56 protein-coding genes (2 of these 56 cut by a window edge) are annotated in these 57,671 nt (G+C 31.8%); 26 read left to right on the forward strand and 30 right to left on the reverse strand.

The genetic code is table 11. From position 1 onward, the window contains the following. From rho to LS73_RS02150, 6 genes are all read right to left on the reverse strand, one after another. On the reverse strand, positions 1-175 hold the 5' portion of the coding sequence (gene rho / locus LS73_RS02125) for a transcription termination factor Rho (protein WP_034556711.1). It extends 1,223 nt beyond the left edge of the window; only the first 175 of its 1,398 coding nucleotides appear in the window; its start codon is at positions 173-175; its stop codon lies beyond the left edge, outside the window. A 278-nt stretch (positions 176-453) separates the two neighbouring features. Further along, complete coding sequence (gene rplT / locus LS73_RS02130) at positions 454-807, reverse strand: 50S ribosomal protein L20 (RefSeq protein WP_034556713.1); 354 nt, start codon at positions 805-807, stop codon at positions 454-456. Between the two features lie 127 nt (positions 808-934). Further along, on the reverse strand, positions 935-1,129 hold the full coding sequence (rpmI, locus tag LS73_RS02135; protein WP_034556715.1) for a 50S ribosomal protein L35: 195 nt from the start codon (positions 1,127-1,129) through the stop codon (positions 935-937). A gap of 45 nt (positions 1,130-1,174) precedes the next feature. Further along, complete coding sequence (infC, locus tag LS73_RS02140; RefSeq protein ID WP_034556716.1) at positions 1,175-1,699, reverse strand: translation initiation factor IF-3; 525 nt, start codon at positions 1,697-1,699, stop codon at positions 1,175-1,177. Further along, the gene (thrS, locus tag LS73_RS02145) at positions 1,696-3,561 is read right to left on the reverse strand and encodes a threonine--tRNA ligase (RefSeq protein WP_034557348.1); all 1,866 of its coding nucleotides are present in this window, start codon (positions 3,559-3,561) and stop codon (positions 1,696-1,698) included. Before thrS ends, infC begins: the two co-directional genes overlap by 4 nt. Positions 3,562-3,789: 228 nt before the next feature. Beyond that, positions 3,790-5,217: a PhoH family protein gene (locus LS73_RS02150; protein WP_034556718.1), complete on the reverse strand. Its 1,428-nt coding sequence runs from the start codon at positions 5,215-5,217 to the stop codon at positions 3,790-3,792. A gap of 351 nt (positions 5,218-5,568) precedes the next feature. On the opposite strand from LS73_RS02150, the gene LS73_RS02155 reads away from it, so the two are divergent. After that, complete coding sequence (locus LS73_RS02155; RefSeq protein ID WP_034556720.1) at positions 5,569-5,823, forward strand: hypothetical protein; 255 nt, start codon at positions 5,569-5,571, stop codon at positions 5,821-5,823. An 805-nt stretch (positions 5,824-6,628) separates the two neighbouring features. Here the strand turns inward: LS73_RS02155 and LS73_RS02160 are convergent. Further along, positions 6,629-7,270 (reverse strand): trans-sulfuration enzyme family protein, encoded by a 642-nt coding sequence (locus LS73_RS02160; RefSeq protein WP_081955477.1) that lies wholly within the window; start codon positions 7,268-7,270, stop codon positions 6,629-6,631. Between LS73_RS02160 and LS73_RS02165 the strand changes: the two genes are divergently transcribed. After that, the gene (locus LS73_RS02165; RefSeq protein WP_034556723.1) at positions 7,262-7,705 is read left to right on the forward strand and encodes a hypothetical protein; all 444 of its coding nucleotides are present in this window, start codon (positions 7,262-7,264) and stop codon (positions 7,703-7,705) included. The genes LS73_RS02160 and LS73_RS02165 overlap by 9 nt on opposite strands. 63 nt (positions 7,706-7,768) lie before the next feature. Beyond that, complete coding sequence (locus LS73_RS10415; RefSeq protein ID WP_267891687.1) at positions 7,769-7,903, forward strand: hypothetical protein; 135 nt, start codon at positions 7,769-7,771, stop codon at positions 7,901-7,903. Here the strand turns inward: LS73_RS10415 and LS73_RS02170 are convergent. Continuing rightward, positions 7,892-8,053, reverse strand: a complete 162-nt coding sequence (locus LS73_RS02170) for a hypothetical protein (protein WP_233708804.1) — start codon at positions 8,051-8,053, stop codon at positions 7,892-7,894. The genes LS73_RS10415 and LS73_RS02170 overlap by 12 nt on opposite strands. A gap of 358 nt (positions 8,054-8,411) precedes the next feature. Here LS73_RS02170 and LS73_RS02175 point away from each other — a divergent pair, with 358 nt between their 5' ends. Beyond that, positions 8,412-9,878: an NCS1 family transporter gene (locus tag LS73_RS02175; RefSeq protein WP_104692253.1), complete on the forward strand. Its 1,467-nt coding sequence runs from the start codon at positions 8,412-8,414 to the stop codon at positions 9,876-9,878. Between the two features lie 750 nt (positions 9,879-10,628). On the opposite strand, the gene purU is transcribed toward LS73_RS02175, so the two are convergent. The 3 genes from purU to LS73_RS02190 form a co-directional block, all read right to left on the reverse strand. Then, on the reverse strand, positions 10,629-11,456 hold the full coding sequence (gene purU, locus LS73_RS02180) for a formyltetrahydrofolate deformylase (protein WP_104692131.1): 828 nt from the start codon (positions 11,454-11,456) through the stop codon (positions 10,629-10,631). A gap of 115 nt (positions 11,457-11,571) precedes the next feature. After that, entirely contained in the window at positions 11,572-12,465 is an 894-nt protein-coding gene (locus LS73_RS02185; protein ID WP_034557909.1) for a hypothetical protein, read from the reverse strand. A gap of 85 nt (positions 12,466-12,550) precedes the next feature. Next, positions 12,551-14,764 carry an NADP-dependent isocitrate dehydrogenase gene (locus tag LS73_RS02190; RefSeq protein ID WP_034557910.1) on the reverse strand — a complete coding sequence of 738 codons (2,214 nt, stop codon included), beginning with the start codon at positions 14,762-14,764 and terminating at the stop codon, positions 12,551-12,553. Positions 14,765-15,064: 300 nt separating this feature from the next. Here LS73_RS02190 and LS73_RS02195 point away from each other — a divergent pair, with 300 nt between their 5' ends. The 6 genes from LS73_RS02195 (at position 15,065) to LS73_RS02215 (ending at position 19,271) form a co-directional block, all read left to right on the forward strand. Then, positions 15,065-15,643 carry a hypothetical protein gene (locus LS73_RS02195; RefSeq protein WP_034557911.1) on the forward strand — a complete coding sequence of 193 codons (579 nt, stop codon included), beginning with the start codon at positions 15,065-15,067 and terminating at the stop codon, positions 15,641-15,643. Between the two features lie 18 nt (positions 15,644-15,661). After that, on the forward strand, positions 15,662-16,318 hold the full coding sequence (locus tag LS73_RS02200; RefSeq protein ID WP_034557912.1) for a LysE family translocator: 657 nt from the start codon (positions 15,662-15,664) through the stop codon (positions 16,316-16,318). Positions 16,319-16,325: 7 nt separating this feature from the next. After that, entirely contained in the window at positions 16,326-17,999 is a 1,674-nt protein-coding gene (locus LS73_RS02205) for a tRNA nucleotidyltransferase/poly(A) polymerase family protein (RefSeq protein ID WP_034557914.1), read from the forward strand. A gap of 276 nt (positions 18,000-18,275) precedes the next feature. Further along, positions 18,276-18,410: a hypothetical protein gene (locus LS73_RS10420; protein ID WP_267891664.1), complete on the forward strand. Its 135-nt coding sequence runs from the start codon at positions 18,276-18,278 to the stop codon at positions 18,408-18,410. A 17-nt stretch (positions 18,411-18,427) separates the two neighbouring features. After that, positions 18,428-18,514: a hypothetical protein gene (locus LS73_RS10585; RefSeq protein WP_407918753.1), complete on the forward strand. Its 87-nt coding sequence runs from the start codon at positions 18,428-18,430 to the stop codon at positions 18,512-18,514. Positions 18,515-19,025: 511 nt separating this feature from the next. Beyond that, positions 19,026-19,271 carry a DUF697 domain-containing protein gene (locus LS73_RS02215; protein WP_034557915.1) on the forward strand — a complete coding sequence of 82 codons (246 nt, stop codon included), beginning with the start codon at positions 19,026-19,028 and terminating at the stop codon, positions 19,269-19,271. 327 nt (positions 19,272-19,598) lie between these two features. Here LS73_RS02215 and LS73_RS09810 read toward each other — a convergent pair whose 3' ends face one another. After that, positions 19,599-19,757: a hypothetical protein gene (locus tag LS73_RS09810; protein ID WP_158654945.1), complete on the reverse strand. Its 159-nt coding sequence runs from the start codon at positions 19,755-19,757 to the stop codon at positions 19,599-19,601. A gap of 521 nt (positions 19,758-20,278) precedes the next feature. On the opposite strand from LS73_RS09810, the gene LS73_RS02225 reads away from it, so the two are divergent. Then, a complete protein-coding gene (locus tag LS73_RS02225; RefSeq protein ID WP_081955557.1) occupies positions 20,279-20,890 on the forward strand; it encodes an outer membrane beta-barrel protein in 612 nt (203 codons plus the stop codon). 603 nt (positions 20,891-21,493) lie between these two features. On the opposite strand, the gene LS73_RS02230 is transcribed toward LS73_RS02225, so the two are convergent. Both LS73_RS02230 and LS73_RS02235 read right to left on the reverse strand, forming a co-directional pair. Beyond that, a complete protein-coding gene (locus LS73_RS02230) occupies positions 21,494-22,150 on the reverse strand; it encodes an META domain-containing protein (protein ID WP_034557916.1) in 657 nt (218 codons plus the stop codon). A 66-nt stretch (positions 22,151-22,216) separates the two neighbouring features. Further along, a complete protein-coding gene (locus tag LS73_RS02235) occupies positions 22,217-23,917 on the reverse strand; it encodes an ATP-binding protein (protein WP_104692132.1) in 1,701 nt (566 codons plus the stop codon). A gap of 168 nt (positions 23,918-24,085) precedes the next feature. Here LS73_RS02235 and panB point away from each other — a divergent pair, with 168 nt between their 5' ends. After that, positions 24,086-24,886 (forward strand): 3-methyl-2-oxobutanoate hydroxymethyltransferase, encoded by an 801-nt coding sequence (gene panB / locus LS73_RS02240; RefSeq protein WP_034557917.1) that lies wholly within the window; start codon positions 24,086-24,088, stop codon positions 24,884-24,886. A gap of 190 nt (positions 24,887-25,076) precedes the next feature. Here panB and LS73_RS02245 read toward each other — a convergent pair whose 3' ends face one another. Further along, complete coding sequence (locus LS73_RS02245) at positions 25,077-25,661, reverse strand: hypothetical protein (RefSeq protein WP_034557918.1); 585 nt, start codon at positions 25,659-25,661, stop codon at positions 25,077-25,079. Positions 25,662-25,729: 68 nt separating this feature from the next. Between LS73_RS02245 and LS73_RS02250 the strand changes: the two genes are divergently transcribed. Continuing rightward, positions 25,730-26,134, forward strand: coding sequence for a pyridoxamine 5'-phosphate oxidase family protein (locus LS73_RS02250; RefSeq protein ID WP_034557920.1), 405 nt, complete (start codon positions 25,730-25,732; stop codon positions 26,132-26,134). Positions 26,135-26,209: 75 nt separating this feature from the next. Beyond that, positions 26,210-27,853, forward strand: a complete 1,644-nt coding sequence (locus LS73_RS02255; RefSeq protein ID WP_034557921.1) for a methyl-accepting chemotaxis protein — start codon at positions 26,210-26,212, stop codon at positions 27,851-27,853. 1,316 nt (positions 27,854-29,169) lie between these two features. Here LS73_RS02255 and LS73_RS02260 read toward each other — a convergent pair. Then, the gene (locus tag LS73_RS02260; RefSeq protein WP_147277591.1) at positions 29,170-29,358 is read right to left on the reverse strand and encodes a hypothetical protein; all 189 of its coding nucleotides are present in this window, start codon (positions 29,356-29,358) and stop codon (positions 29,170-29,172) included. A 296-nt stretch (positions 29,359-29,654) separates the two neighbouring features. Then, on the reverse strand, positions 29,655-29,993 hold the full coding sequence (locus tag LS73_RS02265) for a histidine triad nucleotide-binding protein (RefSeq protein ID WP_034557924.1): 339 nt from the start codon (positions 29,991-29,993) through the stop codon (positions 29,655-29,657). A 116-nt stretch (positions 29,994-30,109) separates the two neighbouring features. Between LS73_RS02265 and pheS the strand changes: the two genes are divergently transcribed. Then, positions 30,110-31,138: a phenylalanine--tRNA ligase subunit alpha gene (pheS, locus tag LS73_RS02270; RefSeq protein ID WP_081955558.1), complete on the forward strand. Its 1,029-nt coding sequence runs from the start codon at positions 30,110-30,112 to the stop codon at positions 31,136-31,138. Beyond that, entirely contained in the window at positions 31,138-33,558 is a 2,421-nt protein-coding gene (pheT, locus tag LS73_RS02275) for a phenylalanine--tRNA ligase subunit beta (protein WP_034557925.1), read from the forward strand. Before pheS ends, pheT begins: the two co-directional genes overlap by 1 nt. 535 nt (positions 33,559-34,093) lie before the next feature. Here pheT and pseB read toward each other — a convergent pair. Genes pseB through LS73_RS02290 form a run of 3 tightly spaced genes read right to left on the reverse strand, consistent with a single transcriptional unit; the run spans position 34,094 to position 39,015 of the window. Next, a complete protein-coding gene (pseB, locus tag LS73_RS02280) occupies positions 34,094-35,086 on the reverse strand; it encodes a UDP-N-acetylglucosamine 4,6-dehydratase (inverting) (RefSeq protein ID WP_034557926.1) in 993 nt (330 codons plus the stop codon). Positions 35,087-35,110: 24 nt separating this feature from the next. After that, on the reverse strand, positions 35,111-36,643 hold the full coding sequence (locus LS73_RS02285) for a Mur ligase domain-containing protein (protein ID WP_034557927.1): 1,533 nt from the start codon (positions 36,641-36,643) through the stop codon (positions 35,111-35,113). Between the two features lie 14 nt (positions 36,644-36,657). Beyond that, positions 36,658-39,015 (reverse strand): MMPL family transporter, encoded by a 2,358-nt coding sequence (locus LS73_RS02290; RefSeq protein ID WP_034557928.1) that lies wholly within the window; start codon positions 39,013-39,015, stop codon positions 36,658-36,660. A 200-nt stretch (positions 39,016-39,215) separates the two neighbouring features. Between LS73_RS02290 and LS73_RS02295 the strand changes: the two genes are divergently transcribed. The 5 genes from LS73_RS02295 (at position 39,216) to LS73_RS02315 (ending at position 44,056) form a co-directional block, all read left to right on the forward strand. Beyond that, the gene (locus LS73_RS02295) at positions 39,216-40,418 is read left to right on the forward strand and encodes an FkbM family methyltransferase (protein ID WP_161976612.1); all 1,203 of its coding nucleotides are present in this window, start codon (positions 39,216-39,218) and stop codon (positions 40,416-40,418) included. 148 nt (positions 40,419-40,566) lie between these two features. Then, the gene (locus LS73_RS02300) at positions 40,567-41,136 is read left to right on the forward strand and encodes an adenylate kinase (protein WP_034558328.1); all 570 of its coding nucleotides are present in this window, start codon (positions 40,567-40,569) and stop codon (positions 41,134-41,136) included. A 614-nt stretch (positions 41,137-41,750) separates the two neighbouring features. Next, positions 41,751-42,245 carry a hypothetical protein gene (locus tag LS73_RS02305; RefSeq protein ID WP_034558326.1) on the forward strand — a complete coding sequence of 165 codons (495 nt, stop codon included), beginning with the start codon at positions 41,751-41,753 and terminating at the stop codon, positions 42,243-42,245. A gap of 45 nt (positions 42,246-42,290) precedes the next feature. After that, positions 42,291-43,010, forward strand: coding sequence for an MqnA/MqnD/SBP family protein (locus LS73_RS02310; RefSeq protein WP_034558324.1), 720 nt, complete (start codon positions 42,291-42,293; stop codon positions 43,008-43,010). Positions 43,011-43,141: 131 nt separating this feature from the next. Further along, the gene (locus tag LS73_RS02315; protein ID WP_052089713.1) at positions 43,142-44,056 is read left to right on the forward strand and encodes a shikimate dehydrogenase; all 915 of its coding nucleotides are present in this window, start codon (positions 43,142-43,144) and stop codon (positions 44,054-44,056) included. Positions 44,057-44,086: 30 nt separating this feature from the next. Here LS73_RS02315 and LS73_RS02320 read toward each other — a convergent pair whose 3' ends face one another. Continuing rightward, a complete protein-coding gene (locus LS73_RS02320; RefSeq protein ID WP_034558322.1) occupies positions 44,087-45,841 on the reverse strand; it encodes an AAA domain-containing protein in 1,755 nt (584 codons plus the stop codon). Between the two features lie 108 nt (positions 45,842-45,949). On the opposite strand from LS73_RS02320, the gene LS73_RS02325 reads away from it, so the two are divergent. Both LS73_RS02325 and LS73_RS02330 read left to right on the forward strand, forming a co-directional pair. Then, positions 45,950-46,795 (forward strand): ATP phosphoribosyltransferase regulatory subunit, encoded by an 846-nt coding sequence (locus LS73_RS02325; RefSeq protein ID WP_034558320.1) that lies wholly within the window; start codon positions 45,950-45,952, stop codon positions 46,793-46,795. 2 nt (positions 46,796-46,797) lie between these two features. Beyond that, a complete protein-coding gene (locus tag LS73_RS02330) occupies positions 46,798-48,093 on the forward strand; it encodes an adenylosuccinate synthase (RefSeq protein ID WP_034558319.1) in 1,296 nt (431 codons plus the stop codon). A 117-nt stretch (positions 48,094-48,210) separates the two neighbouring features. Here the strand turns inward: LS73_RS02330 and LS73_RS02335 are convergent, their stop codons facing one another. The 6 genes from LS73_RS02335 to LS73_RS02360 form a co-directional block, all read right to left on the reverse strand. Continuing rightward, positions 48,211-50,709 carry an LPS-assembly protein LptD gene (locus LS73_RS02335; protein WP_052089711.1) on the reverse strand — a complete coding sequence of 833 codons (2,499 nt, stop codon included), beginning with the start codon at positions 50,707-50,709 and terminating at the stop codon, positions 48,211-48,213. Beyond that, positions 50,672-51,223, reverse strand: a complete 552-nt coding sequence (locus LS73_RS02340) for an RDD family protein (protein ID WP_034558318.1) — start codon at positions 51,221-51,223, stop codon at positions 50,672-50,674. Before LS73_RS02340 ends, LS73_RS02335 begins: the two co-directional genes overlap by 38 nt. Positions 51,224-51,285: 62 nt before the next feature. Next, positions 51,286-52,197 carry a PDC sensor domain-containing protein gene (locus LS73_RS02345; RefSeq protein ID WP_034558317.1) on the reverse strand — a complete coding sequence of 304 codons (912 nt, stop codon included), beginning with the start codon at positions 52,195-52,197 and terminating at the stop codon, positions 51,286-51,288. Between the two features lie 175 nt (positions 52,198-52,372). Beyond that, positions 52,373-53,299 carry a hypothetical protein gene (locus tag LS73_RS02350; protein ID WP_034558316.1) on the reverse strand — a complete coding sequence of 309 codons (927 nt, stop codon included), beginning with the start codon at positions 53,297-53,299 and terminating at the stop codon, positions 52,373-52,375. A 73-nt stretch (positions 53,300-53,372) separates the two neighbouring features. After that, positions 53,373-54,104 carry a phosphoribosylglycinamide formyltransferase gene (gene purN, locus LS73_RS02355; protein ID WP_034558315.1) on the reverse strand — a complete coding sequence of 244 codons (732 nt, stop codon included), beginning with the start codon at positions 54,102-54,104 and terminating at the stop codon, positions 53,373-53,375. Positions 54,105-54,119: 15 nt separating this feature from the next. After that, positions 54,120-54,407 carry a hypothetical protein gene (locus tag LS73_RS02360; protein ID WP_034558314.1) on the reverse strand — a complete coding sequence of 96 codons (288 nt, stop codon included), beginning with the start codon at positions 54,405-54,407 and terminating at the stop codon, positions 54,120-54,122. 88 nt (positions 54,408-54,495) lie between these two features. On the opposite strand from LS73_RS02360, the gene LS73_RS02365 reads away from it, so the two are divergent. Further along, complete coding sequence (locus tag LS73_RS02365; RefSeq protein ID WP_034558312.1) at positions 54,496-54,678, forward strand: hypothetical protein; 183 nt, start codon at positions 54,496-54,498, stop codon at positions 54,676-54,678. A gap of 146 nt (positions 54,679-54,824) precedes the next feature. Here LS73_RS02365 and LS73_RS02370 read toward each other — a convergent pair whose 3' ends face one another. The 3 genes from LS73_RS02370 to LS73_RS02380 form a co-directional block, all read right to left on the reverse strand. Continuing rightward, entirely contained in the window at positions 54,825-55,139 is a 315-nt protein-coding gene (locus tag LS73_RS02370) for an SMR family transporter (RefSeq protein WP_034558309.1), read from the reverse strand. A 183-nt stretch (positions 55,140-55,322) separates the two neighbouring features. Then, positions 55,323-55,769 carry a GNAT family N-acetyltransferase gene (locus tag LS73_RS02375; RefSeq protein WP_199768432.1) on the reverse strand — a complete coding sequence of 149 codons (447 nt, stop codon included), beginning with the start codon at positions 55,767-55,769 and terminating at the stop codon, positions 55,323-55,325. A gap of 21 nt (positions 55,770-55,790) precedes the next feature. Next, positions 55,791-56,612, reverse strand: coding sequence for an NAD+ synthase (locus LS73_RS02380; protein ID WP_034558308.1), 822 nt, complete (start codon positions 56,610-56,612; stop codon positions 55,791-55,793). Positions 56,613-56,843: 231 nt separating this feature from the next. Between LS73_RS02380 and petA the strand changes: the two genes are divergently transcribed. Then, positions 56,844-57,359: a ubiquinol-cytochrome c reductase iron-sulfur subunit gene (petA, locus tag LS73_RS02385; protein ID WP_034558306.1), complete on the forward strand. Its 516-nt coding sequence runs from the start codon at positions 56,844-56,846 to the stop codon at positions 57,357-57,359. Positions 57,360-57,368: 9 nt separating this feature from the next. Beyond that, a protein-coding gene (locus tag LS73_RS02390) for a cytochrome b (RefSeq protein ID WP_104692136.1) crosses the window boundary here: on the forward strand, positions 57,369-57,671 show its 5' end (the start). The gene runs 933 nt beyond the window's last position; 303 of the gene's 1,236 nt are visible here — the first part of the coding sequence; its start codon is at positions 57,369-57,371; its stop codon lies off the right edge, out of view.

Consider the following 57,671-nt stretch of genomic DNA (forward strand, 5'->3'; position numbering starts at 1 on the left):
GAGTAATGCGCAACTCCTCAACTTTAAATCCATTTACAGGGGTATGTGTTCGTTTAGATGAATCCTTTATTTTTGTTCCTTTATCTTCATTATCGTATGCTGTTTTATCATTTTTTTTGTTTGATTTATGTGGTTTTTTTGTTTTTATGTCGGTTTTTTCATTATCGTTGGGCATAAGTTTCTCCTATTCTCAAATATTATAAGCTATAAATTCATTTGATTTTGCTTGTTTGATATTTTGCTTGCGAATCTGTAACTGCTAAATTTTGTAATGGGTTGTCTCCCTATTAAGAGATATATTAAGATGTAGAATTCAAAATGTTTGAGAGAAATTTAATTTATTTTATTACTAGAAGATTAGCGATAAGCAACAAAATCAAATGTTAATCAGTAGAATCTAACTAACTAGAAAAGAAAAGATTCTACGATTTACTTACTAGCTTTATAAAGTAGCTAGAGACTTTGTTTTACTTGCGATACTATATTAGCAAAAGCTACTGGATTGCTATAAGCTATATCTGCTAAAACTTTTCTATCTAAGTCTATATTAGCTTTCTTTAGTCCGCTAATGAACTTAGAGTAGCTTATATCGCTTTTTCTACAGGCAGCATTGATTCGAACTATCCACAATGCTCTGAAGTTTCTCTTTTTTTGTTTTCTATCTCTGTATGCATAGCATAGGCTTCTCTCTAATTGCTCCTTAGCTTTCCTAAAATGTTTTCTTCTACCACTATAAAAGCCTTTTGCGAGCTTTAGAATCTTTTTGTGCCTTCTTCTTCTAACTATACCTGTTTTAACTCTCATGATTATTATTCTCCTGTAACTTTGCCTTAATACTTACAAATATGATAAGGCGCAAACTTTCGTTTAAACTTTCCCTATTGCTAGGGGACAATTGTGATTTACTAATGCAAAAAGCCTTAGGCAATGATAGCTATCTTAAGCATAACATACTCTTGATAGATTCTTCATTGGCACTATGGACATAGTGCGGTGCATTTAATCTTGCCTTGCGTCTTGGCGATTTCTTGGTTAAGATGTGATTCTTAAAAGCAGCAGCTCTTTTGATGGCGTTTTTCTTAAGTTTAAATCGCTTTGCAGCACCGCGATTAGTTTTCATTTTTGGCATCAATATCTCCTTTCATAAAATAAAATAGAAATTATAACATAAAAATTATGCTTTAATTTTATTATTTGGAATCATTAACGCGGTGGCATATTTACCTTCAATTTTTGGCTCTTTATCTGCATGTGCAATATCTTCTACCATAGCACAAACCCTTTTTAGCATTTCAAATCCTGCAATAGGATTTTGTAATTCCCTGCCTCGCAAAAAAACTCGAAATTTTACATGCTTGCCTTCCTCGAAGAATTCTCTTGCATGCTTTACTTTATAATTAATATCATTTTGCGCAATCTGTGTAGAAAGTTTGATTTCTTTTACTTCTATTTGTTTTTGCTTTTTCTTTGATTCTTTTAATCTCTTTTCTGCTTGATAGCGAAATTTACCATATTCTACAATTTTACATACAGGAGGCTTAGCGGAAGGAGAGATACATATCAAGTCTAAGCCCTGATCTCTGGCTATCTTCTGTGCTTCTTCAATGCTAAAAATTCCTAATTGCTCACCCAATTCAGATACGCATCTCACTTCTTCAAAATGGATTTGCTCATTTATCAATATCTCTTCTTTGCTCAAAAGTTTACCTCTCTATTTAGTTTATTTACCTTGGCTATAAAGTCCGATCTTTTCATTTCATATTGCAAGCTATCTTGCTGCTTGTTGCTATTCCTGTCTGATTTATTAGGTATTTTATTTGACCTATCGCGTATAGACAATATATCATTTTCCATCTCTTTATCACCTATTATTACAATAAATGGAATCTTTTGCTTCTCAGCATTACGAATTCTTTTATTCAAAGAATCAGATTTTGAATTAATTTCTGAATAAATACCAATATGTCGCAATGATGATTGCAAATTCTTAGCAAAATCTATATGTTCATTTGATATTGGAATAATAGCTATTTGAGTTGGTGTAATAAAAAATGGTAACTCTCCTCCAAAATGCTCGACTAATATGGCTATGAACCTTTCAAAGCTTCCTAGTATCGCTCTATGAATCATTACTGGACGTGCTTGTTGGTTGTTCTCATCAATATAGCTAAGAGCAAAACGTTCAGGTAAATTCATATCAATTTGAACCGTGCCACACTGCCACTTCCTGCCCAATGCATCTGTAATCTTTATATCGATCTTTGGTCCATAAAATGCACCTCCTCCTTCATCTATACGATATTTCACATTATTTGACTTTAGCGCGTTTTTTAAGGCAGTAGTGGCACTCTCCCATACTGCATCATCACCTATTGACTTTTCTGGTCTAGTAGATAATTCCATTTCATATTCAAAGCTAAATGCTTTCATTACTTTATTTGTGAATCTCAATATCGCATTTACTTCAGATTCTATTTGATCTTGGCGACAAAATAAATGTGCATCATCTTGCGTAAATTCTCTTACTCTTAGTAGTCCATGCAAAACACCGCTTTTTTCATGTCTATGCACAATGCCATATTCATAGAATCTTAAAGGTAATTCCCTGTAGCTTCTAATGCTACTTTGATATACCTTTATATGTCCAACGCAATTCATTGGTTTTATGCCATATTCCACTTCATCGATTGTTGTGAAATACATATTCTCTTTATAATTTGTGTAATGTCCACTAATTTTCCATACATCACTTTTTAGAATTTCTGGACCGCGCACTGGTTCATATTCATTTAATATCAATGCTTTAGTAAGTAGTTCTTCTAATCTATTACGAAGCCTAGCACCTCTAGGAAGCCAAATTGGCAAACCAGCACCTATTTCCTCGTCAAAGTGAAATAGTCCCATATCTATGCCCAATCTCCTATGGTCGCGTTTTTTAGCTTCTTCTAGTATGTATAAATATTGTTTTAGATTCTGCTTTTGTGCAAAGGCTATGCCATAGATTCTAGTAAGCATGCTAGCACTCTCATCGCCGCCTAGATATGCCCCTGAAATCTTTGTTAATTTAAATGCCTGTAAGAATTTTAAATTAGGCAAATGAGGACCTCTGCATAAATCTTCAAAGTCTCCTTGTTGATAAATGCTAAAGCTATCTCCTTCTATTCTGTTCATTACTGCTTGTTTTAGTTCATCATTATAAAATCTAGCTTCTGCCTCTTTTCGTGTTAGATGAATCTTGCTTAGCTTCTCACCCTTTTTGGCAATCTCTTTCATCTTATCTTCAATCTTTGATAAGTCTTCTTTTCCTATCTTAGAGTTTACCTTAAAGTCATAATAAAATCCCTCATCTACCACTGGACCTACGAAAAATTTTGCTTCAGGATAAATGGATTTAATTGCTTCAGCCAATAGATGAGCGCAAGTATGACGTATAATCTCATGTGCTAATGGAGTGTCTGCGAATAATATTGGTTCTAATGTGGAAGTATCAAGATTTTGCTCTGTGGCTGTTTGAGTATCAATAATTGTGTTATCTTGCAGATAACCAATAACATTTTGCATACTTTGCAATGTATTCCTTTCTCTCAAATTTATCTAAAAATAATATTTATCTATGAATTATAGCTATAAAAGTCAAGGATTTAAGTTACTAATTATACAAATGACAACTTAAAAGACACTTAAGCATAGGATAATGGTTGATTTGTTATATTATAAATATGCAATTATCTTATGCTATACCATTTAGCATTATATGATGTAAGCTTTGTTTGCAAAAATAAAATTTATCTAAAATTTAGAGTCGAACCAATTTGCAATCTGGCTTCGAATTGTATACTTTAGCTGCAATCCAAATAAAAAATCATCTTCTTTTGCTTTAGATAATAAGCTTAAAGCCCCATTGCGAAATTTACTTAAATATGGGTGGTCTATTTGATTATAGTCGCCTAAAAATACAATTCTACTACCCTCTCCAAGCCTTGTGCCAATTAGCTTGATAGTAGCATCAGAGGCATTTTGCACCTCATCAAATATAACGAACTTGTTATGTAGGCTAATGCCTCTTGCATGTGCTATATCCATGATTTCGATTCTATGTTTTTTTAGGAAATATTGTGTTGCTTCTTCCTTATCTATACCCTTGCTTTCACCTTTATATTCAATACGTTTGGCTAAGGAATTTTCCTTTAGACTTTCGATTATAAAATTAACGCTACTAAATAACGGATACATAAAATAATGCAACTTTTGAATCTCATCTCCCTTTCTAAATCCAAGTTCAGCTTCTTTGTCGTTTGCAGTGATTGTATTTCTCATATAAATGATTCCATCAACAAGCCCCATTTTTTGCAAGGAAATGCCAGCTTGCAGTGCTATTAACGTCTTTCCACTTCCTGTGCTGCCTGTGATTATGCTTAGTTGATTATGTGGATATGTAAGCATGACATATGCTAGCTTTTGCTCGATATTTAATGGCAAGATATATGGTTTATGCTCTTTGATTATAGAATCAAGTTCTAATATATCTAGCTTATCATTATGCTTTACGCCAAATAATTTCTTACCTGTTAGATAACATTCACTATCTGTATAGTCTATTTCTTCAATTTCTATGATGTGCCATTGACTTAAGGCTTGAAATGCCTTACTTTTTTCAAACGTAATCTTATCACTTAAGTCTCTAAGCAATTTGGTTTTGTAAATAAATTCAATATCTTTAGGATTTAGCACTTGTCCGCGTTTTATTGATTGAGATTGTATATTATCTGCAAGCGATCTAACTCTCAAGGCTATATCATTGGTGAGTAAAACTAACTTATAATCCTTTGCTATCTCCCTAATCTTTGCGTCATTGTAGCCGTAATCTAGAAATGCTGTTTTATATTTTGTCCTTGTTATAACCCAAATTGGCACATAAACTTCCCCGCTTTTAAACTCAATACGAGAGATATAATCACTGGGTAAAGATTCTATATTAGAGTTAGTGTATATGTTTATCTCATCATTATTTGTAAGCTTTCTTACATTTGAGTCAAGAACAACACAGCGAAAAAACTCTCTAGCAAAGAATCCGCTCTCACTTTGAGAATCTTTCTTTCTATCGAGCTCTTCTAATATTATATCGCTAATATAAAGCTCGTGATGTTTGTGGTGCAAATATACTAAATTTTCTGTATTATCAAGGATAACCGATGTATCCAATAAAAACCTTTGCAAATATCTCCTTTATCACAAAATACAACTCTAAATTTTACTTGATTTTTTGAAAAACTTTATTTTGTATTGCAATAATCAATTTATAGAAAGCTTTAGTTATAATCATTTGTAATTCAAATGCAAGAGAGAACTTTGGATTCCATATTAATGAAAGTGGACTATATTGCTAATTCAATAAAATATAACACAATACTACCATTCATAAAATCATACAAATAAAATATATACTTTGATTCTTCCTAGCGTTTATTGAGATTCAATCTCTAAAGAATCGCATAATGCTTTTAACAGCATTTAATATAAAACTTTACATACGCATTCAAACCTATTATTAACAGCGGATATTGTTTTATGCAACAAAAAGAAAGTTTGCATTGGGAAGTAAGATTTGCCAATATCATTGAAATTTGTAAGTTAGGCTTTTTGGAGATTAAGAATAATTTTGTTAAACTTGGTATTATTGTTGGCAAATATGTCAATAAATTCTTAAAGTTTGGTGGTATGCAGTTTGTAGCATTTGTCGCTTCTACACAAAGTGTAAAATGTGATGATTGTTATCATCAGTCTTTTAGAATGGGCAGAATCTGTGTTTGTGCAAGATATTAAACAAGAATGCTTTGATTACACAAGTGCTTAATCGTGCAAAGAAGCTAGATAATGAAGTATATTTGTTTAATCCATTCTCTAGTCGAACTCATATATAATCCCTTTACATTATTGACATGCTAAATACAAGCATTGTGATTTGTAGCTTATTGATTTAGAAAATATCATCTATCCAAGTTATAGAAAAGATGCTATTGGGTTTTGTTATCTCTATATAGATTTAGCATTAAGTGAATATGGTAGTGCATTTAAGTTATATAACTTAAGGGCAGGTTTACTTCTATGGGATTTACAATTAAGCAAAAGCTTTTATTTTAAAGTATATGATAATGAGGTAAAAGATTTTGATAAGGCTTATAGATTCTTAAAAGATAGGTTTAATTAGCGAAGTTACAAAAAAGTATTAGTTTCATTGTTAGATAAAACCTTAGGCTACTTATTATCCACCAATCACTCTCTCAATTAGAAATGACTTTGTTTGATTGTTATGGTAAATAGGGTGCAAAAACTCTGATTACAAAATATGCGTGTCAAATTTATGCACTAAGAGAGTAAGAGGACGCTTAGTTTATTAGTAAAATTTTAGGAAATAAGACGTTGAAACAAACAAGCAAAAGCCGTAATCACAGCAGAAGTGGCAATCATCTTACATTTTACATTAATGTTGGCATAAGAATTAAGAGAAATGGCATTTGAAAAAAAGAGCTTATTTCTATTGATAGTGGTAAACCAATCGATTAAAAACATTAAAGGCTTGCCTAGTATAGATGAGCTAGAAATGCAATCTTTAATAGAGAGCGCAATATTAAAATATCAATTCAAAAAAAAGGGGTGGGGCAAGAATCATGCCTGTAGAATTAGAAACAAAACGCAATTTCTCATATAAAGAATCATCGTTTAAAACAACCGCTCCCCCCACACTATCACTATGCCTATTAATATATTTTGTCATACTATGCACCACGACATCAGCACCTAAATCTAAGGGTTTTTGTAGATAAGGTGTAGCAAAGGTATTATCGACTATGGTTAAGATATTATGTTTTTTTGCTATTGCACAAATAGCTTTTATATCACAAAGCTGCAAAAGTGGATTAGTTGGGGATTCTAGCCAAATCATTTTAGTCTTACTCGTAATAGCAGATTGGATATTTTCTAAATTTGTCATATCAAGGTATTTGACTTTGATATTAAAATGATTAAATACTTTACTTAAAAGTCGTCTTGTCCCTCCATAAATATCATCAAAACAAAGAATCTCATCATCAGATTTTAAAAAACTCAATAAACTCACACATTCAGCCGCTTGACCGCTTGCATAACAAATCGCATATTTTGCATTCTCTAAAGCTGCTAACTTACTCTCTACAACTTCCCTTGTAGGATTGACAGAACTAATGGCTTTTGTGAAATAAGCTATGCAAACTAAAGGCTTTTTATGGATTATTTAACAGCTAGAATTATAAGTGAAGCAGGCTATGGCAAACTGCAAGGTGATATAGATAAGGATTTGCAACAAGAAATACTAATAAGCAATAAAGCTAATGAAAACGAAGTTTCGCAGTCAAAGCAAAATTTTACAAACCTACTCAAGCCTCAAGGCACGCAAAACAATCCTTTAGCTTCGAATGTAAGACCACAAGCTAAAGATAATAGCACATTGCAAAACTTGGGACGCAATGTGATTAATATAAATGACAATTCATTACAAGCCACACAAGATAGCACCATAGCTAAACCAAATCCCACAAGCACTTACAATAGTAATATAGTCTTAAGTAGCGATCCAAATTTTAAGCCTCAAACTAGCCAATTTGCAAACTTAAAAGATTCTAAAAATTCAAACTCTACTCCATTTAAGAAACAAGCTTATACCACATAAGAGACTAGGAAATGTAATCTCTGATTTAAATTTTATAATCATTTAGGCTATGGCAGTAACTCAATGCGATATAGAGACTTAGTAGCAAAGTATCAAGAAGTTAATCCTCTTGCAAAGGAATATAATATTACAGATTATCTATCACTTGCAAAATACTATGATTTACAATCTAGCGAGATTCCTTCATCAAATAGTTAATCTCGAATACCCAAATCCTCTAATAGTATTTTCAAAATCTGGTTTTGCAAAGGTGCTTGCTAGATGGATAGAGCTTATAACATCACTTGAGGTTTCACCGCTTAAATTAGGTTCTTCAGCCACAGATATGGCTTTGGTGCTAAACTTCATAATCTTCCTTTCTTAAATAAATTTAACTTGATAAAATTCTACTATTATTTTTTTAAAAAGGCTTACTTTAAGAATATCTCAATGGCAAAATGATAGTTTCTTAATTTATAATGCATACGAAATATCACCTTGTAATCTTAATTTATGTTGCACTCTTAAATCCAAATAAAGGAGATTTTACACACAAATCTTAATTTATGTTACTTTATAGAAAAAACCAAAGAAAAAATAACAAAATTATTACAACCTAAAACGCAATATGTTAAACTCAAAGTGCTTAAAATTATATAGATTACAGGTATAGAGGGCTTTAAGCAATAAATCATAAGGCATTTATATCTAATTTAAAGGGTAAGCTATGCAAGAAAAAAATCATCTCTTAGAAGAGGCTATATTACCAGTTTGGAATAACCAAAGAACGATAGGATTCATAGGTTTTATTTGGATGTGGATAAGTATGGCAGTTATTATCGCTACTTTTTCACTAGGAGAGACAGGCATTAAATCTATGTCGCTTTGGGAAGTTTTGGGCATAATTTTCATTGCCAATGTGGCTATTGCTATTATTATGACCCTTGTAGCAGATATTGGTGTAGAACATGGGCTTTCGTTTGCGGTGTATTTGCGAGCTCCCTTTGGGATAAAGGGAACACATTTCCCCTCCATTGCAAGGGGTATTGGAGCATCGATATGGTTTGGGATTCAAACCTATTTGGGAGCCTTAGCCCTCAATGGAATCTCCGAATATCTATTAGGTTTTGATAATTGGTTTATATGGTATGTGCTTTTTGCCATTATTCAAATAGTTAGCACGGGTATGGGGATTAGATCGGTGGAAGTTATTACTTCAGTAGCAGCACCTTGTATCATCGCTGTAACAATTTGGATGTATTTCACATTAGAAGAACTTGCACAAATTAAGGGCGTTAATATCTGGACTTTTGCAGGTAGTGAAAATATTAATCTCTTTGTCTTTTTCTTTGCTAATATGTCCTTTTGGTCTGCTTTAGCCATAGATATTCCTAATCTTACGCGTTTTTTAAAAACCCAAAGTGGAGCAAAAAGTTTTTTTAAAAGGAACAAAAATGTCTTTATAGCCCAGCTTATAGCACTTCCAGCTACACAGGCTTGGATAGGGGCTATTGGAGGTATTTCTTTTTTAGCAGCAGGACTTTGGAATCCTATAGAAGTTATACAGGCTAATGGCACAGGGCTTACAATGATTGTTTTACTTGTTATGGTGATTTTCTCTCAATGGTCTACTAATGCCCCTGCAAACCTTATCCCCGCAGCTTTAGCTTTTGTTAATGCTGGAGCACCTAAGATTCATTATTTCACCGCTGTTGTGCTTGCAGGTATTGTTGGAACTATTATTATGCCTTGGCTCATCTTAGATAATCTCTTTATTTTCCTTGGCTATTATGGTGCAGTGTTATCGGGCATAGCAGGAATTATCATCGCAGATTATTACATTATCCGCAAAAGAAAAGTAAATGTCCCACATCTATACCGCTATGATGGGCAGTTTGTCTTTTATAAAGGCTTTAATTTTGCCGGTCTTTTGAGCTGGTTAATTGGAGGGGTTTTAGCCATTTATTTTACGAGCTATGCTTTTTTAGTGGGCTTTTTTGTAAGCCTAATTGTCTATGTTTTTTTAATGAAAGTTTGGATTATACCAAGATACACTCAAGCTGAAATTGCAAGTAAGGATGATAGCTTTCTTGGGACAAGTGTTGGTATGAATTGGGTCTATGATAGTAAAAATGAAAAATTCAACCGTATAGCCACGCAAAACCTTAGCCTAACTCCTAGGGAGGATAGATAGATTAGAATCTTAAAAGAATTTTGCCTCTTGGTATTACAATACAAATAATGCGAAATTGGGAAGTAACCATAGGACTTTGCGGTTTCAGTTTGCAAAATCAAAAGATTATGAAAAAGGATTTTCTCTTTAGTGCTTTAGTAATCTTAGATTAAATTGTTTAGATTCTATGTTTGCTTTTATTTTATCAATTTTACTCTTTTCTAAAATCTTTTACTATATTTTAGATTTGCTTCAATGAGCGTTGAATTTGTTTTAAACTCACCACTCAAGCTATAATAATTATCCTCTTAAGATTCTCGTTTTTCAAATATCTATCTACAATAAGGCTTTAAAGTATTGGCGTTATCACTTTCCTGCTATTAACATACTATCTCTACCTTTAGAACTATAAGCGCAAGTATAAACCCTTGTTAGATTTTATTCCCATTTTATGAATAAGCTTGCTTATCTCTTTGAGTTACCTTTCATTTTGTTTTAGTGGCTTATACTCATATTTTGTAATGGCAAATGGTTAAACTACTGTGTTGAATGTATATTTTATTTTTTTTTTTTTTTTTGTAAATATTGCCCAAATTGTATAATTTTTGTATTCATATCCAATATGACAAAAAGCGGTATTTTGTAAAGCCTTTTGTAGTTTCAAGTCTTTTTCATTTCTTCATTACTGAATTCTTGTTTGAAGAATCACTAAATTAGTATAAATTAAATATAAACTAAAAGTTTATTGCAAAAGCTATAGTTATCTATTTGTTAGAATACAATTGTCTTGTTTTTGTATACAAATATCCTATCCTCTAAAGCGAAATTAAGGGCTCGAGATAAAACTACCTTTTCAATATCTCGTCCAGCCCTTTGCATATCTCTCCAAGAATAACTATGGTTAATATGAATGATATCTTGCGTTATAATAGGACCTTCATCTAGATTTTCATTTACAAAATGTGCAGTTGCTCCAATAATCTTTACTCCTCGCTCATATGCTTGTTTATAAGGGTTTGCACCTATAAATGCAGGGAGAAAACTATGGTGTATATTAATAATTTTATTATAGAAATGATTTGTAAAATTACTTGTTAGGATTCTCATATATTTTGCAAGAACAAGATAATCTATATTAAATTTGATAACTTCTAAAATTTTTGCCTCATGAGATTCTCTACTAAGATTATTAGATGGGATATGAAAAAATGGTATACCAAATTTATCTGCCAATGGACTCAATATGTTGTGATTGCTTATAATGGCCTTTATATTGGCATTTAACTCACCGCTATCATGTCTTAGGAGTAGGTCTCCTATACAGTGATTTTCCTTTGTGCAAAGGATAATGATGTTTTTCTTGCTAAGTGGTTGTATTTTAAGCATGCTATCTGTAGGCAAAATATCAATTAGCCGTTTATATAAAACATTATTATCTACTTCGCCGCAAGCATGTGTGCGCATAAAAAAACGTAAATTTTCCCTATCTACATATTCATCATTACGTTCTATATTTAGTCCTAGCTCATAGAGAACTGAAGATATATTATAGATGAGTCCTTTTCTATCGGTTGCACTAATTAGAATTACAAGTTCCATAGCTTAATATTATGTATTTTTACTTTCTGATTTGATGTTGTTTGCTTTTTATATTCCGCAATTTGCCCAAGCTGGGTTTACTAATAGTATATAAGTCTATATTATCTGGCTGTAATTACAATCCAATTCCTATATTTAAGCCGATAACATGTGTATAGTTATTTGGCTCTACATAATTCCCTATGAATTGTCCTTTTTTGTAGCCATCTTTTACATCTGATTCCAAAATATTCCAGTATTGATAATATGCTTTTAGGAATATCGAATATTTGTTATTTGGATTATAAGATAGCATGAGAGAAGCTGCATATCCGCTGCCATTTTTTTGTTCAAAGTTAAGATCGGAATCATATCCAATATCAGTCATATAAGTCTTATTCCAGCCCCTAATGAGTCGCCTGTATTGGGCATTCAACGTAATAGAAACCTTAGAACCAATGAAAGCTCCAATGTTTAGCCCTGCTAAATAATACACGTAGTGTTGTTCACGTTTATACGCATTTGGATCGTTATATTTATTATATGCAAATCGATAACCAACTCCTATATCTAATCCAACATGAACCCTACTGATAACTATATGTGGATTTATAATATATTCTGTAAAGTAATAGTAATCATTCGAGCTTGCATTGTATGGGAAGCAATTTTTTTGCTGTGTATTTGGTGTTATTGTGCATGCTTGTCCTTCATATTTGGTATTTATGCTTTTATAATACCCCCCTGATATAGATTGCGTTAGATTAGAGAAACTATTAGTTACTTTTGTATCAAATCCAGCCATAGCCCCAGATATTTTCATGAGTCTATTATTGTCTCCATCTACTTCCTTATAACTATAGTATTGCGTTCCAGCACTAAGCCTATATCCCCAAGCACCATACTTAGTATTTTTCTCCATCTCTTCGTTAAAATAGTCTATGAAATCTGGAAAAACTGCCGCATAGCTAATTCCTTGCGCAACAAAAGCTACAGTTGCACAAAGCAAGCATTGCTTAAAGTAATTCATATAAAACCCCTTAAGAACAAGTTTTAACCTAAGTTTAGAAAAGCAATGTAACCAATTCAAGTTAATAAAAGCTAATATCAAAGCTTTAAGGCTTTGATATTCTGTTGATTATGTCATTAAATGTTTTGCTTGGTCTCATGATAGATATAGCCTTATCATCATCAAGTTTATAATATCCACCTAAGTCCACTTTTACGCCTTGTGCACTGTTAAATTCATTGCGTATTGTTTCTTGATTTGATTCCATAGACTCATATATTGGTTTAAAGAATGCTGCAATACTATAATCCTCACTTTGCTTAGATAGAGCTTTTGCAAAATATAGGCTTAAATAGAAATGACTTGTTCTATTGTCATCTTCTCCAACATTACGAGATGGTGCTTTATTATTATCTAACCATTCTCCAACGGCAATGTCAAGAGCATTTGCAAGAACCTTTGCTTTTGTGCTTTTATTTTTTAAAGCATAAAACTCTAAGCTTGCTTGTAATGCCAAAAACTCACCTAAACTATCCCAACGTAAATGATTTTCATTTACTAGTTGTTCTACCTGCTTTGGCGCGCTACCTCCAGCACCTGTTTCAAACATAGCTCCACCATTAAGCATAGGAACTACTGAAAGCATTTTAGCACTTGTTCCAAGCTCTAAAATTGGGAATAAGTCTGTTAGATAATCACGTAATACATTACCTGTAATAGATATAACATTTTTTCCGCTACGAATAATTCGTAATGACTCTAAACAAGCTTCTTTTGGTGCTAATATCTCAACGTCTTTGTGTTTACATATTTCTTGCAATCTAGCTTTGACTAAATCAATCATTATTGCATTACTAGCCCGTTTAGAATCAAGCCAAAATATAGCTTTATCCCCAGTAACATTCATTCGCTCAATGCCTAAGTCAATCCAATTTTGAACAGCATCAAATTTTGCTTGATTTGCGCGATAAATATCGCCTTGTTTTACATCATGCGATAGTAGAGCATTTCCATTTGAATCCTCTATAATAAATTTTCCATCTTTTGGTGCTACAAATGTTTTATCATGAGAGCCGTATTCTTGTGCCTTTTTTGCCATAAGTCCAACATTTGATACGCTGCCTAGTGAAGCTGGTTGAAGTTCTCCATTTTTATGCAAATCTTCTAATACAGCCTCATATATTGTTGCATAGGTCTTATCGGGTATTACAGCATTAGCATCGTATTCGTTTCCATCGCTATCCCAAAGCTTAGCACCATTTTTAAGCATAGCAGGCATGGACGCGTCTACAATGACATCACTTGGAACATGCAAATTTGTAATGCCTTTACTTGAATTCACCATAGAAATCTTTGCGCTTTTCTTTAATATCTCATCATATTTAGCTAATATCTCTGTTTTTTTAGGAGAGGATTCTATCTTATTTAGAATCTCATTTACTCCATTATTAACATTAACCCCAAGTCTAGACAACTCATCTCCAAACAGCTCAAATATATCTTTGAAATAAGCTTTAACTGCGTATCCAAACAATATAGGATCGCTTACTTTCATCATAGTAGCCTTGAGATGTAAAGAAAATAAAATACCATCACGCTTGCATTTTTCAATCTGCTCTTCATAAAATTTACTAAGCTTTTTTGTATCCATAAATGTAGCATCTAGGATTTCATTTTTATCTATCTTTATGCCTTCTTTAAGAATCTTTCTCTCTCCATCGCTGGATTGAAAAACAATCTTGGCAGTAGTGGGAGATTCTACCAATATGGCTTTTTCGTTATCAAAAAAATCCCCGCTTTGCATATAGCTAACACAACTTTTAGAATTCTTACTAAACCTAGCTACCTTGTAGGGATTTTTTTGCGCATAAGATTTTACAGCTTTGGTTGATCGTCTATCAGAGTTTCCTTGTCTTAGAACGGGATTAACTGCAGAGCCTAGCACCTTTTGATATTTTGCATTACTTTCTTTTTGTGAGTCATTTTGCGGGTCATCAAAGAAATTTGGAATATTATAGCCCTTATTTTGAAGCTCTTTGATAGCTGCTTTAAGCTGCGGTATGGAGGCGGAAATGTTTGGAGTTTTTATTAGGTTTGCTTCTGGCGTTTTAACTAATTCTCCTAATATGCTAAGAGAATCTTCAACTCTTTGATCTGGGTTTAAGGATTCTGAAAATTGTGCTAATATCCTTGCAGATAATGAAATATCTGAAGTAACAATTTCTATATTGGCATTTTGTAAAAAAGCTCTAGCAATTGGCAAAAATGAATAAGTAGCTAGGGCAGGAGACTCATCTGTTAGCGTATATGTAATTTTCATGTTTATGTCCTTATTTTTAATTATCTATAAAATCAATTAATATTATATCAGAAATAGTTTTGTTTAGTTGCTATTTAAAATTAGCCTTTCTATAGATTGTATTTATTCAAACTTGTATATTTAGATGTGATTATATAAATTTATCATTTGAATAATTAATGTGAAATCTAAAAATAAAGCTATATGTACAGTCATTTAAGTATTTATGATAAGCCTTTAAAGTTTATAATTTGATTTATATCACTAATTGGAATCTTAATTGCTTTGTCTTAAGTCAAATTGCATTGTATGGGTGTGTTTATGATACGTTTGTTTATTTTGTTCTGCATAAGTTTTGTAAGCTTGAATGCTGATAGCTTTTTAAATGAAAAGAATCATTCATATCAAAAGAGTAAGAATAGAGGATCTCTAATTTTCATGACATCAAATGTCATTCCACTTGATAGCTCCTTTGTGAAAAATACACCTTATGGTCTTGTTATTGAGATTCCACAATCAGCCCTAAATCCAGATAGATCAAGTGCAATTATGTCAAGGGGTATGTATAATGGTGAAAATTATACTATTTTTCGCTCCAATAATCACACGATTACCTCATATCGTTATTCTCGCAATAACTCCAATTTATATGATAGAATAGCTCCTAATGTGTATAAAGTAACACATATTGGAGGCGCATTTTACAAAATAGATCCAATGCCTAAAAATCTATCTTTATGTTCTCTTGTCATATCGCGTTCATTTGAAGCACAAAGGAATTTCAATCCAGAAATTCTAGTTGATTTGAATGAGATTCCAAATGATGGTATAGCTAGTATCCTTCTTGAGTGTCCAAAGCCAAATGAGCGACTTAATATAGAAGGATATGGTGAGTATTAGAATACAAGGTAATATTTTATGGAGTTTGTTGGTATATTTATAGTTGGATTTATAGGAGCAATTACTCCAGGTCCAGATATATTGCTTGTAATGCATAATACCTTAAAGTTTGGTATATATAGTGCCATAAGGGTGTTGCTTGGTATTGCTACTGGTTGGCTATTATTCCTTAGTATTATTTATTTTGGCTTTATTCATTTAATTAGTGCTAGCTTAATACAGATTTTATTAAGCTTTTGCGGCGGCATGTATTTGTTATATTTATCTTATTTGCTGCTAAAACCATCAAATCATGATGAGCTAGGTAATGCTAATAGTAATGATGTTGACAAAGCTCAAAATAGCCCCATTATTATTCAAGAAATAGGACAGAATGATAAAGATTCTCAAAGCCCAGATACATATCTAAAAGGATTGATAATAAACCTATCTAATCCAAAAGCAATACTATTTTTCTCAACTATAATCATTCCATTCATAGGTAAGAATCTAGAACTTAGCCTAGTTGTGCTATATGCTAGCTTGGTTTGTGGATTCTTAAGTGTGATTTTTGTTATAGGTGTGTTTAGGAAGAGAATTGATTCAAACATATTTTCTATCATTGATAGGATTTGTGGGATATTATTTGTATTTTTTGGTTTTTCTCTTTTTTACAATGCTTTTGCTATGATATAGGATTTTTATGGTTTTGGATTCAATTAAACTTAGTATTCCTAATGCGCTCATTGGAATTTTGCAAGTTTTGCGACTTCATGGATTTGAGGGTTGTATTGTGGGTGGATATGTGCGTGATAGCATTTGTAGAATCTTACATCATAAAAATATGCCAAATCAAGACTTTTCAAGCAAAAATTTTATAAATCATAATTTGCTACACGAAACCAGTAAGAGAACTATCTTAAACACCTTACAAGATACTAAGCTAAAATTCACTCCTAAGGATTGGGACATTGCTACAAACGCTAAACCTAGTGAAGTATTAGAAATATTTGGATTCTATAACGCTTATTTTAAAATTATTAAACTAGGAATAAAATATGGCACACTTGGAATACGTCCTCTCTTTACTAATGATGTTGGTTTGATAGAGATAACTACCTATCGCATAGAGGGCAAATATAGCGATAGTCGCAGACCAGATAATGTAATATTTACTACTAGCTTGCAAAAGGATTTGGCACGTAGGGACTTTAGTATGAACGCCATTGCCTTTATACTTCAAGATGATGATTCTAAAGAGCCGCAAGAATATTTTACACAAGATCATTGTGATATAAATATGCGTATTTGTGATTATTTCAGTGGGGTAGAATCTATAAAGCAAAAAGAAATTATATGTGTTGGAGATGCCAACATGCGTTTTAGCGAAGATGCTCTTAGGATTATGCGTGCATTGAGATTTGGAGCAGTATTGCAACCAAGGTTTGATATTTCCAAAGATACAAAACTTGCTATTATCGCATGTAAACGGAATCTAGCCCATATTTCTAAGGAAAGAATCTTACACGAATATAACATTATGCTACTTGGAAGTCATGTAACATCGATTGCCATAGATTATAGGCAGGTTTTAGAGATAATCTATCCTGAATTATCTTTGATGAGCAAACAGCAATATTATATAAATATGCTAGCCCTAAGTCATGCGCCTAATATATTGAATGTTCGTTTGGCAATATTTTTTTACTCCATAGATTCTAAGCATATACTAGCTGCACTAAAAAGGATGCGTTATGATTCCAAGACTTTGCGAGATATATCTAAGATTTTAGCTTTACAAAATAGGTCATTTCCTAGTAGTAGATTTGAGATTAAAGAAAGTTTAGGTTTTGCTGGTGAGATAATATTTAAGCATTATTTGCAAATGCTTAAGGCGCAGGCTTTGGCTTTAGAAGAGTTGCAAAATACTAGCCTTGATATTGAAATAGAAGATTTTGAATTGCATAAATACAAAGGCATGGATATAAGCAAATATGCTATCAATATTTTAGAGCAAGACTCTAAAAGCAAAGAATCTAGTTTTAAAGATAAACCTAAATTTAGTAAAGCCTATAGCATAGCTGATATAGAATATATAGAAATTCAGAGCTATGATATCATTAAAAGTAGCGAGTGTTTTTTGCTTTTACATTTGCCAATTGATGGCAATGATATAATGTATTTATTAGATAAACAAGGCATTAATGATAAGAAAATGATAGGTAAACTCTTGAATGAACTTTTATATTATGCTATGAAGCAAAATATGGTGAGCAAGCAAGCTAAATGTAAGATATATAGCAAAACAGAATATTCATCAATGAGAGATATGCTATTAGATAAGGCTAGGGAAATGATTATATCTATTGGGAATTAAGAAATGATTTTGTATCTGTTTATAAAACATGCAAGGTTGTGATGTATTTTAACTTGTAGATTTAATAGCTTCAATTATAAATGTTCACCATTAAAGTTTAATTGGTTGTTGGCAATACATTATTTATTGCAAAATATCTTTATTATGCAAGGGATTCTTCGCTTTGCCCAACTCTTTGCCACAGAGAACACAGTAAGACTCTTGTGTATTCTACTCTAAAAACTCTAGCTTTTAAGCTTATATATAGAACTCCAAATATCTTAATAAGAAGGATTTATGGCTGAACAAAATAATCATTCTCAAAATAATCATTCTAGTGAAGGAAAGCCAACAGATTGGAGTAAAATATTTAAGGATGCTATAGGTATTTTTGATGCTTTAAAGAGCAAGAAGCAAAACTCAATGTCTTAATAGCTGGTAAGACAGGGGTGGGCAAAAGCACGCTGATTAATGCCATTTTTGGCAAAGAAGTTGCACAAACGGGGCATGGTGCGTCTATTACCCAAAAAATTTAAGAATACAAATCTGATAATCTTCGCATTTTTGACACCAAAGGCTTGGAGCTAAAGACTATAAGCAAAATCTACAAAAGATTGAAAATTTTTTAAAAGAGCAGCAAGTAAAAGAGATTGATGAGCAGATTCATATCGCTTGGCTTTGCATTGCAGAGCCTTTAAGACGCGTGCAAGATGATAAAAAGGAGCTTTATAATATTTTAAACAAATATACACAGGGGCATACCATTGTAGTCATCACTAAAGCAACACAAGATAAAAATCCAAAAAGGAGAAAAGTTTTCTGATGTTGTGAAGAAGCTATTAAACATAAAATTAAGAAAGCTATTTTCAAAGAGTGCATGCATTATCTGTAGAATTAAAATTTGATGGCATTAAAATCCCTGTAATAGTCATTAAAAATTTGGTAAAAAGACTTATACATTACTCCCAGAAGCTCAAAAGCAAGTTTATGATGAAAAACTCCGAAGAGAGGCTATGAAGCAATCAGCCCCATCAGTTATAACAAAATATGCCACAGGTGCTGCAGGAGTGCTCTACCCCCCCCATTCCTTTTGCTGATATTGCTCTTTTATTGCCTGCACAAATGGCAATGATTGCTCATATTAGCTATATTTATGGGCTAGAAATGAATGAGGAAAATATCAAAAAGATTACTCTTGCACTAGCTGGTGTTGCAGTGCTTGGATTTGGAGTAAGAATATCATTTGGCACATTCTTAAAATTTGTTCCAGTTTTCGGCACTTTTTTAGGCTGAGCTTTAAATGCTGGTGTAGCGGGGGTAACAACATATACAATGGGGAATGCTTATATTGCTTATTTAGATGATAATTTTGAACATCTCAAAGAATCATTACTGACCTTGATTCTAATGTTCTTGCTCCATATTTCAAAGACTTTGATTTTAAAGAGCTGTTGAAGAAGTTTTAACTTTTGCTTTGTTGAGCTAAACAAGCTTGTGGCATTCTATAGGGATTATCTTTAAGCCAAGAATTGCCACGAATTTTATGCATGCTTACAATGACGAACAATAATAAGGGAATCCATATATTTATGTTAAAAAGTGGAGTTTAAAATTGTTAAATTATTGTTGTATTGCTGATGCTTTCTCTAATCCAATATTAATCCTTCTTATTTCCTCGCTTTTATCATTATCTGCAAATATCGTAATTGGTGTATGATGTCCAAGTATATCTTTTATTGCTTTGATTACTTCTATTAGATTCCTAGAATCTATTGCCATTATTGTAGGAATGTTTGTAGCTTTATTTTATATTGTCCATTTAAGAGGACAAATCGGGCAAATATTATAGGTTTGTAAGTAAATTAACATTATCACACCTTATTGCTCAAGAATTAGAGAATTTACTTTTTTATATCCTATTTTTGTATGAGTTTTGAAAAGATTCTTCCATTCTCTTATAGAATGGAAGAACAGGTAGACTTATTATGGCATACCAAGCTATTCAAAACGATCTTATCCCTCCACTTATTATAAATGAACAGCGGAAAAAATATTTAGAGCTTTTATAACAATGTCATATGCAAAATAGTGTTGATATATTTACATTAAATATATAATATACATGTATTATATTTTGTATTAATGTTATTTTTATGTATTTAAATTCATGAAATAACAATTTCTTTAGTGAGGGGTGGGTGGGATAATTTTCTATTTGATTATAGAGTTGCTATATTTATATTTTATGATTCAAATGGATAAAAATTAAATACATATACATTAAAATAAAGGAATATTATATGAAAATAATAAAATATTTGGTAGTTAGTGGATTAATAAGTGTTACTCTAAGTAATGTTGCGCTTGCTGAAGAAAAAAGTGGAGTATTTGCAGGCGGGCATGTTGGTATAGTTGCACTTGGATGGTCAATTTATAATAATGGCACAAAGAATAAAGATCTATCTCAACATGTTGCCACATTTAATGCAGGTCTTCAGGCTGGTTATCAGAAGTTCTTTTCGCCAATGCTAGGAGTAAGGGGTTATTTAAGCTACGATCTTAGTGTTAATGCAAAGTTTAGCAAAGTTAATAATAGGTTTGGATTCCATAATTTCGCTTTAAATGCTGATGCATTAGTAAATTTTATCAATAGCGATTCATGGACACTTGGCGCGTTTATTGGATTTGGTTTAGCATATGGTATTACGGTAGACTCTGGAAATAAATTTAAAAATGAGAAATATAATGGATTTAATATTCCAATTAACTTAGGTGTAGCTACTACATTTGGATCTCACAAGGTAGAAATAGGAGGTAAGATTCAGACATTAGCAGCGAAATTTACAAGAGGAAACACAAAGTTAGCTACAAATCCTCATACAATATATGTGGGATATTCATATATATTCTAATATCTAAGTTTATTTGCTAGCACCATATTACAAGAGTTCTGAAATCTAAACTTATGATATTATCTATAGCTTAACATTTATATTATATTTTTGTTATTTTATGCCTTGCTTTAGGAGCGATGGCATGGAATCTTTTAAAAAGCTCATTAATCTAAGCTTATAATATTACTTCAATATACTTAAAAACAAAACTATCATAAATGATAATGTTAATTTGTCGTTCTAAACGAAATATTTTGTCATTCTTAGCTAAAGTTATGTAAAAATCTCTATGCTCGCATATAGCGTAAGCACTTTTCCTTGACTTCATATATGACAAAATAGATTTTTCGTTACGCTCAAAATAACAAAATTATTAAAGATGTTTATACCTGCGAGAATTTAGTCGCTCAGGATCCAGCATCGCTACGCCAGCACATTGCTGTTTCATATCGTTTTATAGAATCTAAGATACTACACTATATTGCTATAATTAATTTATGTAAAGCCTTTAATTCTCTTGTTGCTTTTATTTTGTTTGAAAGTTATATAAAACATATATTTAATATTGACTTTTAGTTTTAGTTTGTTCATTGTTTTAAAGAAGTGATATTTATGAATGTTCTACTTTAAGTAGATCCTCATTCTACCATTGTTTAATACATATCCCTTGCGATTTCTTAACTTCGTGATTGTGTAAATTCCATCTAGGTTGCGCATAAAATTATTTTGAAATTCAGTTACTTCTTTTGGATAACAGAGTTTCCTAGTGCTAGCCCCTCCAGAGATCACTATGCGCATGGAGTCTTGCCAAAAAAACTTTGCTGTGTAATTATTGCATCCTATTTTGCCATACAATACATCTTGTGTTTTGTCAAGGCTAAATGTAGATTTAAAGTTAATCTTGGCTAACTCATCAATTGATGTTTGCTCGAATTCTTCGCTATTATCGTCTTGATTCCTTAGTTTTAGTTGCTCAAAAGCTAGATTAACATCATTGTTAGCAGCGTTCCTGTTTTGCTTAGCCCTCTCGTATGGATTAAGAAAAAAATTATTATCCAAAGTTATATTTTGTTTATTTTTATTATCTCCTATATTAATCTTGCTTTTAGCTTGGTTTGCTAATTCTTGCGGGCTAAGCAATACTCGGTTATCAATCTCTAGCTTAACAATATCGTAGCTACTTTTATCAAATATGTTCTTTGTTGCGAAGAAAAAGCAGCCTCCGCTTACCATAGCCACTATAATCAATGATGTTATATGTAATATTTTGTTTTTCAACGCCTAACCTTTAATACATCTAATAATTCATAAGTGTAATGCAATTTAATTTTATCATTTAAGTTTTTATGTGGCTATGGATATAAAGCCCATTTTTTTACCTACACCAAAATCTCCATTTTGCTCCTTTTTTATTTCTTCATAGAAGTCATTATATGAAAAAATAGAATCTTTCCTCACAGCTACCTTATAGCATGTATTTTCTACTATAATTTTTATTTGTCCTCCGCTTAAATCAAATTCAGAAAGTTTTTGGCATATTTCTTTACGTTCTTGAGAGAATTGCGCATTCTTAGGCAAATGAAGCTCCCATATCATTGTTCTTTGTGTTTTATTTGGTCTTTGAAAGCGAATCTTGTAATGAAATCTCCTAGAAAATGCAGAATCTAGGCTATCAACAAAATTTGTAGTAGCAATTAGAATGCCTCTAAATTTTTCTATCTGTTCCAAGAATATATTTTGCATTTGATGATACATTCTACCAGCCCCATTGCCAATTTCCCCTCTTGATGAAAGTAGCTGATCTGCCTCATCAAGTAGCAATATTGGTTTGTCTTTGATCCTGTCTGTAATTTGCCTATATTCATCAAATATCTTGCGGACGTTTTTTTCGCTTTCTCCTACATACATAGATAAAATCTTAGAGCAATCAAGGCTTAAAATTTTTTGGTTTAGATCTTTTGCTAGTGCATATGCGCTACTAGTTTTACCTGTGCCACTGTCACCATATAATAATATTTTAGAATCTATTATGTCATGTTCTTTTATGCCCCATAGTTTTAGTTTTTTATGCACGTTTTGGTTTAGATGTTGTAATAAAATCTTAAATCTTTGCTTTAGATTCTCATCTAGTATTATGAAGTCTAATCCTTTCTTGGGCTCTATATAGTCAAATATTTCGCTTTTGTCTACTTCATCTTGTAGATTGATTTTGTGGTTATTTTTCTCAAATATTAGTGCATTAAGGATACTGTGTGGTATAAATGCTTCTTGCTCCATAAAGCTAAATTCTCCAAATGATTCCGAGAAGGCAACAAAACCTTGCTTTACTAGCTTAGATCTATGTGATAGGAGTTGTTGAATAGTGATTTTTTCTTCTTCTGAATTTCCTAGTAGGATAATTTCTTTTATTGCTAGTCCATATAGACCATTATATTGTGCTTGGGCTAATAATAAGAATATAAGCTTTTCATATTTATTGAAATGATATTTTTCAAAACATCTCAATATTTTTAGCTTTTTGGTATTTTTTGTTAGATTATTATTAATTATGCTTTCAAGCTTTATAATATAGCTATTGCATGCCCTTAGTAAAGAATCATTGGTGCTTAAGGCTGGCATATTATTGCATTGCAATATACACTCAAGTTTATTCCATTCATCTTGAAGATATTCAAGGGCATTTCTATAGTTTTTTGCCTTAATATGACTTCGTAAAATCTGCCCATTTTCAAGTAAGCATAAAAATGTCGAACTAAGTGAAATATTGGCATTACGAAGCTCTAATGTGCTATCAACATCAGCACCACTAATCCAGCCCAATTCACCCAAATGTTTAATTTCTTTAAGATATGGCAAAATCTCAAATTCCCTAGCAGAGTAGAGATTTTCTAAAAATGCTGAGACCTCTATGTAATTTTCTCCTTTGAAAAAACAATAAACCATCTCTCTAAGCAATACTGCCTCATGTTTGGAGCAATTTAGGAGAGGAAATAAATTAGTATTTTCTATGTCTTCGTTAGTAAAGAAATCAATGAGAAATTCCACCTAGGTCCCCTAATAAAGTAACAATAGTTAATTATATCGTTTTTATCTTATGATTTTACTTAATATGTATTTTAATTACGATATAGCTTTATTTGTGTTTATGGCGTTTTGTGGTAGAATTTAAAATTATCGTCTTTCTTTCAAATTTTAACATAAAGGGGGGATTTTATGCAACAGGCAAAAAAAATTACAATCAATGACATCAAAGAAAAAAAAGCAAAATCAGAAAAAATTGTCTCAATTACAGCCTATGATGCTCTTATGTCATCTATATTTGATGGAGAGGTTGATATTATTTTAGTCGGCGATAGCCTAAAAATGAGTTTTGGCGGTGATAATGAAACGCTTGGTGCTACAATGGAAGAAATGCTATACCATACAAAGGCTGTTTGCAATGGTGTGAATATATCTTTTGTTATTGCTGATATGCCTTTTGGCAGTTATGCAACTAAGGAAATAGCTTTGAAAAACGCTTTGCGATTTTATAAAGAGACTAGGGCAGATGCGATTAAAGTTGAAGTGGGTTTAGACAAGATTGAAATTGTCAAAGCATTATGTAATGAGGGGATAGCAGTAATGGCGCATATTGGTCTTATGCCACAGTATGCGCGCTTTGAGGGTGGATTCAAGATAAAGGGTAAAGATGCTACTCAAGCGGAGATTTTAATAGAAACTGCAAAGCAATTACAAGTAGCTGGTGCATTTGGAATCTTATGCGAGGGAATCAAAACAGACATAGCAAAGCGCATCACAGAATCTATTGATATTCCTACTATTGGTATAGGTGCTGGAAAGTATTGCGATGGGCAGATTCTAGTATGGAGTGATGCTTTTGGGTTTTTTGATAGATTTAAGCCTAAGTTTGTAAAGAGATATTGTAATGGTAAGGAGATGTTGCAATATGCTATTAGGGAATATGCAGATGATATAAGATTAGGTAGATTTCCTAGCGAAAAAGAAAGCTATTGATTGTTTGGTTTAAGATATAGTATTTTATTGTTTTAGATTTAAGCATAGTGTTGTGTATTTCGTAATTTAAAGTCAATTTTATTATTGTAGAATAGTAATTATAGAGTCTAAAATTATGTAAATTAAGATATTTTATTCGCAAATATCCAACATGAATATATGTTCTTGTTTGGTAAGTAAGCAATTTAAATTAAAATATTGTAAATATGACATGCAAGCTTTTTTCAATTCGTAAAAGATTATTTTGATTATTTGGGAAAAAACTCCAGCGATATGTGATATTCATATTAAATGGTAGGAATTTTATAAATCCTATTCCAATTTCCATATAATTTCCTCTTATGCTACTAGACATAGAATCTTTATATGCAAATACCAATCCAGCTCCAATTATTCCAGATATTGGTTGTGGGATATTCCTAAAAGCATTGCTAGTGCTGTATGGAAAATGAAATTGTAGCTCTGCTCCTACATTATGCTTTTGCAATGAATCTTGTATGAAATCATATTTGATTCTAAAGCCCATATCAAAGACATGATCAATCCTTTTAAATAAACCATAGAAGCTAGATAAGTAATTCCATCCAATGCTAGCACCAATACTATATCCTGTATGACCATTATTAGATAAATTACTATGGCTTCCTATATGAAGTGATACAACTTGTAGCGGACCACCACCTAACATACGCCAATCGTAATTGCCGCCATAATTCTTGGCTACAGTAAATACTGAATTTGCAATGCATAAACAAAGTATTATTATTCTTAACATCTTTACCTTATAATATTAAGCTTTTAAAATAATTATTATATTAACAAAAAACTATTTAAGGATCATTTATGTATAAAGATTCAGAATTTCACGAGGTTGCTAGTTTCTTAGAACAAAACAATATTCAGATATTAAGCACTTCTTTTAATAATAACCCAATATCAAGACCAGTTGGTAGCGTAATTATTGTAGATAATAAAATTTGGTATTGCGTAGGCAATGATAAGCTGATGTTCTCTCAATTGCAAGATAATCCACGAATTTGCATTTGCGTTTGTGCAAATGACTTTAGTTGGATAAGAATAATGGCAGATGCAGTATTTAATAATGATATAGCAGTCAAAAAGATATTCATTAGCAAAGGAAATACAAGATTTAGTGATCCAGATGATGATATGATGAGTATATTTTATTTGTCTAATGTTTATGCTGAAATCCATAGGCAAGGTAATAGAAAAATATTTCGCTTTTAAATAAGAAACATTCTCACTATAGAATAAAATATTTTACGTATATTGTTATGTAAATCTTAAATTAAGGAGTAGATAATGGGTGGGCAAAAATTAAGCGTTAATTTAATCTTGATTTTGAGTTTTGGAATCTTATTGTTTTTTTTGTGTATTGTTGTTGCTCTAAGTTTATATCGTGCAAGCAATGTTGCAAATATCCTATATCAAATTAATGATGTAAATTTAGTTAAACAACGATATGCAATTAACTGGAGAGGAAGCGTGCATGATAGATCTATTGATGTTAGAGATGTAGCATTGGCTAAAGAATTATCACAGGTTAATCAACTTGAGGGTGATATTAAAAGGCTCAAGGATATATACATGGAAGCCGAAGGTAAAATGAACTCTAATTTTAAAAGTGCAAATCTCCTAACAAGCCAAGAATCCGCAATCATAAAAGAAATACAGCAGATTAAGGAACAAGCAAACCCACTCATAGAGGAGCTAATTAGAAATAAGAAAGCTGGTGCTAGTGAAGATGATGTCAATAATTTAGTAAGAAAGCTAGCTCCATTGTTTACAGCATGGTTATCTAAGATAAACGTGCTTATAGATTTAGAAGAATCTTTAAGCGACACACTAACAGATAACTTGAGAGAGTCTGTTGAATCGTTTAGCTTTTTATTATTGTTTTTATTATTTGCTAGCTTAGTAATTGGTATTTCAGTCATTTTTATAGTAATTAGTAAATTTTCAAAATTACTTGGTGGTGAACCGCATATAACTTCTCAAATTGTATCGGAGATAGCTAGTGGCAATCTAAGTCATAAAATTAACTATAAACATAAAACAAGCATGTTAGCCTCTGTTGCTGATATGCAAAATAAGCTGCATGATATGATTAGATCTATTATGAATTTATCAAATGACATTACAGAATCTACTGATAAGGTTTTATCAAATTCAAATCAAGCTCAAAGTGCTAGTAATGAGCAAAATAAACTAACTCAATCTATCGCAAATAGAGTTTATGCTATTAATGAGTCTATTAAGCAAATATCATTATCAGCACAGTTAAGTGAGGAAAATGCCACAAAAAGTGTTGATTTATCTATGCAGGGCACTGAAGCTATACAGGCCACAGAAAGGGAAATTATTAAGGTTACAGATTTAATTAATACTTCATCACATAATATAAAAGCATTACAACAGCAATCCATTGCTATAAGTAATAGTGCCAATCTTATTGCAGAGATTACAGATCAAACCAATCTACTAGCACTAAATGCCGCAATAGAAGCAGCAAGAGCGGGTGAGCATGGTAGGGGCTTTGCAGTTGTTGCAGATGAAGTTAGAAAGCTTGCTGAAAGGACGGCTCATAGCACAAATGAGATATTCCAGATTATTAGGCTTATACAATCAGGCATTACGGAATCTGTGGATTCTATTGAAATTATCATTCCACAGATAGAAAAAGGGCAGAAATTTATTGCAGATTCTGTAAGTATTTTAAATGAAATACAATCCCAAGCCCGAGATTCTCTAACAAAGGCTCAAGAGGTAAACACTTCCTCCAAACATCAAGAAGATGCGATGCAAGAGATTACAACAAGTTTGCAAAATATTTCAGATTTGTCGGAGCATACATCGCAGGCTTTAAATAGCACAACTCAAACTATAGAATCTCTTAGTTCAATTTCTAGAACTTTAAAACAACATACTAAGCATTTTAAACTATAAACTTTGCTTTAGCATTTTGTAATATGTTTTTATCAACTCCCAAGCAATGAAGCTCTTAACTTCAAAAGGTGGTAGATAAATTGCTTGCTCCGCTATTTAGGCACTATAAACATAGCTAAACTAAATTCAATATATTTAATTACACATTTAGTTATACTTTCTGTAATTTCGCTATGAAAGCAGTATGATATAAAGCAGCAAATACAAATAACTAAGGGCTTTATATGTAATCTATCATCAACGCTTCATCTGTAATCAAGCTTATATTTGCCTTAATCCCCAACAAAATCAATAGTAAAAGAAACAAAGATTTAAAAAAGATTCTATAAATATGCAATCGAGTAAAGTAGCATCAAAGCAAAGTTCTAATTGGTAATCAAGGCTATCAAATGCTAGATTTATGATAATGCGAATACATTAAAAATGCATTATCACAGAGAGTTATTACTAAGCTACAAACTCAATCAAATAACCATTTCCAAATATCGCAACAAATACTTTGCACAATTTAAGTATTATCTATGATGATAAAATATTAAGGTGTTTAAACTAAATGATATTAAATCTTATAAATTTTTAAGTCATTACCTCTTTGTTATATTTGGGGATAAACCCCGAAACATTAGACATGACAAGAAGAGTTGGAATCACAATGATAATCACCCTTGTCATATTGAGCTTGTGAAACAAGCGAAATATCTCTTTTGTTTGGATTTTGAGATTCTATATTTTAGATTCTTTGGCTAATGAGAACAGGAGATTCTTCAGTCACTTTGCTCATTTAGAATGACAAGTGTGGGCAAAGCTTAGACATGACGATCTGCTTTTGTCATGTTGAGGAATAAACTTCGAAACATCTCTTTAGATTCTTTTCTTGTAGTATGGACAATAGCATTAAAACTATAAAAGTTTATACATACAATCAAAAATAATTTACAACTATATAAAATACTCTATTGCAAATCATTCAATCCCAACAGCTAAAGATAACTAGGTTCTGCTTGTTGGGGTTTAGAGTATTTAAGGAGTATTTATAAAAACCTCTAAGCAATTGAAGCTCTTAAAGTTTTAAAGGTGAGAGATAAATTGCTTTGGCGTTATTTATACGGTTTATGTTCTTTATAATTATCTGCGTATTCTCTTGGGCAAAATTGAAGTCTAATATTTGTTAGAATGCTTTTTGTCTTTTCCTTAATATGGGCTATCTGTCTACCTTGTTAGGGGGCAATAAAACTCTTTTACTTGTTTTTAGCGGAGCATAGAGTCTTTACTTTTTGGTTATTTTGTTTGCTGAATTTTCCAGCTTAGCGTAGAAGCTACTTTCGGTCTCTTTGATTAGTATTAGGATACTTAGATTCTAAATTTTGGATTCTAAACATTAGATTCCAAACAAAAGCCTTTAGAGTTAGCCAAAGAATAACTAAGGATATATAAGAACGGCTAAAAATATTTAACTTTAGTTTGTTATCCCCACAGCTTTTAAATAGTGGCGATTTACTATTCATATTTTCTTTCATCATGCTCTGTGTTTGTATTTATGGTTATATTTAGCCTTATCTTCATTTCATAGCTTTTAAGTTTTATGTGAAGATTTATATTCTTATATTTATACTTAGCATGATAAAGTATATAAGATTTTTAATATGAAAATTAGCGCAACATAGCAAAAGAAAATCTATTTGAAAGGTAGGTATAAGTTTGCTTAGTGAAGCAGTATTTAATTAATTTAGCAAAACCAAATGATTGGCTAAATAAGGCTAAATTAATATTTAGTAATGATTTAAAATATAGCGACACTTAATTATCCAAAATTAGCGTCTAATTTCTTCTTGCCTAGTAGATGAAAATGTAAATGTGGGACTTCTTGTCCACTATCTGGACCTATATTTGTAACTAATCTATATCCGCTTTCTTTAACGCCAGTAACATCCGCAACTTTTAGGATAAATTCACTCATTTTTCCCATAAGCTCCGAATCAATGCCATTAAAATCCTTTATCCACTTCTTAGGAATGATTAGCACATGTACTGGTGCTTTTGGTGCTATATCATGAAAAGCTAAGAAATCAGAATCTTCTAAAACAACCTTAGATGGAATTTCTTTATCTACTATTTTTTCAAAAATTGTCTTTTCCCTCATAATCAACTCCTCCATAATCAATTCCTCGCAATTATAAATCTATTATCAAGGTTTGTCATTTTATCCAAAAATGTGAGTTTTTAGATAAAATTAGCTCTTTTACAAAAAGGACATCCATGCAACAACAAACATTGCAACAACTAATAGCGTTAATAGATGACAAGCTTTATAGTCTGCAATCAATACAAGATTCAGAATCATTAGAGGCTTTTCGGGTTTCAATTATGGGTAAGAATGGGCTAATTACACAGGCTTTTAGTGAATTATCTAGCGTTGAGTCAGCTAGAAAGAAAGAATTAGCAACTAAAATCAATCAAGCTAAAAAGAGATTTGATGAGCAATTTTTAGCTAAAAAACAAGAAATATTCCAATACGAATTAGAAATTCAACTAAAACAAGAAAAAATTGATTCTAGTCTTTTTTATGCTAGAGGATTCCAAAGCCATGGACATCCCATAGCGCAAATGAGAGACATGATTATTGACTATTTTATAGGGCTTAATTTCTCTTTGCAAGATGGTCCATTTATCGAAGATGATTTTCATAATTTTGAGGCGTTAAATATTCCTAAGTTTCACCCCGCTAGGAATATGCAAGATACATTTTACTTTAAAGATTCCATGTTGCTTAGGACACATACCTCTCCTACACAAATTCGCACTATGCAGACTAGCAAACTTCCAATTAGAATGATTTGTGCTGGTCCTACCTTTAGACGCGATTATGATGTAACACATTCTCCTATGTTTCATCAATGCGAGGGCTTAGTGGTAGAATCAGGCGATCATATAAGCTTTGCTCACCTTAAATATATCTTGGAGGATTTCGTCAAGCATATATTTGGAGAAGAAGTAAATGTACGTTTTCGCTCCTCTTTCTTTCCTTTCACAGAGCCTAGCGCAGAAGTAGATGTGTCATGTATGTTTTGTGATGGAAAGGGCTGTAAGGTATGCTCGCATACGGGATATTTGGAGGTTCTAGGTTGCGGTGTTGTAGATAGCAATGTTTTTAAGGCTGTCAAGCTTGATGGCGTTAGTGGATATGCTTTTGGAATGGGTATTGAAAGATTGGCTATGCTTAAATGGGGTATCAATGATTTACGTAGTTTTTATGAAACAGATTTAAGAATCTTGGAGCAGTTTTAATGATAATTACAAATGAAGTTCTTTCGCAGTTTATTCAAATAGATGAGATTGATAAGGAAATCTTAGCTAAGACATTAAATAACATTGGACTAGAAGTAGAAGGGCAATATCATATTAAGATTCCAAAAAAAGTAGTAGTAGCAAAAGTATTAAAAAAATCTCAACATCCCAATGCTGATAAACTAAGTATATGCGAGGTAGATATAGGCAAGGAGGTGTTACAAATTGTATGCGGAGCAAGAAATGTAAATGCTAATCAATTTGTAGCTTTAGCTTTAGATGGGGCTATTTTGCCTTCTGTTAAATCTGATTCTAAAGATGATGTAGTTATTAGCAATAGTGAGATTCGAGGCGTAAAAAGTTGCGGTATGATTTGCTCTAGCACAGAAATAGGATTACCAAAGATTAATGATGGCATCATGGAGTTAGATTCAAGCATTGGTGAGTTGATACTAGGAAAGGAATTATGCGAATATCCTTTTTTTAATCAATTTGTAATGGAATTATCTATTACTCCAAATAGGGGAGATTGCTTAAGCGTTTTAGGAGTAGCAAGAGATATAGCAAGTGTTTTTAATTTAATAGTAAAAAATATTATTCCAAGAGAGCCTAGCACAGCACTTGGGGTTGGTAGATTTTTGCAAGTAGTGCCAAATGGGGATTTGCGATCATCTCTTATGTATCGAATAGTTCAGATTAAGGAATCTTATACGCCGCTATTTATTTCTTTGACATTAGCTATTGTTGGTAGATATAAAGATGATTTTGTAGCTGATATGCTTGAGTATGCTAGCTATATGAGTGGTGTTATATTTAATGCGTATCCTATGGATTCTAAACATATATCTCACAATGCTACAGAAGCAAAGCTTATAATAAAGAAAAATGAAGATGATTTAGAGAGTGTGTATTCTGAGATAAAGAAAGATACTAATTTGTGTGATTTGCATTTATTAAACATTATAGGTGCAACTTCATATAGCCAAGAAACACATGATTATCCACGCACATTTATACTTGAAGCTAGCTTTATTGATGCGGAGGAAATAGCTAGCAAAGTTTATGATAAAGATAAAAGTGGGTTTGATGATAATGTATTGCATCGCTCTACTCATGGTAGCAATCCAGATTTGGAGTTAGGTATGAATGTGCTTTGTTCAACCTTAAATTTGCTAGATGTTGCATTGTATTCAGGCACACATGAGATAAGTCGTGGCGCAGAGCCTATTAATATTCAAGTAACTTTTAGCTATATATGTGATTGTATTGGTAATGAAATCTCTAAAGAGGAGATAGCTTTTATATTAAAACGACTTAATTTTAAGATACAAGCCACTTGCGATGATAATTTTTTTATCGTTCAGCCACCAAGTTTTAGAAATGATATAAAGAATTCGCAAGATGTTGTAGAGGAAGTGTTAAGGCTTTATGGTATTGATAAGGTTGTGCCAAAGAATTTAATTATCTCTCCTATTAAACAGGATAATAGTGCCTATGTAGAGTATCTACATATTAGAGATTTACGCAAGAAGGCTTTATCGCATGGTTATATGGAGTGCATTCATTATATATTTGATAACCTTACAAAGCTTAAGGAATTAGGATTTGAGACTTTAAATCCAAGTAAGGATCTATTAAATCCAATCACAATCGAGTTAAATACATTACGTCCGTCATTATTGCCGCATTTATTAGAATCAGTTATCAAGAATAAACAACTAGGCTATGAGGTTGTGAAGCTTTTTGAGATAGGATATGTTTATGATTCTAATCGAGAGCCATTATTGCGACTAGCATTTATGATAAGTGATTATGAAATTTCACCAAGTTATCCAAATCCTAAGGGTATAAATCTTAGCTTTTATTCTTTTGCTAGGCAAATTAGTAGTATTATTGGAAATTTTTCATGCACCAATGTATCGCCATTATTTATTACCAATAAGCTTATTCACCCCTATCAAAGCGGCAATATTGTAAAAGATGACATATCGCTAGGTATAATCTCTAAGTTAAATCCAAATATCGCTAAACAATATAAGCTTGATTGCGTGTTCTTTTGTGAGATTGATGTAAAAGCTTTGTTTGCTAAGATTAATCATCATAATAAAGCGCGTGAATTCTCCAGATTTCAAGTAAATAAGAGAGATATAACAATTGTGATTGATAAGTCTATAAGCTTTAATGCCATTCGCAAGGAGATAGATAACGTAATATCACAACATAACATTACCATTATAAAAGCCTTGTATCCTCTAGATGTATTTGAGCACTTAGGCTTTGATAGTCATTTGCACGCACTAAGTATTCGCTTTATATTCCAATCTATGTTAGAAACACTAAATGAATCTCAAATGCAAGATGTGCTAGATAAAATACTAGATGCTCTTAAAAATAAATTTCGCGCAGAACTTAGATTGTAGGAATATAGACTTGATTTTTAGTTTGTTGTTTTTGTTTAAATGGTAATTTATCATAGAAATACTAAGCAAAACTCTCACCTCTTGAAGCAGGAGATAAATTGCCTTTTGTTAAAATATACTAAAATCTAATAGGTAATTTTCTAGCCTCCATTATCAGAGCACAGAACTTCCTTTTGCTCGTTTGTGTTAGATTAGCCTACTTAAGATTCTAAACAAAGCTTTATTGGTTAGCCAAGAATACTAAAGATAGCTAAGAATGCACAGCTTTATTTGTTATCCTCACAACTTTTAAGTGGTGCAATTTACTCTTTTAATTGCTTTATTATAGGACAATCTATAAAATCACCGACTTAGTAGAGCAGATTCTAGAATATTCCCACATTTGCCACGAAAGTATCCATATCTTGTCATATCTATAATAGCGAAATGACTGAAGAATCTCTAAAGGATAATAAAGAGATATTTCACCTACGGCTCAATATGATAAGGAATTTGACAAATACAACTTTCTTCTCATTGATACAAATCATTTTACCTATAATGATTCTAATTCGCTTAATATAGAATCTCTATCTAACCATTGTGTATTTGTATTGCTAGCGTATATAAAGTTAGGAGCAACTTTTTTACCATTTTCATTTAACAAGGTTATGGAATAATCAATTTGGGTTTGGAACATAATACTAGGCGATATAATGAAAAAATCATCAAATTCATAGCATAAATGAGAATCATCTTCGCTTATCATTACTTCATGTAGCTTTTCACCAGCCCTTTTTCCAATAACTTTAAAGTCGGCTTTAGGTGCTATAGCGAGTGCCAAATCAGTAATCTTTATGCTTTTAATCTTTGGAATGAATATCTCTCCACCATGCATTCTTTCGAGATTCTTAATGACAAAGTTAACTCCAGTGTCAAGAGATATAAAAAATCTAGTCATATTTAAATCTGTGATTGGTAATTCTTTTGCACTTTGTTTAGCTAGTTTGCGGAATAAGGGCACAACACTGCCTCGACTACCAATAACATTTCCATAACGAACAACACTAAATTTAGCAGGATTATTTCCTTTAATATTATTAGCACTAACAAATAATTTATCACTACAAAGTTTAGTAGCACCATAGAGATTTATAGGATTGGCTGCCTTATCTGTTGATAATGCTATGACTTTTTTTACTCCAGTTTTTAGACAAGCCTCAATCACATTGCTAGCACCATTAATATTGGTTTTAATACATTCCATAGGATTATATTCTGCTATTGGCACATGCTTTAGTGCAGCGGCATGTATGCAAATATCCACATCTCGCAATGCTGATTCTAAACGTGCATAGTCTCTTACATCACCTAAAAAATAGCGCATACATTTATCATTAAAGATTTGAGCCATTTCATATTGTTTTAGCTCATCTCGGCTATATACTATTAGTCTCTTTGGTTTATATTTTTTGAGCGTTATTTCTACAAATTTTTTTCCAAAACTGCCTGTGCCGCCTGTAATTAGAATATTTTTTCCATTAAGCATATATATCCTTGTTAATCCAAATTATTATTTTTCGCCACGTAACTGATAGGTAATGTCACCTGCTCCAAGTCCGATGATAATATCGCTATCAATTATGCAGATTGTATTATCATCTTTATCTATAAGAGCTACATGATTACCAAATCGTTTTATATGATTAGCAAATATTGGCTTATAATGGCCAAATAGTCTTGCAAAATCAAAGTCTATTTTTTGCTCACCTGCTGCCCACACAGGTAAAATCACAAGACTATCACAATCATCAAAGCAAGCCCTAAATGCATCTATATTATCTCTAAGTCTTGAATATTTATGTGGTTGGAATATTGCTGTAATATGAAGTGACCGAAAAGAATCCTTGTTTGTATTATTTACCTCTTCTAGCAAGCTAGCATATACTCTAGCTGCGTTAAGAGTTGCTTTAATCTCTGTTGGGTGGTGTGCATAATCATCAATAATACAAGGAATCTTAGTGATATTAGCTAGCTTTTGTTGTAATTTCTCTTGCGATAGGTGTATGTCTTGATTAATGCTTTTTAAAACTTGTTTTGATTGTGCATCTTGTATTAGGTGCTGCAATATATCAAATCGCTTTTTAATCCCGATAAAATTTAGCAAATTTTTCTTTATTAAATCAAGTGGAATGAGATCTAGCGAGCTAAGTATTGCCATACTAGCATTTAGAGCATTATGCCAACCTATTCCATATACTTGGAATTGTCCTAAATCGCGTAAATTAAAATTGGTATAAGGCAAACCATCTTGCAAGATATATGATATATTATGTATATCCCTACTTGGATATAGTCTAGTGATTTTAGGCATATTAGAATCTATATTACTATGGTTTGTTGTAGCTGTATTTACTATGTTTTGATTAGTGCTTGATTCTATATCATCTATTATTTCTCTTACACTTTCACATTCCATATTTACAATGGCTTCTTTAGATAAATAGATGAATTCTTTATATGCTTGTTTTAATTTTGCAAAGCTATTTTCATAGCTCTCTAAATGTTCAGCTTCTGCATTTATTATAATGCTTTTGTATGGGTTTGAGTTTAAGAAGCTCTTATCACTTTCATCAGCTTCAAACACAAGTATCTTATCTGCGCTTACGCGGACATTGGATTGCAATTCCTTGCTAATTGCGCCAATTATTGCTCCACTATCTTTTAGTATCGCACTAAGTATGGCACTTGTGCTTGATTTGCCATGTGCAGCACAAATACTCAAAACTTGTTTATTTTTTAGGAGAATCTTTAATGCTTCTTTTCTTGATAATATTGTTTTGTTTAGTTTTTTTGATTCCTTAATCTCTATATTGGAATCTTTTATAATAGCTGAATGAATTATTATGTCTTTATTGGCTATTGCATCTTTTGCATGTGGAATATTTATATCTATACCTTCTTTTTGTAATCCTTGTGTAATGGTTGTTTGCACAATATCAGAGCCACTAACAATAGCACCTTGTGCTTTTAGGAATCTTGCCAATCCACTAACGCCAATACCCCCAATACCTATGATATGAACCCTGACATTATAAAAGTCCATATAATCCTCCTATATTAAAAACTTGTTTGATTATTTAGTGGCTTATGGAAAACAAGCATAATTATAATGCAAGCCATACCTATGAATATAATTTCGCCAAATGAATTTAAGGCTTTGGTTTTTGAAATAACCAAAATGCCAAATGAGATTCCAGTAGTTATACTAGAGAAGAAGATAGCATGTGTTGTGCGAATATTGTTAACTTCCTTTATCGAATATATTCCATAATCTACACTAACAACAACTAATATCAATAATGCAAATAGATGCATTAAATTAAGCTCTGAATGTGTGGACATAATAAGAAGTGAGCTTGATAATGGGAATAAAATAAAAACATAAGAATCTATAAATGATCTCTTAGCTGTCCAAATTAGAGTTAAAGTCATAAGACAAAATGCAATTCCGAACACGGTTAACATAGGTTCATATATTTCTTCTGTAATGGATTTTATTATGTTTTGCAATGATCGCATTTCTATATTCATTGATTGTGTGGTGATTAGCTCTTTTTCTTTAGGAGTTATTGAATCTATTTGTTTTATATTAGGGTTTTTAATATAGCTCATTACTTCTTGTGCAATTGGCATATATGCCTTAGGTATAGATACCAAGTAATAATACATGCTAGAATCGCCAATATTTTCAGCTATTACATTAAATCCTAAGTCTGTTAGCACATTAACATCTATGTTTGGTATATTTGGATTCTCATAGCTTGATTCCATAATATCAAATACGCTATTTATATCATTTGTTGCAATGTTTTGTGGTTTTGCCATTTGTTTTTTTATTTTTGGTAGTACTGCTTTTAATATGAGCTTATTTTGTTGCATTTGTTTAGAATCTAAGAAGCGAAGATTCTCATCAATTTGTAACTTAGTTGGGATTATAGATAGAGGAATCATTGGTTTTAGCGAATCTTCATCGCTTATCTTTATATATTTAGATTCAAATTCTTTTTGTAATATCTTGCTAAGAGATATTAGTCCATCAACGCTAGAGCTACTTATTAGTATGTTTGGGTTTTCTTCTCTTTGTTTTGTATCAAAAAAATCCCTTTCCTCTAACATTTTCTTATTTTGATAATCGAGCTTAGATATATCAAAATCAATCTTAATATTTGGGATACAAATAACAAGAAATATAATTGATATTCCAAGTAGCAAATAACTAGAAATGATTGGCTTGCGCAGACTAATTATACTCTTGAATAATCTTGGCTCACTAAATCCTATCCTAGGATATATGAATGCAAAAAATACATAGCTAATACTAAGTGAGATAATGGCATGTAAGGCAAGCTGTGATAACAATGGAAAAGGCACAAATAGACATGTTCCAAATCCTATAACAGTAGTTATATATCCATAGAATACAGGTTTATTAAAGACTGGCTGTTTTTTGGCATAGATGCTAAAGAAATTATGATGCATCATGTAATCTATTGCAATACCACTTATTCCCATGCCAAAACTAATAGCCATGATTGTTACCTTTGGATATGCAATAGCCACAATAATCGTAGCAATAGTATTTGAAAAAATAAGAGTGCAGACTGTATTAATTGTAAGAGTATAAATTCGAATAATCACAAAATAAAAGATAATAAATATAATGGAGGCAAAACTAGATAGATATGTAACTTCTTTAAGTATTAAAGATAAATTTTGCACATTCATGAAGTAGGGAGAAAAGAATCTAATATCTTGGTATCCACTTGCTATTTTATTAAAGTTGTCTAATGTTTCATTTATTGTGTTATTCTCTAAACTTTTTAGTTCCACTAACGCTAAGTATCCATAATCTTTTATAATTAACTCTGATGATATGCTGTTATTTAATTTGAATAGACCTAATGGATCTATTGGGTTAAATATGTTATTAGGATTTTTAGTTGAGTTATTTATATTATCATTTTTTACAGAATCTGTATTGATATGGTTTTCTTCTAGAGTCTTTAGCCCAACTTGTAAGTAGTCTAACACTTGAGCTTGTGTTAATACAGGAGCTAATTTTGTTTTAGATTCTATGTTTGGAGTAGCTACTAGATAGTAATACTTTGTAACAAAGTCTTGTAGCTTATTTGTTATCTTTATATATCTTTTTGTGCTAGATACATTTTCTAGCTTCGATATTTCTGCTAGAAAGGAATCTAATTTATTGCTTGATTCTTGTGTGAACCCTTTGATCGCAACCAAAACAAAGCGAGAATTTGAAAATTTTTGATAAATATCTACAATCTCTCTGTCATGTGTTGTTGGGAATAAGTCTAAGACTTCTTGCGATATTGTTATCTTATCTTGCTTAAAAAATAAGAATAGCAAGCTAAGACTAAATATTAGAAAAAATATGTTTACAAAGCGAATCATCACCAGCCTTTACAAAGATGTCGATTATATAGTATTTGTGCTTATTTATTCGTTTAAAGTAATATTTAGTTTAATTTTTCTTAATATTTCTTGTTTTATCGATTCTTTTCCTTGTTATGGCTTTATAGCCTTGTGTAATTATGTTAGAATCTTTTCATACTCTAGCCTATCAGCCAATAAACAAATTAATAAGGAATACCATGAGACTTGCGCATAAGATTTTATTACACATTGCTAAGATTCTTACATTTTTCATTCCAATTAGAAGCATTAGACGCAAAGTTAGGGGTAATATTATAGATTTTTTGGCTTTTTTCCCATTGTTATTTGTTAGAGGAAGCAATTTACATAAGAGATTGCTAGCTATTATTGCTCTATCTAATTCATATCAATATAAGAGAGGTGAGTATAGATTTCCAAACTATGGTGAAGATGTATTTCATATTCAAAATGTGAATGAAAATATGGGGGGGGGGGGGACGCTCCTTTTAGAATTTTACTCTCGTTACGATATGATAAAAATAGAGCAGACTTTAGAATTGTTTTGCGATGAATATAGCAAAATGATTCTAGTTAGTGCCCTTATACATAGATACTCAAATCTACAAGGTCTTTATATCATTCATTTTTATGAGCATATTTGGAAATATTACTACTTGCTTGAAGCTAGCCTTGATACTAATAAAAGTATAGAATCTAGCAATGGTAAACTCTATTACATAGATTTATCTCTATCAAAAAATATAAATCTAGGTAACTTTAAGCTCTATTATAGTGTTTATGGAATCTTTGTAAATTTTATCCTAGAGCAGTATGCTTATCGGCATTTGGTATATGCTAAAGATGGTGATTATGTCATTGATGGCGGTGCTTGCTATGGAGATACTGCATTGTATTTTGCACATAAAGTAGGACAAGGCGGGAAGGTATTTTCATTTGAATTCAATGAAGACAATCTTGAGATATTTCATAAGAATATGTCTCTTAATTCAGATATAAAAAATATAACACTTTTCACAAACGCCTTATATTCTGATTCTAAAACAAAAGTATATCATACAGGCAGCGGTGGTGGATCTAAGCTTAGTTTAGAATCTCAAGATAACCAAGAATATACAATGAGTGTCAGTATTGATGACTTGGTAGATAATGGTAAGATTGATAGGGTGGATTTTATTAAAATGGATATCGAGGGAAGTGAGCTAGCTGCTCTAAAAGGAGCAGAAAAAACTCTTAAAACATATAATCCAAAGATTGCTATTTGCCTTTACCATAGCGATAGTGACTACTACGATATTCCTTTATATTTAAAGAGTATTTTGCCTCATTATGAGTTTTATTGTGATCATTTTACACTTGGAGTTTGTGAGAGTGTGCTATTTGGAAGACCAAGTAATAGTTAGTGTTATTTAGTAACAATGCTTAGTAATACATCGTATAGAGTCAACAAATCATATCACATAGAATCTTGGCATATTATTCAAAAATCCAACACTCTTGTATATTTGCTATAATAGTATTAATCTATTAAAGAACTTATAAGGAGACTTCGTGAAAAAGTTATTTTTGATTATTGGTGCGCCAGGTAGTGGCAAGACAACGGATGCAGAAAGGATTGCTAAAGCAGATAGCAATGTAGCACATTATTCTACAGGTGATTTGCTTCGTGCTGAAATAGCAAGTGGTAGTGAGCAGGGCAAGCTTATTGAGGGTTTTACTAGTACGGGGAATCTTGTGCCATTAGATATTGTAGTTAAGACTATTATTAAGGCAATTAATAACTCCTCAAAGGAAATCATACTTATTGATGGTTATCCAAGGAGTGTTGAGCAAATGATTGAACTAGATAAGGTTTTAAAGCAAGATTCGAGTGTGAAACTAATTAATGTCATAGAGGTTAAAGTAAGCGAGCAAGTAGCAAAGGATAGAGTATTAGGACGTGCAAGGGGTGCTGATGATAATGCAGAGGTATTTAAGAACCGCATGAATGTATATCTAACTCCACTCAAGCAAATTCAAGATTTTTACACAAAAGCAAATATCTTACATGTTATTGACGGAGAGAGAGGCATTAATGAGATTGTGTCTGATATGCATAGATTTATTAATTCTAGACTCTAGAAATCTTCTCTAGTTTGTTTAGGGCATGCTTTTATATTCTAAATTTATTTGCTTATTGTTATGAATGCTTCATGTTCTATTTAGATTATCTTATTTTGAGATTTTATATGCGTATCTAGCTAAAAGTTATGTATAGGCTGATACCATGTCTATCTAATTGGTTCTAGCTTTATTATGTTGAGCATGAATATAGAAAGGTAGAACATCTCTTAACTATTCTTAATTGTTATAGCCGATTAATAAGTGAATATTTTTTCAAAAAATAGATTTTTAATATCTTGTGAATTTTTGACAAAATTATGAAATCTTTAGCGTTATGATAATCATTAAGCTTGTGCATCATATGTAGATTGTGCAATATTGTTAATGTTAGTATCAATTTCTATATGGCTTTTTATGTTTTTGGCGATTTTGCTAACTTCATTTGCAACAACTATGAAGACGAATCTTATTTCATTGGCTTTAGTCGCTTTAACTGTTATTAAATTAGTTTGTTATTTTGGTTATAGATTCTAGTATAGTAGCTATGTTGATAACTAACAATATACAAAATCTTAGTGCAATTAAGTATAATTTCATAAACATTATATACACATTAGATAATATGGATATGAATGAAGCAATACTATATTTTAATTTTTATTGCGTTGTTTATGATTGGTTGCAGTGAAAATGATTCTAAAAATATAGAATCTAGTTCATTTGATGATTTGCAAAGTCAAGAATGGTTATTTGATAGGCAATATATAAGAGGTATTAATGAGCAAAGCTGGGAGAAATTCTCCATTAGTGCCTTAAATGATTATAAGGACATTAAGATTGACTTTGCCTATATTCACACAGGTAGGTCTCAAAATTGTAGGCTATATGCAAAGGGGCTGATGATGCAAGAAAATCAAAATAACAATAAAGATAAAAAACATAAAAATAGATTCTTGCTTCGTCCTAATCTAATCCCGCAAACAACCATTATTATTACTAAGCAAGAAAATAATAGTAGCTCCTTTAATGATTATGCTGTCTTGTTAGAGGTTTCTAATATATCTGAATTTATTAGAATCTGCGGCGATGCACATCAATATGTTGTTGGAGAGTATAGCTTGCAATAATTTTGTGTTTATAGACTACATTGAAAATTTTTATAAAGGATTGTTGTGCGTTTTGGAAAGATTGAATATCTAAATTTATTAGTCTTTGATGTTTTTATAAAGCACTATAAAATGAGCTCTAACCTAAAGTCTATGTTTTTTCTTAAAAAGTCTTATCCATCAAAACTAAACAAAGATTTCTTATTTCGCCGTATTGATGCTGGATTTATATCTTCCATTGCTGGAATACACTCACATAGAATCTCTAAGGCATATAATGTAGGAATCATTGCTAACAAAGAAGTATGGAGTGTTTTAGTGTTACCTTTAGAATTAGGAGATGATTATCAATCCGCAACATCAAATGCCTTAAGTAAGCTGCTAGACTTAGAGGGTAGGGTGCTAATAGGCAATCGTGCTCTTCAATATTATCATGCAAATAGACATAAAAAATGCTTCATAGATATGGCTAATGTATGGCACAATAAAACAGGCTTGCCTTTTATCTTTGGACGTGTGTGTGTAAATGGATATACTAACTTTTATGGACGACTTATGTTAGATTTTGCCAATAGGCTAGGCAGGGGCAAAGCATGTTTTAAGGGGATAAAAATCCCTCACTATATAATTATGAATTCTATACGTGATATTGGTATTAGTAAGGGCTTTGCTCTCTCATACTTGAAGCATATCTATTATAAAATTGGATATAAAGAAAGACATAGCCTAGATCGATTCTATCGAGGACTACGTTTAATAGGCATTAAACCACCTAAGAGATTCTAAACATCGCTATGTATTTATAGGGCTTATTAATATGCAACTATATACAGCGTACCATAGCTAAATTTTGTATAATTTAGACTTGAGATTTATAACAAAGTTATCTTAAGAATCTAACATTATAAAGGACAAATATGCTACATGTTGGTATTAAAAATTTCTATCATAATACTAGGCTATTTGCCGTGTTAGGCAATCCAATATCTCATTCCCTATCACCACTTATTCATAACTATGCTATTAATGCTTTAATGGATTCTAAAATGTATAAATATATTCAAGGAATCCAAAATTCACAGACATTTTATACTCGTTTTTGCCTGCCACTAGAACTAAATTCTAATGCCTTATATGATTTTATATTACAAAGTGATTTATTGGGTGTGAATGTTACTGTGCCATTCAAAGAGATAGCATTTGAGTGTGTTAATGAAGTAGTTGGCATAGCTAGTGATATAAAGGCGGTAAATACCATTGTAAAAAGAGATAATAGCTTAATAGGATATAATACAGATGCAGAAGGCTTTTTTGCTTGCATTGAATCATATCAGCCAAAAAATGTTCTAATACTTGGAGCTGGCGGGAGTGCTAAAAGTATTGCAATTATGCTTGACTATCATAAGATTCCATTTTGTGTTGCTAATCGAAGTATAGAGAAGCTCGCATTTTTTGAGAAATTTGCTAAAACAATAAGCTTAGAAGCCCTTACAAATGAATCTTTAGTAACCCCTCCAAAGTATGATATTGTTGTTAATGCTACGAGTTCTAGCATTAACAACGAGTTACCCATGTCAAGTGAGGCTCTAAGAAATTTGCTCTCAAATTGCAAATTGGCTTTTGATCTTATGTATAGCAAAAATGAATTGACTGAATTTTGCAAGGTGGCAAATGAATGTAAAGTTAGATTTTTGGACGGTAAGAATATGCTTGTATATCAAGCTGCTATAGCTTTTATGTATTTTCATTTGGAAAAAGAAATTGATTCTAGTGAAAGGGATATTTTATTTAGGGAAATCGTTGCTAGTATGAATTATGCAATAGGAATTTAAAATCCTTATGCTTGTTTAGAATATTGATAATTACAAATGTCCATTATGATACGGCTTTGCAATTTGCAGTAGTGAAGAAATTAGTTGTCCTTGTTTTTTAACCCAAAAGTCATAATCACATACGATTATTAGGCTTTGCCTTAAACGACTAATAGCTACATTTAAAGAGAATAGCGCGCTCTTATACATTGAGTTCGTCATAAATTTGCTAAATTTCACAGGAGAAAAAACTATACAATCAAACTCCTTACCTTGTGATTTATGAATAGTAAATACTCTGCTTCTTTGAAGCCCCTTTCTCACTAATAGCTTTTGCTGGTCTTTGAATGGAGTAATTACAGCATATTCACCAAGATTCCTAGCTATGCTTAGTATAGCATTTGCTTCAGCTAAGCTTTCATTATTGCTACTTGCAATATAGCTATATCCTTGTCCATATACTTTAGAATCAATAAAGTATATTTGCGTTTCTTTTCCTACACCTCTTAAGTTGTTATGATATACATATCTATCTAGTATTTGGGCTAGATTGTCACCATAGCGATGAGTTATAGTGAGTTTATAGTTTGCTATGTCTTTAAACAATATTTCATCGTGGTTGTTGGCAAGATGCAGTTTATCGTGATTGTTTAGCATGGATTCTATGAATAGTGCGTTAAGACTCCAAAGACACACTTCATTATTTTTTGTTGTTATGGTATTGTTATCCATAAGACATATTGGCATTAATTGCTTATGATCTCCTAGTAATGTAATTGGTGTGTTTAGCTGTAGTGGGGCGATTAGCTTGATTAATGGAGAGAAGGCACATTCATCAAGGAATATATGAGCAAAATCTAATGTGCTTAGAATCTGATAACGTTTTATAAAGCTATCTAATGTTAGCCCAATTATAAGGCATTCTGCTAGTCTATCTTTTAGATTTGGAATATTAAATAGCCTTGTGGATTCTTTTTTAGAATCTTCATCATCGCCTTGTATGCAAACTTCTGGATAATGACTTAAAAATTCGCTACTAGGCATGCCAAGACGCAAGAATTTAGTTCTAGCAATACCTTTAGTATCGCATTTATTAATAAGTGCTGTAAATATTTGTTCTAATGCTGTATTTGTTGGCGCAAGTATTAATGCTTTTTTATTTTGTGTTATGATATTTAGCAAGCATGAAAATAGCACAACTTGTGTTTTTCCGCTCCCGCTTATTCCCCAAATGTAGCTAATTGGATTGTTAAAAATCCCTTCAATAGCATTTTTTTGCTCATTGTTTATATAGGATTCAAGTTTTATTTTTAGTTCCAATGGTCTTGTGTTAGGTAGGCATAGATTTAGTTCTTGGCAACAAAATGAAAGGATATTTTTAACTAGAAATTTTAAATCTACAAATAGTTTAGTATGATTTGCAATATTATTATGCAACAAAATATTATTAGAATCTTCTAGTAGTTTGCAAAACTTTTCTTTGGTCTCTTCTTGAAGATTGCTATTATCAAATATAATATCTAATGTGTGTGTTCGTTCATTATAGTTTTTTTCCTCTATTAAATCTAAGTCAATCATTAAGGAATCTATATAGAGTTGCAAATAATCTGTAGCAATGATTTGTTGCTCAAGAGATAGCGTTAAGACATATTTTTTATGTATGTCTTTGGAATGCTTATCTAACATATTTATTGAATGGAGCGTAGCTTTTGCTATCTTGATTTCCTCTGTGCCTAAATTATTATCTTCTAAGTATGTCAGATAGCTTTGGGCTGATTTGATAATATATTCATGCAGGTTTGACATGGTCTATCCTAGATTGAAGTAACCCTAGATTCTAACAAAATCTTTGCAATAACTACTAATTTGGATATAATCCTTAGTTGCATTACAATCAATAATTTAGGATAGCAAATGATTTTAGAGCATGAGATTCCAAATGGGAGCAAACTTCATTTTGGATTATCTGCTAGATTAAAGCGAAAAGTTGAGAATCTTAGTGCGGAATTATTTTATCAGCATGGTTTTGAGGAAATAGTAAGTCCGATTTTTGTATATCAAGAGCATCAAAAGAGCTTTCTAAATCGAGATGTCATTCACCTAAGTAGTGAGCAAAATCACCAAATAGCTATGCGCAGTGATAGTACAATAGATGTTATTCGTATTATTACAAAGCGACTAGGCAGGACCACTAACCAAAAAAAGTGGTTTTATGTTCAGCCTGTTTTTAGTTATCCTACCATAGAACATAATCAAATAGGTGCAGAATGTATTGATGAGGGTGATATACAAAATATGCTTACCCTAGGCATTAGTATATTTAAATCACTTGGAATCATGCCGCTATTGCAAATTACTAATACAAGAATTGCTAGGCTTTGTGCCAAGGAAATGCGTTTAGATACTATATATTTTGATAAATTACATATTGAAAGATTACAAAAAATAGTATTTATAAAGAAATTATTATTGGTAAATACCCCAAGTGATTTAGATGCAATCATACCAAGTATGCCGCAATTTCTCAAATATGAACTTGAATATTTATTGCATGCTTGTTCATGTAGCTATCCAAATTTACTATGCAGTCCGCTTTTGCCTGCTCCTGTGGATTATTATGATGATTTATTTTTCAAGATGTTTTTGCGCAATGCTATATTCTTATCTGGGGGGCATTATTGCATAGATGGGACTAGGAGTTGCGGTTTTGGAATCTATACAGATAACGTAGTTTATCATCTACTTAAGGATAAAGGATAGATATGGCAGATGTGGTTTTAGGTATTCAATGGGGTGATGAGGGCAAAGGAAAGGTAGTTGATGGCTTAGCTAGAGATTATGATTTTGTCGTGCGCTTTCAGGGTGGGCATAATGCTGGGCATACGATTGTTGTTAATTCTAACAAATATGCCTTGCATTTGATTCCTAGCGGTATATTTTATCCTGAATGCAAGAATATTATAGGTAATGGAGTTGTGATAGACTTAAGTGCACTAGATAATGAGATTAAGCAATTTGAAAATCTTTTTTCCATGTCTAGTGCTAATACTAGCTATTCACAATATGGTAAGAATCCTATTGCTGGTAGGCTTTTTATATCTAATAGAGCGCATATCATCATGCCTTATCACGTTGAGCTTGATAGACTATCAGAGTCTAGGCGTGCTAAAACTAAGGGAATACAAGCCATTGGCACAACAGGCAAGGGTATTGGTCCTGCATATAGCGATAAGGTGCTTAGGAGTGGCATACAAGTTGGAGATTTATTTAATAAGGCTTTGCTAAAAACTAAGCTAGAGGCGAATTTACAGGCTATAAGATCATTTGGATTATCTTTTGATTTAGATTCTATGCTTACTACACTGCTAGGTTATGCCGATAGATTTGCTGAATTTGTTACTGATACTACACAAACTCTTTGGCAAGCTGCAAAAGAGGGCAAAAAAATATTGCTTGAGGGGGCTCAGGGTAGTATGTTGGACATTGATCATGGCACATATCCATTTGTAACTAGTTCTAGCACTGGTATTGCTGGAGCGTTGAGTGGCACAGGGCTGAATGCTAGTGATATAGACATGGTGCTAGGTATTATGAAATCTTATTGCACACGTGTTGGCAATGGTAGCTTTCCTACTGAATTAGATGATGAAGTGGGGGAATTCTTGCGAAGTAATGGAGCAGAATTTGGCACTACCACAGGTCGCACTAGAAGATGTGGCTGGCTTGATTTAGTCGCTATTAAACATGCAATTAGGCTTAATGGTTGCACTAGGTTAGCAATCATGAAGCTTGATGTATTAGATGGTTTACCTGAAGTGAAAGTATGCGTTGGATATGATTATATGGGTAAAGAAATTGATTACATGCCATATAACTTAGATGTAAAGCCAATCTATAAAAGCTTTTCAGGTTGGGATAATAGCTCTTGCGTGCGAGAATTTAAAGATCTTCCTTCAAATGCAAATAACTATATAAATTTTATAGAGCAATACACAGGCTGTAAGGTTAGCTTGATTTCTACAAGCCCAGAGAGAAATGATGTAGTATTAATTAAATAGATTTTTCAACTGTTTTACGTCAAAGTTTGGTTTTAGTATTTATTGCTACATAATGTTATATGATGTTAGGATATTTTAATGGTAGTATACGCATTGCTTTAAGTGATTAAAGAATATTTATTTATTTGTTTGTTCATCTTCAACAATTGGACGTAGTTTATATGTATAGCCAAAGTTAGTAAGCGGTACAAATTTGAATTCTACTTTAGCATAGAGATTATTAATAACATTAATATTGTTGTTTTGAGTTAGTATTGGCGTGCGCTCGCTCCCCACCTTTATGCCTATTCCAAAACATTTTATATCCTTATAGATTCCTACGCCAAGATTTACTAATATATTAGAGCGAAAGTCATATGACATATTTGCCACTATTCCCACATACCCCACATCTCCTTTAATTGATGCGTTGATGTAGTTGGAAGAATCAGTAGGTCTATAGTTTAGAGTATTTGGATCTAGACTCCATTGTGCATCATCTCTTTTTAGATAGTAAGAAATCGAAGCCGCATAATATCCCTTACTATAGGTTGCACTAAGAGCTAGTTCAGTAAAACCACTATAAAACCAAGAGTAAAAAAAGCTAAAGTTAAGAAATAGTCCATTTAATGGTGAGATTCCTAGCTTGTTTTCCATAGGTAGCTTGATTGCTGATTCCTTATCGTTGAGGTTAAAGATTTGTGTTATACGCCAATAAAGAAGCTCTTTACCTTTGGAATTATAAAAATAATTAGATATGTTCATCTCTATTCTTCTTCTTAGCTCATATATATTGGTAAAGTATGTTGGATCCCATATATTTTCACCATTTTGTATGCTATTTTGAATCTCTGGACTTAGATTAGTGAAGTTCCTTAGTATATTTGAGCTAATATTCCCATTACTAAATGTAGCAACATCTATTGGTGAATAGAATATTATTGAAGTTTGCATAGAGTGAAATAAGTTCTTATAGCTACGTCCTATATCACTATTGAGCGAAATTTTGTAATTCAGATTAGCATAATTGCCTATAGATTCGTCCATTTTGCTTAGAGTATTTTCGCTACTAAATATTTTAGTATCTTTATTGTTATAAGCATATATATTGCCTGCATAAGCCCTAATCCAAAATCCAAGAGATATGTATTTATTAAGTAGTGATAGCTGCGCTCCTAGTGGGATTGCTATTTCATTTGATGCATATGAATATCCTTGCAAGCGATAAGCATGTTTCATTTGATAGTCGATTGAGTATACAAACTCTTTACGAAATATAGAATTGAGATATTTGTGATATTGTAAATTAGGTAGATTTTGAAATGTTTTATCATCATTTGTTGCATTTAATGATATGAAATATCGTAAATTAAGACCAAAGTATTGCTCGTTAGTCTGAGCGTAGAGATTTAATTTTGATGTATGAAAAGGTAAATTAAGCGTATAATGTAAAGAATCTAGTCTCATATAATCAATATCGTTCGTATATGCCAAATCAATATAGACTGCATTATCAATAAATGATTGTAATCCAAAATATTTCTGTAATATATTTCTCTTGCTATGCCTGAAATCAAATCCATAAATGTGTTGGTTTAGAAGATTAAATTTTTGTATGTATGAGTTGGTATTATAAAAATATCTTGTTACAAATATATATTTATCATTGCTAGAATCAATAGCTCGAAGTTGAAGATTTACTCCATATCCCCTACTTGTTCTAACCTGTGGACTTATAGTTACATCCCAAAAATCTTGCAGCGCAATATAGTAAGGCTGAATGTATATTGCTCCGTCAGTGCTAGAGTTACCAATAGTAGGGTATAAGAACCCTGATGTGCGTTTGTTTTCTAGTGAGAATCTAAGATATGGAAAATAGAACACAGGAATATCTCCTATGTAAATTCTAGGATTCCATAATGATAGTATGTTTTTTTCTTGATCATAATTGCCTCTTGAGGAGTCAATTCTCCATGCAGGGCTAACAAATGAACAACCAGACACCATTGACTTAGAAAAACGATAGGTAGATTTATGATGACTAGCACTTTTGGCATTTGTCCATATTCCCGATGTTGCATCTTGAATATAGAAAGGCTGGATAATACTAAAGTTGGCGTTAAGATATATGGTTGCTTGCTCTGTATATATAGATAGCTTATTGCCTCTGTATATCCTAACATTACCTATGATTCTAGCATATCGTCTATTATTATTGTAGTGAATGGTATCTGCTATAATATATGCTTCTTTGTTCTTTAATACAGCATGCCCACTAATGATAATATATTCACCTCTGGTCTCTATGCGATTTCCTAGTATTTCGAATAATTTGGAATTATTTGGTCCTATTTTTTCCACTGCTGTTTGAAGATGTTGTTCCTTTTGTTTATCATCAATAGAGAGATTTGTGTTTAAGTCTTTATTATGCGTTAAGTTTTGGTTAAGTGTTGGCTCTAATTTAGCGGAATATGGCTTGTTTGATTGAGAAGGAAATATAGAAGTCTCATCATCTAATTCTAAATTATTTGCAAGTGCCATATATTGTAGAGCAATATTAATGACTGCAATATGAACTATGCTAAACTTAATTGTAAACTTATTTAGCAATGACGATTGTTTTAGCAAGTTTATCATGTAATGTGCGCTTCCATTTGTCAATAAAGCCAATGGCAAAACTAATATATAATGTTGTGCCTAGTAGGCATTTGCCAATGGATCTGCCCATGCACTGATGTAGGCTCGGCTTGTCAAAATCATATATATTGACTACTTTTATATTTAAAACAATTTGTCCTAATGTCGCCCCATAAAAATACAACATTAAGAAGCCGTATATAATCTCTAAGCCTATACAAAGAAGTTGATAATATAACAATATGATAAGAGATTTATTCACGCTAGAGCGTAGTTTGCCTAATATTTGGCTATTATCTGTGTTTGAGTCTAGCCTAATATCTGTGTATTGTGAAGAGTATATTTGTGTAATGGTTGAATATGCTTCTTCGAGTTGTTTTTTTTGATAATCTGTAAAAAGACTACTAATTACTAATATGATTATCAGTCTATCAATTAGATATGCACCTACTCTTAGTTTGAGTGGAGCTAGGCGAATATTTTCGCGATAGAGATTTGATTCTAAATTATCCATTCATATCCTTTGTTTTGCATTATAACATGAATCAATCTATCAAAGCTAACTACTAGGTTTAATCATTCTTTGCTATTTTGAATACTATAAGCAAACTTAACATATACAGCTAATGCTATAAGCAGAATTGCTACTCCACTAATCAAATATACTGCATATAGAAGCTTTTCTGGAGACGATATAGTGAATTTGAATACAAGCATTAATGCTTCAATAGCTAGGGCTATTATAATTGAGCCTAAGAATCGAATCATTGTTTTATGCACAGTATGGTTTTTTTGTCTCACATTTTTACCCAACACTTCCTCCTCGAATATAGCCTTTACTAAGTCAAATATTGCTAGTGCTAGTGTTAATAGTATTGTAGATTCAAATATTTCTTTGATGTCGAAATTATTAAAAGTTAATATATCTTCTGAGAAAAACTTTACTACACCTTCAATCATAAGCATGATTGCCACTATGCTTAATGAAAGAGAAAATATAAAATACATTGCTATACTGAAGTTTTTGAATGCACCAAAAAACCAGCTAGGAGAGCTAATTTTGATTGCATCTTGCAGACGTATGTCAACACAAATTACAAATAGCAATTCACCATTTTGATTATATAGCGGATATGCTGCAGTAACTATGAGTGCGCCATGAATTCTAGATGGATAAGGGTTAGTAATAATGCATCTCTTTTCTTCAAATGCTTCATAGAAATAAGCACGTTGGGAGAAATCCTTGTTTTCATTTGGTATTGATCCTTTATTTTGGAATGTGTCGCTAATTTGGATTCCATTGCTATCTAATACATACATACAATCAAAATCATTGATTTCATCTTTGATTCTCTTTAATCCATTAATGACTGTTTCAATGCTCGTTTTTGGCATGAAATTTCTGATATTTTGGGTAAAAAGATAGCACATATATGCGCGTAACTCATGTCTAATATTGTAATATGTTACAATGTCCTTTGATAACATAATATCTCCTAATATTTCATTAATTTTGAAATTATACATATATAAATCAACTATAATTTGCAGTCTGGGATGATGGGTTAACTAGTAATCTAAGCCTTTAGTTAATATTTTTTAGTTGCTCAAATGCTATAGTATTTAGTTTGCCTTGTTTGAATAAGTAAAAGAAGTTAAGAAATTATGAATTTAGAGATTCTGGTGCTATTTGATTTGCAAATAATTTTCCGAATGATGTATTATTGTTTATTTTGCAATAGAAGTCAAGTAAGGATTCATCATTTTGCAGGGATTCTAAAATCATTTGAATAATTTGTGGTGAGTAAAATGGTGGAATATGATTTGGTGTTTGCTGTTTAGAAGAAAAATGCTTAAACATTTTATCTACCAATGCTTTATTTGAAACTTCTACTATTAGAGAATCTATTGGCATTTTGAAAAACATAATACCCTTGTCTTTGTTTATTGAAATATATATTGTATCCATGCCAAATACCTTTGTGGCATGGGAATCAAATAGATATAAATGTTTATTGTAATTATCATGAAATGTTTCATATACTGTTTGCAATATGAGAATTTTTTGTTTTTTTGTGAAAAAATTCCCAATAGGAGAAAATGCAAATCGTAGCAATGATTCTAAAGAATACCACTCATGTGATACGAAGCTGTAATCTAAGATTCTCTTACTACGTTCCATTCTAAGTCTTTTTGCTTCTTCTGATGTAGAGGCTTTATAGGGAGATTTCGCAACAAAATCCCGATATGTAGGACCTGGAAATCTTGGCTGTATTACAAATCGACTTGTTTTTTCTTGTTCTAGTATATAGCTTAGTGCACCTTCATATCCTTTGTCTATAATGTTAATTTCTTGAGTTGGAAGACTTTCAAGCATAATAGCAAATTCATTATCATCACAATCCCATATGCTATATGGATATCTAAAGAAATCGCATATCTTTTTCTTTGCGTCATAACTTGGCTCGATTCCTTTTTCTAACCAACCTGTTAATGTGCGCCTATCTTTGCCTATAATTTGAGATAGATATGATATGCTTGTATTATATCTATTTAATAATGCTAAGATTTTATCTATACTAGTCTTCATTGGTTAGTCTCTCCTAAAGTGCTTACAATGCTATGAATATGTGAGCAAAATATTATGTAGTTCTTAACAGAAGCTACATTCTTATTAGGTCGATATTTTGACTAATTGTCATAAGTAGTGCTTGTGGATATAGTTTATGTTCTAGCTCGTGGATTCTAGTGGCAAATGATTCAAGACTTTCGTTTGGAATCTTTGGAATCTTTTCTTGCAAGATGATATTTCCACTGTCTACTTCCTCACTTACGAAATGCACTGTAACCCCACCAAAATCATTTGAATCTACAAAGCTTTTTTCTATGGCATTTGTGCCCTTGTGCAGAGGTAAGAAGCTTGGATGTATATTTAGTATTTTAAAATCAAGCTTTCTAGTAAAGAAAGATGGGCTAAGAATACGCATAAAGCCAGCTAAAAGCACATATTTTAAACCGTTGTTAGCCTTTATTTCACATAATTTATAGTAGAGCAAATTTTCAAAATCTTCTCTTGTTTTACCATTTGATTCTATAATAAATGTTGGTATATTTAGCTTTTTTGCTCTAGCTATAACATAAGCATCTTTTTTATTGCTAATCACTCCTACGATTTGTAAGGTCTTATCCTTAGATTTCATATTATCCATGACCATATCTGCACTTATTTTTTGTTGTTGTGCCTGATATGAGTTTGCATTTGGTTTTTTGCTACTCTTTGTTAGCGACAATCCATTTTCTCTTAATGCCGTAGTCAACGTTTTATCATGAAGTTTTATGGCTATATTTTCCATATTTGAGCCATTTCCACTTGCTATAACGACAATTGAAATCATATTACCTCCATTAATTTATTTTTGGACTATTTTAAACCACTCCGGCTTATCTCGCCTTATTCTTTCAATCAAGGAGATGATATTTTGTGCTGTGTATTCTTGCGATTCTTCATTATCTAAAAGTCCTATATAATATTCAAAAGCTTTAGAGAGATACTTCAGATCTAGCCCAGCAAAGTAAAATGATACTTCAAACATATCAAGGATTTGAGTCTCTAGGGCATGAATTTCTTGTTGTAACTGTTTATCTTTGGAATCTTGAAAATTTTTATTGGATTCCCCTTTATGCGATGTTCTTTTCATATTTATACCTTTTATTAGAATTATATATAATTTTGGAATATTTATTGCTAATGGTTAACTTATTCCAAACTATAACTAAGGATAAAGCATGAAGAATATTAATTCTTTTAGATCGACTTTTTGCATTATCATATTTTTGATAATGTTAGGTTTTAGTGGTTGCGCTAAAAATGAGGCTAAAGGAAGCTTTGTTGGCAAAAGATGTGATACTGTATGTAACGGAGATAAATGTAAGCAGTCTTGCACAAACATTAAGGGAAAAATAAGGTAATAAGATAACTATACTCTTAATATCAAATATAGCACATCAATGTATATAACCACAGAATCTAATAGTTTAACGATTTACATAATTAATATGGATTAACCTTGTGATGGCAATAATTGCATAATCAAGGGGCTATTAACTACATTTACTTAATTTAGTTGCAACAAAGCTATTGCTATTACTACAAGTACGACACCAACATATCCAATTAGTTTAAGCTTTTGATTGAAAAAATAATACGCTCCAGCTACGCTTCCTAATATGCCTATTGCACCCCACAATGTATAGGCTACTGGTAGATCCATACCATTATCTATTGCAATAGATAGCAATAAAAATGCAATGCCAACAAGTATTAATGCTAATATCCCCCATGTTTTCTGTCTAAATCCATCGGATTTTTGTAACGAAAGATTAGCTAGTATGTCAAATATGCCTGACATAACAATTAGTAAAAAATTCATTATAACCTCTATTTTCGAATATTAATATTATAATATTTATGAATACCATAGTTTTGTATAAAGAGTAAACTAGATTTAGATTTATCACAAAATATCATCACAAGTAGTATTTTTATATAAACATTTATGCAATTAGATATAGGCAAAATTCGTTATCTTAAATAGACTATAAATATAATAATATTATTTATTTTTAACTTTGCTATTATTAGAATCTAATATATATTCATATAGATTTGCATTATCTCTGCTTTGCCAACCTAGTTCCTGCCAAAATATATTGCCTATATTATTTGTTTTAAATGCAATTAGATTGATATGAGTTGCACCTTCTTTCTTCAATGCCTCAATACAAAACTCTACCATACTCATACCTATATGTTTATGCCTATATTCCTGTTTTACACATACGTGGTAAAAATAAGCACATCTACCATCATAGCCACACAAGATAGTTCCAACAACTTTATCATCTTCTATTGCGATGACATTTGTGTGTGGGTTTCTTAAAAGAAACTTGTTTATACCTTCTTTAGAATCATCTATCTCGCGAATATAGAATCCATTGATGCTCTTCCACAACGCCATGATATTATCATAGTCTTGTATTGTCATAATTCTTAGCAGCATATTGCTTATCCTCTTTGTAAATTACTTTGTGTCTTTAAAATTTGGAAAAAATATTTCTGTTGGACTTGTTTTAAAGGCATTATTTAAAATCCTGTTATTAAGGCTTTCTACCATTTCGTTTGGATAAATGGATTTTAAATAGCCTATTTTTTCTTCATTGCTTTTGTGATTACTGCATTCATAAGATTCTAAGAATCTATCAATATCAACATACTTATATCCTAGCTCATTTTCATCGTTTTGACCTTGATATAGGTCTGCGCTTGGTGGCTTATTTATGATAGATTCTGGAATATTTAATAATTGAGCTAATTGATAGATTTGAGTTTTATATAGATTTCCGATAGGATTTATCGCACATGCTAAGTCTCCAAATATAGTTCCATAGCCAAGCATTATTTCAGATTTATTGCTTGTTCCAATGACTAGTCTCTGTTCCATTTGTGAGACATAATACAAAGTTGCCATGCGCATCCTAGCGCAAAAATTACCCCTTGCAAGTGGACTATGATTTGGGTAATTTTCGCAAAATGCCCTATCAAATGCCTTAATCGGTAAAATTTCATAACTTATGTCTAGTTTGTTGCAAAGCTCTAGCGAGTCTTGAATGCTTGATTGTGAGGAGCTAAGAGAAGGCATTAGAATAACCTTACATTTAACATCTAACATACTTTCTTTATTGTCTTTTGACTGTGAAAATGCTTCTTTACATAGCGCAGCTACAACTGCGCTATCAATACCTCCACTAAGTCCCAAAATAACTTTTTTAAATCCTCTTTTTGCAACACAATCTCTTAAAAAATCAATTATTAATCCCTTATCTTTATTTGTAATGGAGTGCATATTTTCCTCATATTATAAATGGTAATTTAATTAATGTATATATACAGAATGGGCTAAATTTTTGATAAGTTTGTATAGCCGTGCATTTATGTATAGAAAAACTTTATCATATTTGAAAATATAATATTTTTTTAAGTGTTTTTTGACTAGAATCTAAAAGTTTTTGAGAATCATAAGCATAGATTTTCAATGGACTATAACTCTTTTTATTCTTTATTGAAGGAGATAATAATGGCTGATGTCAAAAGGCGAGATTTTCTTGGCATGACTCTTGGCGGAGTGGCTGGTATTGGTGCTATTGCCGCCCTTGTAGCTATGAAAAAAACTTGGGACCCTCTTCCTAGCGTGGTGTCTGCTGGTTTTACTACAGTTGATGTTAATGGTATGCAAGAAGGTGAGATAAGAGATACACAATGGCGCGGTAAGCCTGTATATATAATGAAAAAGAAGTCAGGGGATAGTATATCTCCTGATAGGGATTTTAAGTTGGGAGATTCTCACTATAGCATTGGAATCAAAATTTGTACCCACTTGGGTTGTATTCCAAATTGGAAGACAAATGAAGAGCTTTTTCATTGTCCATGCCATGGTGGACAATTTACAGGTGATGGCGTAAATGTAGCTGGCACTCCACCGCCTCGTCCTTTTGATATACCTCCATTTATAATTAAAGGCGATACAACTCTTGTGCTAGGCGAGAGCGGCATTGAATATGAGGCTATGGTAAAAGCCTCAAGCAAAGCTTAAGGAGTAGTTATGGCTCACATAAGGAAGGCTAAAAATTTGGCTGATTGGTTTGATCAAAGGCTTTCAACGAATCGACTTTTTGAAGTCATGATGACTAAGTATTGGATTCCAAAAAATATTAATTGGCTTTGGGCTATGGGCGTAGTTCTAACTGCATTATTTGGTTTATTGGTGATTAGCGGTATATTTTTACTTATGTATTACAAACCAGATGCAGATTTAGCCTATGATTCTGTGAATTATACAATTATGCAAGAAGTAGCATTTGGGTGGTTGTGGCGACATATACATGCTGTTGCTGCTAGTATGGTA

It is taken from the genome of Helicobacter muridarum, from assembly GCF_000765805.2.
GTDB classification, from domain to species: Bacteria; Campylobacterota; Campylobacteria; order Campylobacterales; family Helicobacteraceae; genus Helicobacter_A; species Helicobacter_A muridarum.

What these genes read in the sequence shown, in the direction of transcription:
- rpmI (WP_034556715.1), bottom strand. Translation starts at nt 1,129, where the DNA reads ATGCCAAAAATGAAAACTAATCGCGGTGCTGCAAAGCGATTTAAACTT.
- thrS (WP_034557348.1), bottom strand. Translation starts at nt 3,561, where the DNA reads ATGCAAAATGTTATTGGTTATCTGCAAGATAACACAATTATTGATACT.
- LS73_RS02155 (WP_034556720.1), top strand. Translation starts at nt 5,569, where the DNA reads ATGCAACAAAAAGAAAGTTTGCATTGGGAAGTAAGATTTGCCAATATC.
- LS73_RS02165 (WP_034556723.1), top strand. Translation starts at nt 7,262, where the DNA reads ATGGATTATTTAACAGCTAGAATTATAAGTGAAGCAGGCTATGGCAAA.
- LS73_RS10415 (WP_267891687.1), top strand. Translation starts at nt 7,769, where the DNA reads ATGCGATATAGAGACTTAGTAGCAAAGTATCAAGAAGTTAATCCTCTT.
- LS73_RS02170 (WP_233708804.1), bottom strand. Translation starts at nt 8,053, where the DNA reads ATGAAGTTTAGCACCAAAGCCATATCTGTGGCTGAAGAACCTAATTTA.
- LS73_RS02175 (WP_104692253.1), top strand. Translation starts at nt 8,412, where the DNA reads ATGCAAGAAAAAAATCATCTCTTAGAAGAGGCTATATTACCAGTTTGG.
- purU (WP_104692131.1), bottom strand. Translation starts at nt 11,456, where the DNA reads ATGGAACTTGTAATTCTAATTAGTGCAACCGATAGAAAAGGACTCATC.
- LS73_RS02185 (WP_034557909.1), bottom strand. Translation starts at nt 12,465, where the DNA reads ATGAATTACTTTAAGCAATGCTTGCTTTGTGCAACTGTAGCTTTTGTT.
- LS73_RS02190 (WP_034557910.1), bottom strand. Translation starts at nt 14,764, where the DNA reads ATGAAAATTACATATACGCTAACAGATGAGTCTCCTGCCCTAGCTACT.
- LS73_RS02195 (WP_034557911.1), top strand. Translation starts at nt 15,065, where the DNA reads ATGATACGTTTGTTTATTTTGTTCTGCATAAGTTTTGTAAGCTTGAAT.
- LS73_RS02200 (WP_034557912.1), top strand. Translation starts at nt 15,662, where the DNA reads ATGGAGTTTGTTGGTATATTTATAGTTGGATTTATAGGAGCAATTACT.
- LS73_RS02205 (WP_034557914.1), top strand. Translation starts at nt 16,326, where the DNA reads ATGGTTTTGGATTCAATTAAACTTAGTATTCCTAATGCGCTCATTGGA.
- LS73_RS10420 (WP_267891664.1), top strand. Translation starts at nt 18,276, where the DNA reads ATGGCTGAACAAAATAATCATTCTCAAAATAATCATTCTAGTGAAGGA.
- LS73_RS02215 (WP_034557915.1), top strand. Translation starts at nt 19,026, where the DNA reads ATGCCACAGGTGCTGCAGGAGTGCTCTACCCCCCCCATTCCTTTTGCT.
- LS73_RS09810 (WP_158654945.1), bottom strand. Translation starts at nt 19,757, where the DNA reads ATGGCAATAGATTCTAGGAATCTAATAGAAGTAATCAAAGCAATAAAA.
- LS73_RS02225 (WP_081955557.1), top strand. Translation starts at nt 20,279, where the DNA reads ATGAAAATAATAAAATATTTGGTAGTTAGTGGATTAATAAGTGTTACT.
- panB (WP_034557917.1), top strand. Translation starts at nt 24,086, where the DNA reads ATGCAACAGGCAAAAAAAATTACAATCAATGACATCAAAGAAAAAAAA.
- LS73_RS02245 (WP_034557918.1), bottom strand. Translation starts at nt 25,661, where the DNA reads ATGTTAAGAATAATAATACTTTGTTTATGCATTGCAAATTCAGTATTT.
- LS73_RS02250 (WP_034557920.1), top strand. Translation starts at nt 25,730, where the DNA reads ATGTATAAAGATTCAGAATTTCACGAGGTTGCTAGTTTCTTAGAACAA.
- LS73_RS02255 (WP_034557921.1), top strand. Translation starts at nt 26,210, where the DNA reads ATGGGTGGGCAAAAATTAAGCGTTAATTTAATCTTGATTTTGAGTTTT.
- LS73_RS02260 (WP_147277591.1), bottom strand. Translation starts at nt 29,358, where the DNA reads ATGAATAGTAAATCGCCACTATTTAAAAGCTGTGGGGATAACAAACTA.
- LS73_RS02265 (WP_034557924.1), bottom strand. Translation starts at nt 29,993, where the DNA reads ATGAGGGAAAAGACAATTTTTGAAAAAATAGTAGATAAAGAAATTCCA.
- pheS (WP_081955558.1), top strand. Translation starts at nt 30,110, where the DNA reads ATGCAACAACAAACATTGCAACAACTAATAGCGTTAATAGATGACAAG.
- pheT (WP_034557925.1), top strand. Translation starts at nt 31,138, where the DNA reads ATGATAATTACAAATGAAGTTCTTTCGCAGTTTATTCAAATAGATGAG.
- pseB (WP_034557926.1), bottom strand. Translation starts at nt 35,086, where the DNA reads ATGCTTAATGGAAAAAATATTCTAATTACAGGCGGCACAGGCAGTTTT.
- LS73_RS02285 (WP_034557927.1), bottom strand. Translation starts at nt 36,643, where the DNA reads ATGGACTTTTATAATGTCAGGGTTCATATCATAGGTATTGGGGGTATT.
- LS73_RS02290 (WP_034557928.1), bottom strand. Translation starts at nt 39,015, where the DNA reads ATGATTCGCTTTGTAAACATATTTTTTCTAATATTTAGTCTTAGCTTG.
- LS73_RS02295 (WP_161976612.1), top strand. Translation starts at nt 39,216, where the DNA reads ATGAGACTTGCGCATAAGATTTTATTACACATTGCTAAGATTCTTACA.
- LS73_RS02305 (WP_034558326.1), top strand. Translation starts at nt 41,751, where the DNA reads ATGAAGCAATACTATATTTTAATTTTTATTGCGTTGTTTATGATTGGT.
- LS73_RS02315 (WP_052089713.1), top strand. Translation starts at nt 43,142, where the DNA reads ATGCTACATGTTGGTATTAAAAATTTCTATCATAATACTAGGCTATTT.
- LS73_RS02320 (WP_034558322.1), bottom strand. Translation starts at nt 45,841, where the DNA reads ATGTCAAACCTGCATGAATATATTATCAAATCAGCCCAAAGCTATCTG.
- LS73_RS02325 (WP_034558320.1), top strand. Translation starts at nt 45,950, where the DNA reads ATGATTTTAGAGCATGAGATTCCAAATGGGAGCAAACTTCATTTTGGA.
- LS73_RS02330 (WP_034558319.1), top strand. Translation starts at nt 46,798, where the DNA reads ATGGCAGATGTGGTTTTAGGTATTCAATGGGGTGATGAGGGCAAAGGA.
- LS73_RS02335 (WP_052089711.1), bottom strand. Translation starts at nt 50,709, where the DNA reads ATGATAAACTTGCTAAAACAATCGTCATTGCTAAATAAGTTTACAATT.
- LS73_RS02340 (WP_034558318.1), bottom strand. Translation starts at nt 51,223, where the DNA reads ATGGATAATTTAGAATCAAATCTCTATCGCGAAAATATTCGCCTAGCT.
- LS73_RS02345 (WP_034558317.1), bottom strand. Translation starts at nt 52,197, where the DNA reads ATGTTATCAAAGGACATTGTAACATATTACAATATTAGACATGAGTTA.
- LS73_RS02350 (WP_034558316.1), bottom strand. Translation starts at nt 53,299, where the DNA reads ATGAAGACTAGTATAGATAAAATCTTAGCATTATTAAATAGATATAAT.
- purN (WP_034558315.1), bottom strand. Translation starts at nt 54,104, where the DNA reads ATGATTTCAATTGTCGTTATAGCAAGTGGAAATGGCTCAAATATGGAA.
- LS73_RS02360 (WP_034558314.1), bottom strand. Translation starts at nt 54,407, where the DNA reads ATGAAAAGAACATCGCATAAAGGGGAATCCAATAAAAATTTTCAAGAT.
- LS73_RS02365 (WP_034558312.1), top strand. Translation starts at nt 54,496, where the DNA reads ATGAAGAATATTAATTCTTTTAGATCGACTTTTTGCATTATCATATTT.
- LS73_RS02370 (WP_034558309.1), bottom strand. Translation starts at nt 55,139, where the DNA reads ATGAATTTTTTACTAATTGTTATGTCAGGCATATTTGACATACTAGCT.
- LS73_RS02375 (WP_199768432.1), bottom strand. Translation starts at nt 55,769, where the DNA reads ATGCTGCTAAGAATTATGACAATACAAGACTATGATAATATCATGGCG.
- LS73_RS02380 (WP_034558308.1), bottom strand. Translation starts at nt 56,612, where the DNA reads ATGCACTCCATTACAAATAAAGATAAGGGATTAATAATTGATTTTTTA.
- petA (WP_034558306.1), top strand. Translation starts at nt 56,844, where the DNA reads ATGGCTGATGTCAAAAGGCGAGATTTTCTTGGCATGACTCTTGGCGGA.